The following is a 56,937-nucleotide window of genomic DNA, read 5'->3' as shown; positions in this document are numbered from 1 at the left end:
ACCGCAATCAGGCGCGCCTGGCGGATCTGCTCGCGATTGACTTCCGGCAGGCCGTAGACCGCGTCCTTCAGCAGCTCGGGGGCGCCGTGCGGCTGGCCGTACCACTTGGCCCACTCGTCGGCATCCTGCAGGCGGAAGTCGGCGGACAGGTCGATGACCTTGGTCCCGGCCGCCAGCAGCTCGCCGGCCAGGGCGTGGGCTACGCCATGCGGGGTGGCGAAGAACACCACGTCGCAGGCGGCCAGGGTCTTGGTGTCTGGCACGCTGAAGGCCAAGCCGTCGTAATGGCCTCGCAGGTTCGGGTACATGTCGGCCACTGCCAGGCCCGCTTCCGAGCGCGAGGTGATGACGGCAACTTCTGCCTGAGGATGCTGTGCCAGCAGACGCAGCAACTCGACACCGGTGTAACCCGTGCCGCCGACGATACCGACCTTGACCATGTACTGCCCCCTATCAACGAACCGACTGGAAAACCAGTGATGATAGGGGGCCCGGATGACGCCCACAACCATTGAGATGACGGGCGCGGCGCGTAACCACTACTATCTGACGACCGTGAATCGCCAAGGACCAGAAAACATGCTTTACCTATGGATCAAAGCCCTGCATATCGTCAGCATCGTCTGCTGGTTTGCCGGGCTGTTCTACCTGCCCCGCCTGTTCGTCTACCACGCTGCCAGCGAAGACCAGATCAGCCGCGACCGCTTCGTGGTCATGGAGCGCAAGCTGTACCGCTTCATCATGGGCCCGGCGATGATCGCCGCGTTCGTCTTCGGCATCTGGATGCTGTACCTGGTTCCGGACTGGCTGAAGCAGGGCTGGCTGCACGCCAAGCTGACACTGGTGTTCCTGCTGACCGGCTACCATCACATGTGCGGCGCCAACGTGAAGCGCTTCGCCCGCGGCGAGAACTCCCGCAGCCATACCTACTTCCGCTGGTTCAACGAAGTGCCGGTGGTGTTTCTGCTGCTCATCGTAATTCTGGTGGTCGTCAAGCCGTTCTGACAGTAGCCGCCTCCAACACGAGAACCTGCCATGTCATTGCCCGCTCTGCTCGAACAACGCCTGCGCCTGCCCGTGGTGGCGGCACCGATGTTTCTGATTTCCAACCCGCAACTGGTCCTGGCTTGTTGCCGCAACGGCGTGATGGGCAGTTTTCCCGCGCTGAACCAGCGTGACACCGCCGGTTTCAAGGCCTGGCTGGAGGAGATCGACGCCGGCCTGGCCGACCTGGAGAACCCCGCGCCCCATGCGGTAAACCTGATCGTCCACCAGAGCAACCCAAGGCTGCAGGCCGACCTGGCGGTGTGCATCGAGCACAAGGTGCCGGTGGTCATCACCAGCCTCGGCGCGGTCAAGGAGGTGGTGGACGCCGTGCACAGCTACGGAGGTCTGGTATTCCACGATGTCACCACCCGGCGCCATGCGGAAAAGGCCGCACAGGCCGGGGTCGACGGCCTGATCGCCGTGGCCGCCGGTGCCGGCGGGCATGCCGGGACCTGGAGCCCGTTCGCCCTGGTCAGCGAAATACGCCAGTTCTTCGACAAGACCCTGCTGCTCGCCGGCTGCCTCAACCGCGGTCACGAGATCCTTGCCGCACAGCTGATGGGCGCAGACCTGGCCTACCTCGGCACGCACTTCATTGCCAGCCAGGAAAGCCAGGCCCCAGCGGAATACAAGGCCATGCTGCTGGAAGCCAAGGCTGCCGATATCGTGCACACCCCTGTGGTCTCCGGCGTTCCGGCCAGCTTCATGCGCCAGAGCCTGGAAAAGGCCGGCTATGACCTGGCCAACCTGGCGAAGGGCGGCGAGATTCAGCTCAAGCCAATCCACGAGGAAGCCAAGGCCTGGAAGACCGTATGGTCTGCCGGCCAGGGCGCAGGCGCCATCGACGAGCAATTGCCCGTGGAACGACTGATCGCTCGCCTCGACGCCGAATACCGCCAGGCGCTGCAGACGGCGAATCGCCTGGGCACGCACTGGCCACGCTGACGGGGCAGCCTTTGTCCCGCGCTCGCTGTAGACTACTCGCCCTTTCGAACGCCCCTGTCCCTGGAGAACTGCATGACCCGTTACGCCATGATCACCGGTGCCTCCAGCGGTCTGGGCCTGGCACTGGCCGAAGCATTGGCGCGGCGGGGACGCAACCTGATCCTGGTGGCGCGCAAGCGCGAAATGCTGGAGCCGGTGGCCATCGAGCTGACCCAGCGTTTCGGCGTGGAGGTGCTGTTCCGTGCCTGCGACCTCGGCGAACCGCTGCGCCTGTCCGGTTTCCTGCTGGAGCTGGAAGAAGGCGAGCGGCAGATCGACCTGCTGGTGAACTGCGCCGGGATCCGTTCGTACGGTCATTTCCTCGCCCAGGAATGGGCTGACGAGCAGGATCTGGTCGAGGTCAACATCCTCGCCCTGACCCGACTCTGCCATGCCCTGGGCAACGCCATGGCCGTACAGGGCGGCGGGCAGATCCTCAATGTCGCTTCGCTGGCCGCCTTCGCGCCAGGCCCTTGGATGAGCAGCTACGCGGCGAGCAAGGCCTATGTGCTGCATTTCTCCGAAGGCCTGCGGGAAGAACTCCGACAGACCGGGATCAAGGTCTCGGTGCTCTGCCCTGGCCCGGTACGCTCAGCGAACCGGCGCATTCCTCGCCTCGACGACAGCAAGCGCTGCCTGAGCCCGGAAGAAGTGGCGCTATATACGGTGCGCGCGCTGGATCGCAACCAGGCGATCATCATTCCCGGCCGGCGCAACCGCTGGCTGGCCCGCGCGCCACGCCTGCTGGGCCGCTGGCTGAGCCGCAAGCTGGCCGGGGCGATCAACCGCGCCTACTGCCCGCGCTGAAGCGAATCGCCACTGGGCGGCGGCGCGCCGGCTGAGTACACTCGGGCCCGACCACCACCATGGAGAAGCGTTGTGGATACTATCTTCACCAAGATCATCAACCGGGAAATCCCGGCGAAGATCATCTACGAGGACGATCAGGTCCTGGCGTTCCACGATATCGCCCCGCAGGCGCCGGTACATTTCCTGGTCATCCCGAAAAAGCCGATCCGCACCCTCAACGACCTCACCGAGGAAGACAAGGGGCTGGCCGGCCACATCCTGTTCACCGCCCAGCGCCTGGCCAAGGAACTGGGTTGCGAGGATGGCTTCCGCGTAGTGATGAACTGCAACGAGCTGGGCGGCCAGACCGTCTACCACATCCATATGCACGTCCTCGGCCAGCGCCAGATGCACTGGCCGCCGGGCTGATCCAGCGCAAGCCCTGTCACGGGGATTGAGTTAGACTGTCGGGCACATTCTTGCGGAGGTGCCCGATGGCTACCGAACGTCAATACTCGCCGGTCGACCGCTTGTTGCTGCAGGCCGACACCGCCATGCGCACCTTGCTGCCCTTCAGCGGCCAACCTACCCGTCCCTCTCCTGCGATCGTCCAGCCCGAAGCCGAGCTCGACGCCAAGCAGACCCGGCATATCGCCGGCCTCATGCGCATCAACCACACCGGCGAAGTCTGCGCCCAGGCGCTCTATCAGGGCCAGGCCCTGACCGCCAAGCTGCCGGAAGTACGCAAGGCGATGGAGCAGGCCGCCGACGAGGAAATCGACCACCTGGTCTGGTGCGAGCAGCGCATTCGCCAGTTGGGCAGTTCCCCCAGCGTCCTCAACCCGCTGTTCTATGGCATGTCCTTCGGTATCGGTGCCGTCGCCGGGCTGATCAGCGACAAGGTCAGCCTAGGCTTCGTCGCCGCTACCGAGCACCAGGTATGCAAGCATCTCGACGAGCACCTGGAGCAGATCCCGCCGGAAGACGAGAAGTCCCGGGCAATCCTCGAACAGATGCGCATCGACGAGGAACACCACGCCGACATGGCGCTGGACGCCGGCGGTTTCCGCTTCCCGGCCCCGGTCAAGTTCGGCATGAGCCTGATGGCCAAGGTCATGACCAAAAGCACCTATCGCATCTGAGCCATCATGGCCGAGCGCTTCGATGCCAGGGAGCTGGCCCGTGCGGTTGATGCAGGCCTGCTGAGCCACGAGCAGGAACAGGCGCTGCTGCACTTCCTGCGCCGGCAACCGCAGCAACAGCCCGTTTTCCAGCTGGCCCATGTGGCTTTCTACCTTGGCGCCCTGCTGATCATGGGCGCCATGGGCTGGCTGCTCAGCGAAGCCTGGATGCGCATCGGCGATGGCGCCCTGCTCGCTGTCGCCCTTCTCTATATCACCCTGCTGACCGGCGCCGGCCTGGCCATGCAACGCCGGGGCCAGACGATTCCCGGCGGCGTACTCGCCGCGGTGGCGGTGAGCATCGTGCCGCTGGCGGTGTTCGCCATCGAGCGCCTGACAGGTTTCTGGCCACTGGATGATGTCCAGGGCGAGTATCACAACTACTACCGCTACGTGCAGGGCGGTTGGCTGCTGATGGAAGTGGCCACGGTGTGTGCCGGCCTGCTGATGCTGCGGCTGATCCCCTTCCCGTTCATCGTCATGCCGATCGCCGTGGCCCTGTGGTTCATGTCCATGGACCTGAGCGAATGGTTCTACGGCGATGTGTTCACCTGGGAGCAACGCCAGACCGTCTCGCTATGGTTCGGCCTCGGCTTGCTGCTGGTGTTCGTGCTGATCGACGGCCGCACCCGCAGGGACTACGCGTTCTGGGGTTACCTGGCCGGATTGCTGGCGTTCTGGGGTGGGCTGACCTCGATGAACAGCGACAGCGAGGTGGGCAAGGCGCTGTACTGCCTGGTCAACGTGGGCTTGATGCTGGTCGCGGTGCTGTTGCGCCGACCGATGTTCATGGTCTTCGGCGCATTGGGGGTGGCCGCCTACCTCGGCTACCTGTCGTACGAGGTATTCGCCGAGTCGCTCCTGTTCCCGCTGGTGCTGAGCCTGATCGGCGCGGCGGTGATCGGCCTGGGCTTGCTCTACCAGAAGCACCGCGAGCGACTCAGCGAAAAACTGCGCGCCGCACTGCCGGCCAGCCTGGTGCAATGGCTGCCAGCCCTACGGCGCTGATGGTTCAGCCGAGTTCAACGATCTCGTAGCTGTGGGTGATATCGACACCTGCGCGGCCCAGCATGATCGAGGCCGAGCAATACTTCTCCGCCGACAGCTCCACCGCACGCTTGACCTGGGCCTCCTTCAGCCCGCGGCCCTTGACCACGAAGCGCAGGTGGATCTTGGTGAAGACCTTGGGATCCTCGTCGGCACGCTCGGCTTCGAGGAAGGCTTCGCAGCTTTCCACGGCCTGGCGGGATTTCTTCAGGATGCTGACCACATCGAAGTTGCTGCAGCCACCCAGGCCCAGCAGCAGCATTTCCATTGGCCGCACGCCCAGGTTGCGCCCGCCGGCATCGGGCGGACCATCCATCACCACGACATGGCCGCTGCCCGATTCGCCCAGGAACATGGCCTCACCGGCCCACTGGATACGCGCCTTCATAACCCGCTCTCCGCATCTCGAAAAAAATGGCTGCCAGCTTAGTCCCTACCGGCAAAAGCGAAAAGACTTAAGCGTTCGAGTAAATATGCCGATACAGGTGCAGTGTCTGATAAACTGACGCCAAATTGATGGCGTTTTGCACCCATCCCAAAACTATAAATACTCACGGACCGCGTATTTCGGGGCTTAACCATGGTTGCCGCAACACTTTCAGCCAAGATCAAGAACGTCGACAAGCTGCTCGCGCACTGCCAGCGCCGCCGCTTCCCGGCCAAAAGCAACATCCTCAGTGCCGGCGACACCGCTGAAACCCTGTCTTTCATTGTCAAAGGCTCGGTGACCATCCTGATCGAAGGCGACGATGGTCGGGAAATGATCATCGCCTACCTCAACAGCGGCGACTTCTTCGGCGAACTCGGACTTTTCGAACCAGCGGGCAAGGAACAGCAGCGCAGTGCCTGGGTGCGGGCCAAGACCGAATGTGAGGTAGCGGAAATCAGCTACGAGAAATTCCGCGAACTGGCGCGCCAGGACCAGGACATTCTCTACGCCCTGGGCAGCCAGATGGCCCAGCGCCTGCGCAACACCACGCGCAAGGTCGGCGACCTGGCGTTCTTCGACGTGACGGGCCGGGTCGCCCGCTGCTTGCTGGAGTTGTGCAAGCAACCGGATGCCATGACCCACCCGGACGGCATGCAGATCAAGATCACCCGCCAGGAAATCGGACGTATCGTCGGTTGCTCGCGGGAAATGGTCGGTCGCGTTCTCAAGGACCTTGAAGAACGCAACCTGGTGGATGTTAAGGGCAAGACCATGGTGGTCTACGGCACCCGTTAATCCTGTGGAATAGCCGCGATGGTCCGGGCGTAGGCCTGGGCCAGCCGCTCCAGCAGCGGTGCCTCGGGTACCACCTCGTGCAGGGCGATATGGCTGTCGGCCAGACAGCGTTGCTCCAGCTCGCAGCACTCATTGAAGCGGTTGACCGCCGCAACCATCGACTCGCGCTCGTTATCCAGCAGCAGCGCCCCATGTACCAGCACCACCGGACGCTTGCCCTCACGGCCCTGACGCCAGCGCTGGGCCGTGCCGACCAGCTTGCGGCCGTTGAGATTGACGTTGTAGCGTCCGTCGCAGAACGCGCCCTCGATCTCCCCCACCGACGCCACCCCGCCCCACTCCCGCAGCACCTCGCACAACGGCAGGCACAGGCGCTCGTAGGCACTCTCGATGCGGTTCTGATCACCTTCGCTGCGCGGCGCCACGTAGACCAGGGCAATGTTGATCACTGCCGGCGACTGTGGCACCGGCTCCCCACCGGTTTCCCGCAGCAACACGGGCCAGCCGGCAACCGCCAGCTCGCCACAGGCAGCCTCGAAACCTTCAAGCCGGCTCATGCGCCGCGGCATTACCAGCGCCCGGTCGGTCGGGCGCCAGAACAGCACTCCATGATCGCGCTCGCCCTTGCACACCGCCGCCAGCAGATCCTGCTCGGCATGCAACCCGGCCTCGACGGTTACGGCTACTGGTTGTTCGCTCATGACTTTCTTCCTGAAATGAAAAAGCCGGCAAACGCCGGCTTCGAATCGATCAGTCCAGCCCGTTCAGGCCTGGCACCACCCGTCCGGGAAAGAACAGGCGCTGCAGCTCCACCCCAGGGTGCTCGGCACGCATGAACGCCTCGCCCACCAGGAAGGAATAGACCTCGTTGATTTCCATCAGCTCGACATCGGCCCGGTTGAGGATGCCGCTCTCAGTGATGGCCAGGCGATCCCGGGGAATGCGCGGCAACAGGTCGAGAGTGGTTTCCAGACTGACCTCGAAGGTATGCAGGTTGCGGTTGTTGACCCCCACCAGCGGCGTGTCGAGGGTCTTCAGCGCGCGCTCCAGCTCGTCGCCGTCATGCACTTCCACCAGCACGTCGAGACCGACGCTCTTGGCGGTGGCGGCCAGCTCGGCCATCTTCACGTCGTCCAGGGCGGAGACGATCAGCAGCACGCAGTCGGCGCCCAGGGCACGGGCTTCGACGATCTGGTACGGATCGATCATGAAGTCCTTGCGGATCACCGGCAACTGCACGGCGGCACGAGCCTGCTGCAGGTAGACGTCGGCGCCCTGGAAGTAGTCGACATCGGTCAGCACCGACAGGCAGGTCGCCCCGCCTTTCTCGTAGCTGACGGCAATCTCGGCGGGAACGAAATTCTCGCGGATCACGCCCTTGCTCGGCGAAGCCTTCTTGATCTCGGCGATCACCGCAGGCTGCTTGCGCTTGGCCTGCTCGATCAGTGCATTGGCGAAACCGCGCGGCGCGTCGGCAGCTGCGGCCAGGCGCTCCAGTTCAGCCAGGCTGACCCGGGCACTGCGCTCGGCGACTTCCTCGACCTTGCGGGCGAGGATGTTTTCCAGAACCGTCGGCACGCTCATCCTTCGTTCTCCTGCTTGAATACCGCGGTAAAGGCACCCAGCTCTTCGAGCTTCTCGCGAGCCAGGCCAGTGTGCAGCGCATCGTGGGCCAGCTCGACGCCTTGTTTGAGGGTCATCGCCAGGTCGGCAGCATAGAGCGCGGCACCGGCGTTGAGGACGATCATTTCCGCGGCTTTCTGGCCGTTCTCGGTCTTGCGCCGGCCGATCGCGTCGCGGATCAGCGCCAGCGATTCTTCCGGACCGCTGACCGCCAGGCCGTGCAGGCTCTGGCTCTTCATGCCTAGGTCTTCCGGCTCGACCCAGTATTCGGTGATTTCACCGTTCTTCAGTTCGGCGACGAAAGTCGGCGCGGCCAGGCTGAATTCGTCCAGGCCATCCTTCGAATGCACCACCAGCACATGCTTGCTGCCCAAGCGCTGCAGCACTTCCGCCAGCGGACGGCACAGGGCCTGGGTGAACACGCCGACCACCTGGTGCTTCACACCGGCCGGATTCGTAAGCGGGCCGAGCATGTTGAACAGGGTCCGCAGACCCAGGTCGCGACGCGGACCAGCGGCGTGTTTCATCGCACTGTGGTGGGTCTGGGCGAACATGAAGCCGATACCGACGCTGTCGATGCAGCGGGCCACCTGCACCGGCGTCAGGTTCAGGTAGATACCCGCGGCTTCCAGCAGGTCGGCGCTGCCACTCTTGCCGGAGACCGCGCGATTGCCATGCTTGGCCACGGTGCAGCCGGCAGCGGCGACAACGAAGGCCGAAGCGGTGGAGACGTTGAAGATATTGGCGCCGTCGCCGCCGGTGCCGACGATATCGACCACGCCGTCGAGGGTGTTCAGTTCGACCTTGTCCGCCAGCTCACGCATCACCGAGACGGCGCCGACGATTTCGTCGATGCTCTCGCTCTTCATGCGCATGCCCATCAGGAAGGCGCCAATCTGCGCCTCGCTGCACTGGCCGGTCATGATCTGGCGCATCACGTCGCGCATTTCCTCGGTGGACAGGTCCAGGTGGCCGACGATCCGGCTCAATGCATTCTTGATATCCATGCTCGATCCTTAGCGGTGGCCGCCGGTCTGCTTGAGGAAGTTGGCGAACAGCGCGTGGCCCTGCTCGGTGAGGATCGACTCAGGGTGGAACTGCACGCCCTCGATGTTCAGGGTCTTGTGGCGCAGGCCCATGATCTCGTCGACGGAACCGTCTTCGAAGGCCGTCCAGGCGGTCATTTCCAGGCAGTCCGGCAGGGTCTCGCGCTTGACCACCAGCGAGTGGTAACGGGTCACGGTCAGCGGATTGTTGAGGCCGGCGAACACGCCCTTGTCCTCGTGGATGACCGGGCTGGTCTTGCCGTGCATGACCTGGCGCGCGCGCACCACCTCGCCACCGAAGGCCTGGCCGATGGACTGGTGGCCCAGGCACACGCCGAGGATCGGCAGCTTGCCGGCGAAGTGATGGATGGCGGCGATGGACACGCCGGCCTCGGTCGGGGTGCAGGGACCGGGGGAAACGACGATGCGCTCAGGCTGCAGGGCTTCGATCTGTTCGATGGTCAGTTCGTCGTTGCGAATGACCTTGACCTCGGCACCCAGCTCGCCGAAGTACTGGACGACGTTGTAGGTGAAGGAGTCGTAGTTGTCGATCATCAGTAACATCTGGGTTCAACCTCTTGAATACTGACTTTGAATGGCTGCCTTCCCGACTGCCGATAGGCAGTGCCGCCCACCCCGGTCGCAAGCGACGGTTGCAGAGGTGCGTGGAATCATTTCAGAAAGGCAAAACGTAACGGGCCGGCGGACCGGCAGGAGATAAAGTCAGGCGCGCCAACGCCAACGGGCGTGGGCCTTGATAACGCGCATCAAGAGTTTGCTGACGATCAACACGGGGTAGGTCTCGTTCATACGTTTCGGCACAGTAGCCTACGGAAACATTGCGTGCAATATCGGCAAGGCAGGAAGCGATGTATTTGCTACCTTCAATCGGCGCAATCCAAAAAAACAACGACAAGAAGGACTCTTGCGATGAGAAAACGCCGTTATCTGCGTCAATCGGCCGCGTGCTTGCTGGCGGCCGCCTGCTCGAGCGTCATTGCCGCCCCGTCCCCCTACTCCACCATGATCGTCTTCGGCGACAGCCTCGCCGACGCCGGCCAGTTCCCCGATCCGACGACACCCGCCAGCAGCCAGCGCTACACCAACCGCAATGCGGATGGCACCTTTGCGCCGGTTTCATCGATGATCCTCGGCGGATACCTGGGCGTCCCCTCGGACCAGTTGAACGCCTCCACCTCGGCGGTGAATGCCGCGCTCGGGATCCCCGATGGCAACAACTGGGCGACCGGGGGCTACCGTACCGACCAGATCTACCAGTCGATCACCGGTGAATCCCTGGTGGTGATCCCGCCCGGCAATCCCGGCGCCGGCACGGTGCTGCGCCAACGCCCGGGCTATCTCGCCGGCGGGCGCCTGGCGGATCCGAATGCGCTGTACTACCTGACCGGGGGCGGCAACGACTTCCTCCAGGGGCTGGTGACCTCGCCAGCCGCCGCGGCGACCTCGGCAACCCAGCTCGCCGCCAGCGCCCAGGCCCTGCAGCAGGCTGGCGCGCGCTACATCATGGTCTGGCTGCTGCCAGACCTGGGCCTGACCCCGGCGCTCAACGGCACGCCGCTGCAAGGGGCGACCTCGCAGCTCAGCGCTGTCTTCAACCAGACCCTGGTCAGCCAACTGGCACAGATCGACGCTGAAATCATCCCGCTGAACATTCCGCTGCTGTTCAACGAAGCCCTGGCCAACCCGACCCAGTTCGGCCTGGCCGCCGACCAGAACCTGCTGCAGACCTGCTACAGCGGCAATGGCTGCACGCAGAACCCGACGTATGGTGCCACCGGCAGCACCCCCGACCCGACCAAGCTGCTGTTCAACGACTCGGTGCACCCGACCATCGCCGGCCAGCGGATGATCGCCGACTACGGCTACTCGATCCTCTCCGCCCCCTGGGAACTGACGCTCCTGCCGGAAATGGCCTACGGCACCCTGAATGCCCATCAAAGCGAACTGCGCAACCAGTGGCAGGCCGACTGGCAGGGCGTCGGGCAATGGCAGGCGATCGTCGCGGCCAGTGGCCAGAATCTGGACCTCGACAGCCAGAGCAGTTCCGCCAGCGCCGACGGACACGGCTACAGCGTCACCGTGGGCGGAAGCTACCGTCTCGACGAGCACTGGCGTGTCGGCATCGCCGGCGGCTTCTACCGGCAGAAGCTGGAAGCCGGCGCGCAGGATTCCGACTACCGCCTGAACAGCTACCTCGCCACACTCTTCGCCCAGTTCAACCACGATCGCTGGTGGGCCGACGCAGCGCTCACGGGCGGACGCCTGGACTATGACGACCTGAAGCGGACCTTCGCCCTCGGGCCGAACGACCGCAGCGAGAAAGGCGACACCGATGGCGACCTGGTCGCCTTGTCCGCCCGTCTCGGCTTCGACCTGGCGGAGCCAGGCAGCCCGTGGCATCTGTCGCCATTCGTCAGCGCCGATTACGCAAGGATCAAGGTGGATGGCTATAGCGAAGAAGGTGCACGTGCCACCGCGTTGACCTTCGGTGACCAGAAGCGTGATTCACGGCGCCTGGGCCTGGGTCTGCAGGGGAAATTCCAGGTGACCCCAGCGACACTGGCGTTTGGTGAGCTTGCCAAGGAGCACGAGTTCGAGGATGACCGCCAGGACCTGAACATCCACCTCAACAGCCTGCCGGCGAACGACTTCACCCTGACCGGGTATACGCCGCACAGCAGCCTGACGCGGGTGAGCCTCGGGGTGAGCCAGACGCTGGCGCCGGGGGTTGCGTTGCGCGGGAGCTATAACCGGCTGACGAGTGACGAACTGACCCAGCAAGGGGTCAACCTGGCGTTGAGCCTGGAGTTCTAGAAGGGATATCGGGGCCTGCACAGCAGGCCCCGATAGCGATTACTGCGGCTTCTGCTCAGCCAGCGCCACCGCACGGAACATCGCCCGGCGCTTGTTGATGGTTTCTTCCCACTCCAGCGCCGGCACCGAGTCGGCGACGATACCGCCCCCCGCCTGCACGTGCAGTTCGCCATCCTTGATCACCGCGGTGCGAATGGCGATCGCGGTGTCCATGTTGCCGTTCCAGGCGAAATAGCCCACCGCCCCACCGTAGACACCCCGCTTGACCGGCTCCAGCTCGTCGATGATCTCCATCGCGCGGATCTTCGGCGCACCCGACAGGGTGCCCGCCGGCAAGATGGCACGCAGCGCATCCATCGCAGTCAGGCCGCTCTTCAGCTGGCCGGTGACGTTGGAAACGATATGCATGACGTTGGAATAACGCTCGATGACCATCTTCTCGGTCAGCTTCACCGAGCCGACTTCCGAGACGCGACCGGTATCGTTACGCCCCAGGTCGATGAGCATCAGGTGCTCGGCGATCTCTTTCTCGTCGGACAGCAGGTCCTCTTCCAGCGCCCGGTCGGCTTCCTCGGTGGCGCCACGCGGGCGGGTACCGGCGATCGGACGCACGGTGACCAGGTTGTCCTCGACCCGCACCAGCACTTCCGGCGAGCTGCCTACCACGTGGAAATCGCCGAAGTTGAAGAAGTACATGTAAGGCGTCGGGTTGAAGCAGCGCAGCGCGCGGTACAGGTCGATCGGCGCGGCGCCGAAGTCGATGGACATGCGCTGCGACGGCACCACCTGCATGCAGTCGCCAGCGAGGATGTACTCCTTGATGGTGTCCACCGCCCGCTCGTAGTCCGCCTGGGTGAAGCTGGAGCGGAACGCAGGCTCCGCGGCCTGCGGGCCACTGAGGTCGAGGCCGCGGCGCGGGGTGATCGGCTGGCGCAGTTGCTCCAGCAGCTCCTGCAGGCGGGCCTGGCCTTGTTCGTAGGCATTTTCCTGGGCCGGGTCGGCGAGGACGATGGCGTGCATCTTGCCGGCCAGGTTGTCGAACACCACCACGGCATCCGAAACCATCAACAGGATGTCCGGGACGCCCAGCGGATCCGGGTTCGGGCATTTGCCCAGGCGCTTCTCGACGTAGCGTACGCAGTCGTAGCCGAAGTAACCGACCAGGCCACCGTTGAAGCGCGGCAGGCCGGCGATGGTCGGCACCTTGTAGCGTTCCTTGAAGGTCTCGACGAAGGCCAGCGGATCCTCGACGTCATGACGCTCGGTCTCGACGCCATCGACGGTGACACGCACCTGGTACTCATGCACCCGCAACACGGTGCGGCATGGCAGGCCGATGATCGAGTAACGCCCCCACTTCTCGCCGCCCTGCACAGATTCGAGCAGGTAGGAGTTGGGCTGGTCGGCCAATTTCAGGTAGATCGACAGCGGCGTGTCGAAGTCGGCCAGGGTTTCGCAGGCCAGGGGAATGCGGTTGTAGCCTTCAGCGGCCAGGCGCAGGAATTCTTCGCGGGTCATGATTGCCTCGTGGCGGTAGAGCAAGAAAAGACAAATGGCAAACGTGCCGGATCGGAGCCGGCTGGAAGGAAGTCAGGCGCGCCAACGCCAACGGGCCAGGGCCTTGATGACTTTCATCCAGAGTTTGCCAGGTGCTACCACGATGGAATCTCTACCGGGTGGAGGGGTGAAGGGCTCAACGTTAGCTCAGTGGCTGCACCGAAGCAACCGGCAGCAGGGCGCGCAGGTCGTCGATCACCAGCGCAGGGGATTCCTCGCTGATCGGCCGCCCGTGGTTGTAGCCGTAGGTCAGGCCGACGCACTTCACGCCCGCGGCTTTCGCCGCCTGCACGTCGCTGCGCGAGTCGCCGACGAACAGCGCTTCATCCGCAGCCACGCCGGCCAGGTGCATCACATGCAGCAGTGCCGCCGGGTCCGGCTTCTTCTGCGGCAGGGTGTCGCCACCGATGACCCAGCGGAAGTACAGGCCGATCTGCATCTGGTCCAGCAGCGGACCGACGAAGCGCTCAGGCTTGTTGGTGATCAGGGCCATCTCCACGCCTTCGGCCTGCAGCCAGCGCAGGGTGTCGCGCACGCCCGGGTAGATCACCGTGCGGTCATGGCTTTCGCCATAGGCACGCATGAAGATCTCCAGGCCGTGCTCGGCCTCCTGGTCGTTGACTGCCGAGTGATCGATGCCACTCGCCAGGGCCCGGCGCACCAGCACCGGTGCACCGTTGCCAACCCACTGTCGCACCGCCGCGACACCGGCCGGGGCGCGACCCATTTCGAGCAGCATGCGGTCAACCGCCGCCGCCAGATCCGGGACCGAGTCGATCAGGGTGCCGTCCAGGTCGAACATCACCAGCCGCGGCAGGCGTTGCGGGAACAGCTGCTCGAAGCCGCTCATGGGCGGGCCAGGGCCAGTTCGGCGCGCATCTGGTCGATGACAGCCTTGTAGTCCGGGGTGTTGAAGATCGCCGAGCCGGCGACGAAGGTGTCGGCGCCCGCCGCGGCGATCTCGCGGATGTTCTTGACGTTGACGCCACCGTCGATCTCCAGGCGGATATCACGGCCACTGGCGTCGATCAGGGCACGGGCTTCGCGCAGCTTGTCGAGGGTGCCGGGGATGAATTTCTGCCCGCCGAAGCCGGGGTTGACGCTCATCAGCAGGACCATGTCGACCTTGTCCATCACATACTTCAGCGCATCCAGGCCGGTAGCCGGGTTGAACACTAGGCCGGCCTTGCAGCCGCCGTCGCGGATCAGTTGCAGGGAGCGGTCGATGTGCTGCGAGGCTTCCGGGTGGAAGGTGATGTAGGTGGCGCCAGCCTCGATGAAGTCACCGATGATGCGGTCGACCGGGCTGACCATCAGGTGCACGTCGATCGGCGCGGTGACGCCGTACTTGCGCAGTGCCGAACAGACCATCGGACCGATGGTCAGGTTGGGCACGTAGTGGTTGTCCATGACGTCGAAATGAACGATGTCAGCGCCGGCGGCCAGCACATCGTCGACCTCCTGGCCCAGGCGGGCGAAGTCGGCGGAAAGGATCGAGGGGGCAATAGCGAAGGGCTGCATGGCGCACCTTTGGGCAAATTCACGGTGGCGCGCATTGTACATCAGCCACTGCAAGAGCGGCGTGGATGCCTGTGGGAGCGGGTTCACCCGCGATCAGGGCGGTGATTTCACCATCGTAATCGCGGGTGAACCCGCTCCCACAAGGCCCCTGCTAACTCAGGTGGGCTGCTGTGTCCGCAGTTTTTCGCTACGCCCGCGCAACCACTCCAGGGTCAGCAGCAGGATCACCGAGAACGCGATCAGCAGCGTGGCCGCAGCAGCGATGGTCGGGCTCAGGTTCTCGCGAATCCCGCTGAACATCTGCCGTGGCAGGGTGGCCTGCTCGGGACCGGCGAGGAACAGGGTCACCACCACTTCGTCGAACGAGGTGGCGAAGGCGAACAGCGCCCCCGAGATCACCCCTGGCGCGATCAGCGGCAGGGTCACCCGGCGGAAGGTGGTGATCGGCGAAGCCCCGAGGCTGGCTGCGGCACGTACCAGGTTGTGGTTGAAGCCCTGCAAGGTCGCCGACACGGTGATGATGACGAACGGCACACCGAGCACCGCATGCACCAGGATCAACGAGAGGAAGCTGTTGCCCAGGCCCAGCGGGGCGAAGAACAGGTAGCTGGCGACACCGATGATCACCACCGGCACCACCATCGGCGAAATCACCAGGGCCATGATCAGCGACTTGCCGGGGAAGTCCCCGCGGGTCAGGCCGATCGAGGCCAGGGTGCCGAACACCATGGCCAGCACCGTGGCCGCCGGGGCGACGATGATGCTGTTCTTCAGGGCGCGCATCCATTCATCGGAGGCGAAGAAGTTGTGGTACCACTGCAACGAGAAGCCCTGAAGCGGGTAGACCAGGAAGCTGCCGCTGTTGAACGACAACGGGATGATCACCAGCACCGGCAACACCAGGAACAGCAGGATCAGCCCGCAGAGAATGCGCAAGCTGTAGAACCAGACCCGTTCGACGGGCGACATGTACGGACTCAGCATGATTCGCTCCTCAGCTCAGGCGCAGGCGGCTGGAGCCGACCAGCCAGCTATAGATCAGGTACAGCAGCACGGTGGCCAGCAGTAGCAGGCCGCCCAGCGCGGTCGCCATGCCCCAGTTGATGCTGGTGTTGGTGTAGAAGGCCACGAAGTAGCTGACCATCTGGTCGTTCGGGCTGCCCAGCAACGCCGGGGTGATGTAGTAACCGATGGCCATGATGAACACCAGCAGGCAACCGGCGCCTACACCGGCGTAGGTCTGCGGGAAGTACACGCGCCAGAAGCTGGTGAACGGGTGACAGCCAAGGGAGATCGCCGCGCGCATGTAGGTCGGCGAGATGCCCTTCATCACGCTGTAGATCGGCAGGATCATGAACGGCAGCAGGATGTGCACCATCGAGATGTACACGCCGGTCCGGTTGAACACCAGTTCCAGCGGCTGGTCGATGATGCCGATGGCCATCAGCGCGCTGTTGATCAGGCCGCCGGATTGCAGGAGCACGATCCACGCCGCCACCCGCACCAGGATCGAGGTCCAGAACGGCAGCAGCACGAGGATCATCAGCAGGTTGCTCTGCCGGGTCGGCAGGTTGGCCAACAGGTAGGCCAGCGGATAGGCCAGCACCAGGCAGATGGCGGTGATGACGAAGCCCATCCACAGGGTACGGGTGAAGATGTCCAGATAGATGGACTGATCCGGGGTGGCCGGGGCCAGCTCCCCGAGGTCGTCGATGCGATGGTCCAGGGCCGCCAGCAGGTAGAACGGGGTCACGCTGCTGGTGTTGCGGCGGATTGCCTGCCAGTAGGCGGGATCGCCCCAGCGCTCGTCGAGTTCCTGCAGCGCTTCCTTATAGGAAGCCGGTTCGGTCTTGAACGGCAGGGCCCGGGCGGTTTTCGCCAACAGGCTACGGTAGCCGGCCAGCTCCATGTTGAGACGCTTGGACAGGTCGCCCAGGGTCTGGTTCTTGCGTGATTCGGCGAGGTCTTCGCTCAGCGCCTTGTACACCGGCTCGCCCGGCAGGCTCTTGCCATCCCACTCGGCCACGGCGACCACGGTACGCGGCAGGCCGCCCACCACTTCTGGGTTGCCGACGCTCTTGTACAGCAGCGCGGCGATCGGTACGAGAAACACCAGCAGCAGGAACAGCGCCAGCGGCGCGATCAACGCCTGCGCCTTGAAGCGGTTGACCCGCTCGGCACGCGCCAGGCGCTGCTTGAGGGTGGGACCCGAGCCTTCTTTGATGGGCACTGCGATGGCCATAGCGAACTCCGGAAATCTTGGAAAACGGGGAGCGCCGGCCTCGGGCCGACGCTCCGGTGGGGCGTCTTACTTGGCGGCCCAGGCGTTGAAGCGCTGTTCCAGCTGTTCGCTGTTGTCGGCCCAGAACGCGACGTCGATCTGCACCTGGTTGGCGATGTTTTCCGGGGTGGTCGGCATGTCCTTCTTGACCTCGTCGGACAGCAGGGCGACCGCCTTGGAGTTGGCCGGACCGTAGGCGATGTTTTCCGAATAGGTTTTCTGCTGCTCAGGCTGCACGGAGTAGGCGATGAACTTCTTCGCTTCTTCTGCGTTCTTCGCGCCTTTCGGAATGGCCCATGCGTCGAAGTCGTAGATACCGCCGTTCCACACCACCTTCAGGTTGCTTTCCTTCTGCACCGCGGCGATGCGGCCGTTGTAGGCCGAGCTCATGACCACGTCGCCGGAAGCGAGGTACTGCGGCGGCTGGGCGCCGGCTTCCCACCACTGGATGTTCGGCTTCAGCTCGTCGAGTTTCTTGAAGGCGCGATCCTGGCCTTCCTTGGTGCCGAGGACCTTGTACACGTCCTTCGGTGCCACGCCATCAGCCATCAGGGCGAACTCCAGGGTGTACTTGGCGCCCTTGCGCAGGCCGCGCTTGCCCGGGAAGTTCTTGGTGTCCCAGAAGTCCTTCCAGCTGGTCGGTGCGGTCTTCAGCTTGTCGGCGTTGTAGGCCATGACCGTGGACCAGACGAAGAAGCCCACGCCGCACGGCTGGATGGCACCCGGCACGTAGTCGGACTCATTGCCGAACAGGGCCGGATCCAGCTCTTCGAACATGCCTTCGTCGCAACCACGGGCCAGTTCCGGCGACTCGACTTCCACCAGGTTCCAGGACACGCTCTTGGTGTCGACCATGGCCTTCACCTTGGCCATCTCGCCGTTGTACTCACCCGCGACGATCTTGCCCTTGCCTGCCTTTTCCCACGGCTCGTAGAACGCCTTGACCTGCGCCGCCTTGTTGGCGCCGCCGAAGGAAATCACGGTGAGATCGCTTGCCGCCAATGCGTGGGTCGCAGTGCACAGACCCAGTGCCAGAGCGGTCAACTTCAAGTGTTTGAGCATTCTTATTCTCTCCACAGTGCAGGGTGTTGGTTAGCAAACCTCAGTGGGCTTCCAGGATAGGATCGAGCGCGCGGGCGTGCTCGACCTCCCAGCCCAGCGGTACCACGTCGCCCACGGCCAGCGCCGGGTCGAGTTCGGCGATCGGCTGCTTCACGAAGAAGTCGGCCTTGCCGCAGACTTCCAGGCGAACCCGCACGTGATCGCCCAGATAGATGAATTCGGCCACGCGACCGGAGAAGCGGTTGACGCAGCTTTCGCTGTGGCCATTGAGACGCACGCGCTCCGGACGCACCGACAGGGTCACCGGCTCACCGGCCTCACCGACATTGACCGCCAGGGCCTCGACCTTCTCGCCACGGGCCAGGGCCACCAGGCAGCGGTCGCCATCGCGGCTGAGCAGGCGGCCGTTGATGCGGTTGTTCTCGCCGATGAAGTTGGCGACGAAGGTGTTCTTCGGCTCTTCATAGAGGGTGCGCGGGTCGGCGATCTGCTGGATCTCGCCCTGGTGGAACACGGCGACGCGGTCGGACATGGTCAGCGCCTCGCCCTGGTCGTGGGTCACGTAGACCACGGTCACGCCGAGGCGCTGGTGCAGGTGCTTGATCTCCATCTGCATGTGTTCGCGCAGTTGCTTGTCGAGGGCGCCGAGGGGTTCGTCCATCAGCACCAGTTGCGGCTCGAATACCAGCGCCCGGGCCAGGGCCACGCGCTGCTGCTGGCCACCGGAGAGCTGGCCGGGGTAGCGCTGGGCGAAGGCATCCAGCTGAACCATGTTGAGCACGCGCTTGACCCGCTCGCTGACGTCGGTCTTGCTCAGGTTGCGCACGGTCAGGGGGAAGGCCAGGTTCTCGGCCACGGTCATGTGCGGGAACAGCGCGTAGTTCTGGAACACCATGCCGATGTCGCGCTTGTGCGGCGGCACGTTGTTGATCGAACGCCCGGCCAGCTTGATCTCGCCGGCGGTCGGGGTCTCGAAGCCGGCCAGCATCATCAGGCTGGTGGTCTTGCCCGAACCGGACGGGCCGAGCAGGGTGAGAAACTCGCCCTTGCGGATATCCAGGTTGAGGTCCTTGACGATCAGCGACTCGCCGTCGTAGCTCTTCTGCACACCACGGAAGCTGACCAGCGTCTCGCCGGTCGCAGCGTTCGAATTGACCTCACTCATACCCGCACCTTTTTGTTGGATGACTGCTGTGATCCAAATGTAGGGAAGCGCGGGGGCGGCGAAAATCGGGGGTGCTGAGAGATTGATATCAGCCGGGTGGAAGGGGGTTTGTAGGGATTGCCCTACAAAGATGACGGGATTAGGTATGTCCTGGATCGCCTCATCGCCTGCAGCCACACCAAATCCTGTGGGAGCTGGCTTGTCGGACCGCCGCACCGCAGCGATGAGGCCTGCACAGGAAACATCAATTTCCTACAGGTCGTTTTCAGAACATTCAGAGCAACTTGTGCTCCATCGCGTACTTCACCAACTCCGCCAGCGAGGTCACATTGAGCTTCTGCATCAGCCGCGCCTTGTGCGTGCTGATGGTCTTGTTGCTCAGCGCCAGCTGCTGGGCGATATCGTTGACGTTGGCCCCCTGGGCCAGGCGTTCGAACACCGAGAATTCGCGCTCCGACAGCAGCGAATGCAGCGGCCGCGCATCGGTCAGCCCCACCTCGAAGACCATGCGGTCGGCCAGGTCCGGATCGATATAGCGCCCTCCCCCGGCCACCCGGCGGATCGCCGTGAGCAGCAGCGCCGGGTCGCTGTCCTTGGTGGCATAGCCGGCGGCGCCGACCTTGAGCGCGCGGGCAGCCATCTGCGCTTCGTCATGCATCGACAGCACAAGGATCGCCGGCGGCGTCGTCAGCGCGCGGATCCGCGGGATCGCCTCAAGGCCGTTGACCCCGGGCATGGAGATATCCAGCAGCACCACCTCGCACGGCGTATGCCGCAGCGCCTCCAGCAACTGCTCGCCATTGCCCGCTTCGCCCACCACCTGCATGTCCTTGGCCAGGCCGATGAGCTGCTTGATGCCCTCGCGCACGATGGTGTGGTCTTCGGCCACCAATACTCGAATCACTGCCGCGCTCCTGTTTCAGTCCAGAGGAATACGTACGCTCAGGCTGGTGCCCTCGCCCGGTTCACTTTCCAGGTGCATGTCGCCACCCAGCATTAACACCCGCTCACGCATGCCGACCAGCCCGAAGGAACTGGGACGGCTGTCGTCGACCACGAAACCGACGCCGTCGTCACTGATCCGCAGGCACAGCATCGGGCCCTCCAGGGTCAGGCTGATCTCGACAGTATGCGCCTGGGCATGGCGCATGACGTTGGTCAGCACCTCCTGCAGCACGCGGAACAACCCGGTGGCCTTGGCATCGCTCAGCGGCGGCAGGGTTTCCGGAACCTCCACCAGGCACGGGATCTGCGCGCGAGCCTCGAAGCGGCGCGCCTGCCACTCGATCGCCGAGGCGATGCCGGCATCGAGGATCGGCGGGCGCAGCGCCGTGGCCACGTCGCGCACCAGCTGGAACAGCTGGGCGATCAGGCGCTTCATGCTGCCAAGGCGCTCCGTCAGCCCCGGGTCGAGGTCAGCGTAGGCCAGTTCGCACATGGAGGTTTCCAGTTTCAGCACGGTGAGCATCTGCCCCAGTTCGTCGTGCACTTCCCGGGCAATACGCGCCTTCTCTTCTTCCCGCACGCTTTCCAGGTGCGCGGCCAGTTCGCGCAGTTGCTCCTGAGAGCTGGCCAGTTCCAGCTCGACCTGCTTGCTCTGGGTGATGTCCCAGACGATGCCGTCCCACACCACCCGACCATTGCTCAGACTGCGCGCACTGGCCTTGATGTCGGCCCAGCGCTGCTCGCCCTGGCGGGTGAGGATCCGTCCCTGCCAGGACCAGTCGCTGTCGCTGGCCAGAGCCTCGTCCTGGACCCGGTGATAGTCGGCGCGGTCGTCGGCGTGCACCAGGTTGCGCAGGCCCATGTCCGGATCCTGGATCTCCGCCGGGGCATAGCCGACCAGCGCCTCGCTGCCCTCGCTGATATAGGGGAATTCCAGCTCGTCGATACCCGGGTCGCGCTCCAGGCGAAACACCAGGCCCGGGACGTTGGCTGCGATGCCCTTGAGCCGCGCCTCGCTCTCGCGCTGGGCGGCCTGGGCGCGGCGCCGCTCGCTGACGTCGGTGAGGTAGACCACCAGGTATTCGGCGTCGCGAAAGCGCAGGAAGCTCAGCGATACGTCCACCGGCAGCAGGCTGCCGTCGGCGCGCAGCCATTGAGTCTCGAAGCGTTGCGCGGACTCGTCGCTGGCCCTGGCGCGCTTCCACAGGTCCAGCCAGCGGTCCATGTGCAGTTGCGGCTCGAAGTCGATCAGCGGGCGCTCCAGCACGCCGCCCGGCGCGTAGCCGAGCATGCTTTCCGCAGCGCGGTTGGCGTAGCGCACGTGGCTGTCCCAGTGCACCCAGAGAATGCCCACGGTGCTCTGGTCGAGGGAAAACTGGCTCAAGCGCAGGGCTTCCTCGCGGCCCAGGCGCAGGGCGAGGTCTTCCCGCGCGGCGAGCAAGCTGTGTTCGAGAAAGTGCTGCTGGCGGCGTTGCCAGATGATGATCGCCACGCCACTGAAAAACAGCGCGGCAAACAACAGCGCGAGGTTCTGCCAGAAACCGGGCGACTCGCTCAGGCGCGGGTACTTGGGCTGGAGCCAGCGGCTGTGCAGTTCTTCCAGGTCCCTGGCCGGGATCGCCTGCAAGCCGCGTTCGAGCACATCCGCCAGAAGTGGCCAGTCGCGCCGTGATGCTACCCGCAGCAACTGCGGGAAACCGATATCGCCGACCACCGCCAGTTCGCTGAACTCGCTTTCCCGGGATAGCCGGCTCAGTTGCGCCTCGTCCACCACAGCGAAGCGCGCCTGATCGCTGACCACCAGTTGCAAAGCCTGGCGCTCGCCGGGAACGCCCTGGAGGTTGAGATTGGGGTAGGTCGCACGCAGGTGATCGGCCACCGAGCTGGGCATGCGCACGGCGACCCGTTCGAGGTCGCCGATCTTTTCCACGTCCACCGCCACCGCGCCACTGCGCTGGCCGACGATCAATTGCGGCACGCGCATATAGGGATCGCTGAACAACCACAGGCGCAGGCCAGCGGGGGTCTGGGTCAGGCCCGGAGCCAGGTCGATCTCGCCACCGGCGAGGGCATGCTCCAGCTCGGCCTGGTCGGCGAAGTTGCGCCAGGTAAGGTCCAGTCCGAGGTTGCGCGCCAGCAGGTGCATCACCTCGACGTTGACCCCGGACAACTGCTGCAGACGACGGTCGAACTGTGCGAACGGCGCCTGCAAGACCAGCCCGACCCGCAGGCTGCGGTGCTGTTCCAGCCACTGGCTTTGCGCCGGATCCAGCTGCACCGTGCTGGGTGCCGGCGCAGCCACCACGATCAAGGGCAAGCAAAGACAGCCGATAACCCACAGACGGCGCAAACGAATCATCTTGAATCTCGTCAATAGAAGGAAGGCCGCCAAACGTGGCCGTCCCGGACAAATACCATTAGGCTGCCGGTAATCATTCTGGCCTGGATCGAGCAATGTTCTCACTTTATCGCACGACGCTTCCTGCGTTATGCCTGACCTTGATACTACCTTGTAGCGTTCATGCCGAGGATGGCAAAAAGCCAGAAGCTGCAGCGGATGCCGGTATTCAGCGCCCCGCCCTGGTCGAGCGCGCCCAGGAAGATGCCCTGGCCCTGGAGCGCCAGGTGCCGAAAGAGGAACAGCAAAGCCTGCAGGCCGGCAGCGACGCCTTCCTGGCCCTGTGGAAGCCGGCCAACAATCCGGCGCCGCAAGGGGTGCTGGTGATCCTTGCCGGCGCCGGCGAAACCGCCGACTGGCCGAAGACCGTCGGCCCGCTGCGGCGCAAGTTCCCGGATGCCGACTGGGGCACCCTGAGCCTGGCCCTGCCCGACCTGCTCACCGACAGTCCCGTTGCCCGCAGTGAAAGCCCGGCGCCTGCACCGAAAGCGGAAGATACCAGCAAGGCCGCTCCGGCCAAGGACACCCCTGCCGACGCCAACGCCAATATCGCCCAGGCCACCGCGCCGGAGACCGACGCCGAGTCCAGCGATACCGCGAACGCCGACACGAGCAGCGACAACAGCGACGCCGAGCGCATCTTCGCCCGCCTCGACGCCGCCGTGGCTTATGCCCAGCAGCAGAACGCGCGCAGCATTGTGATCCTCGGCAGTGGCACTGGCGCCTACTGGGCCGCGCGCTACATGAGCGAACGCCAACCGGCGCCGGTGCAGAAGCTGGTGATGGTCTCGGTACAGACGCCGCTCAAGGCCGAACACAGCCTGGACAGCCTGACCTCGACGCTGAAGGTGCCGACCGCCGACTTCTACTACAACGATCAGGGATCTGCCGCGCAGGCAGCAAAGCAGCGCCTGCAAGCCAGCAAGCGCCAGAAGGACAGCAACTACAAGCAGGTCGCCCTCGCCGCGATGCCCGGCAACCGCTCCGCAGAGCAGGAGCAGTTGTTCAGGCGGATTCGCGGCTGGCTGAGCCCCAGCGCGGTCGACTAGGCGTGCACCCCATACCCTTAGCGTCTCCGGTCTGAACTCCAGTGACTCCAGGCAGAACCTTGAAAGGGAGGGCTCTTGAGGCTCATCGTCTGTCTCGAGTTGAAGAGCGGCATCAAGGTGTTGTAACCGCGATGGACGTGTAGCAGGCAAGCCGAACGACAGCGACATCTGAAGAACACTTCGGTCTGACTGGATTGGCGCCTTACAACTGCCCTGTTAGCCAGACAGGGTTGAAAGGCTGGCTTGAGTTCATGCCAGGCTCGTAGCATCAGGCTTTGTTGATGCCGCTGAGCAGATTGTCGTGCATCAAGATATTCGTAGTACCGGCGAAAAGTGCGTAGCACGCATGCGAGCCGCCCCGATTGGGCAGTTTTCGATTCTCGGTGAAGGTGTAGCTGGAAGCCTGAAGCACAGGGATACAGCCCGATGCAAAGGTCGCAACAAGCAGCGTCAGCCGGTGTTCCCGTGCTGACGCTTATTTAAATTTGCTCAGCTAACGCCGTGGGCAAGGCGGTAGTTGAGACACAATCACACCAAGGCGGCCTGATTGCTTCGACTCTTGTCGTAATGGCGGGCACCAAACATCAACAGTACATACACGATAAGTAGCGCAGCACCGATCTGATAGGACTGCAGGGACATCCATGGGCCCTGGCGGCTGAAGTAATACTGCCAGGCTCCACTTTGGAAACTCAGACTCTCGGCCAGCGCTGTCTCCACTCCAGAGTGCAGCCCCACGGCCGGAATGATCAAAGCCATTGCTACTACCAGGCTAAGCACGCGCTGTAATCGGGAAAAGTCCGCCAGGCCGACCAGTACCGCGGCAATTGGCAGAACGCCGATCCACTGACGACTCTCCGAGCCCAATGCCAACACTGGCAAGAAGCCGAGCATGCAGACCAGCAGTGCTCTAGGCGGGGACGGTTTCCTGCCGATGGCCCAACCAACACAGGCGATGATCGCCATTGCGATGACAGGGCCAAAGTAAAGGAAGTGCGCCGCTGCGGGCTTGAACGGAGCGGACAGGCTCTGAAGCAGCATGAATAGCATCAATGGTGGCCCATTGAAGTTGGCACTCCAGTCGACCAGGAAATACATTGCAAGAGCACTGAATGCAAAGAACACCATTGCCATGATGGTCGCACCTGGGTTGATACTTCGCCATACCGCGCTATCGCTCAGGGCTTTTGCACCAAACCATAGAACCAAGGCGACGCTGCCGAGCAAGGTGCCACTGGACACCAGGCGCAGTGACAATGCCGAGGTCTGGCCTCCTTGGGTCGAACCGTGGCCCTCAACCAGATAGTCAGGAATGTTTTCAATCATCTTGTAGAGAGCTGGGAAGACCGCCAGCAGCGCCAAACCAAACAATATGTAAACCAGATAGGGGCGGTTGACTCCGTCTGGCTGGTCAGCCTGGCTGCGGGGCATGCCTGCAAGGATCAATGGCACAATGAACAGTCCTGGCATCACCCACAGGCAGTAGGCCACCAAGATGTACAGCATGGTCTGGAAGGAACGTACCCAGCACCATAGGCACAGACAACTCAAGGCTAGCGCCATGTGGTCACTGAGAATTGGATAGAAAACCGGCATCACCAGTGCTGACCAGCTTGCTACGGCTGTCAGTAGCGTCAACAAGGCAACTTTGGGACTTACGCCAAGCTGGCGTAGGGTGTCGTGAAGCAGAGCCATAGCCAGCGATATCAGGCCTATGTTGAAAAACATCTGGAATGCGATCAGTTGCTCGACAGAAAACCCTCGGCTGGCAGCGCCGATGATCGGCAGGAACCCGGACAGGCGAATGGTTCGGTAGGGATCGCCGGCCACAGGCTCACCGAAGCCAGCCATTTGTGCGTAATAGAGATACACCCTGCCATCCCAGCCTGCACCACCTTCCGCTGGAGTGTTGCCAACAATAAGGTAGATGCCGTACAGCAGAGTCGCACTCGTCAAAACTATCAGCACGCTGGCTGAAATACCTCGGGCCCACCAGGCGCCAGTGACATGTGTAGTTTTCATCATGAATGTTTAAATTTCCGTTGACGTTTGGTAAAGGCAAAACGTGAAATCAAATAGTTCAAGGGCAATGTGATCAAAATGGCTACCAGCGGGGCGGCTTGGTGGGGTAGTTCTAACAGCTCGACCCAAAGCCATAGCACGAGCATGCCTACCAGGTACTGCCCTAGGTAAACAAGCGGCATCCACAGCACCGACTTAAGCCCACGATGACTCTTGAATACAAAGGTGCGATTAAGCACATAGGCCAGGACGACACCTGTCACGAAGGCGATGGAGTAACTGATTCGATAACTCAGGATATTCAACAGAAGGAGATACAAGGCATAGGTTGCCGCCGTGTTGAATCCACCCGAAATCAGAAAACGTGATACAGAGGATCTCGTCAGTAGTTTCAACATTATGCTGGCGCTTGCTCCAAGGTGACTGATGCTACCACCGAGCTCTCCGACTTGGCGGGTAGCGAGCCAAAGCTTTCCTGTCGCATAGGGATGGCCAGCGGCCGTTTTTTGGTGTTTTCGTAGGTTCGCCAGGCATAAGAGCCCACGATACCCAAGCCCAACAGGTTGAGGCAGCCAAGGAAGGTGATCATCAGGATGGTCATTGCATAGCCGGGTACCGCGATCATTCCATGAATCTTGGCCGCCAGCACGAAGAGACCAAACAGAGCGGCCAACGCCGATCCACCCGCTCCCACCCTCACGAGAAGTCGGATCGGCAGATCGGTAAAGGAAAATACGCTGTCCATCAGGTAGTTGATCTTTTTGCGCAAAGTCCAAGCCGACTTGCCATGTTCACGGCGCTGCCGGGTGTAAGAAACTACCTGCCGGCGATAGCCCAGCCAGAAAATTTGTGCAATGAGAGAACTGTGGCGCTCTTCCAGCGTCAATAGCGTGTCGCGGAAGGTTCGGGTGCAAGCGAACATGTCAACGCCACCAGGCGGAATCTCCGGGACAACATAGCGGCGATAAAGTCCCCAGAACAACTTAGAGGCCATACGTGACATGAACGGGTCGTCGCGCCCTTCTCGAACACCAACTACAACGTCGATGGGTTCGTTGCACAGAACGCGGTTCATTTGCAGAACCAGCTCGGGCGGCTCTTGCAGGTCGGCTGCCATTACCGCAAAACGTTCACCATTGCCAGCCTGCAGCCCCGTTCGAATGGCCATGAAAGAGCCGAAGTTGCGCGACAGCAGCAGCAACTGCGAGCGGAAACACTCCTTGGCAAGGCCTTCCCGCAACATTTCATAGGAGCGGTCTGGGCTACCGTCGACGACAAAGACCGTCTCCAACTCGTCATCCAGCTCTCGGTTCAAATTGCGAACAGCATCAAGCAGGTCAGGAATTGAGCCTTCGTTCTTATAAACCGGGATGACTAGAGTCAGCATTGGCAGGTTCCTTGTGCGGTGCAAATAGGTTCAACACGACCGCGCATTAGATCAGAAATAGCCAAAGCCGTGTAGGAATTGACCTACAAATGGAGCTCCAATCCAGTCTCCAGTTACTTGCCACGCAGCATCTGCTTGTTGTTGCAAATCCGAGAACGCGGCACGACGGTGCAAAACGCACACAGCAATTCAACGTAGTGCTAGCTGACTAGCAAAAATCGCTGAGACTTATGTTGCTATCTACGAAACACCACGCTAGAGATCGCGGTGCTTGCGGATGATCGCGTAGGCCTGGTGCAGTTCGCGGGTGCGCTCGGTCGCCTCGCGGACCTGGGCCGGACTGGCGCCATTGCCCTGCAGCTTGTCCGGATGATGCCGACTTACCAGGCGGCGATAAGCCTGTTTGATATCCGCCGTTCCGGTGTCCGGACCGACGCCGAGCAGGCGCAAGGCCTCGGCGAGACTGCCCGGCCCCTCCAGCGACGCCTTGCGCGGCTCGTAGTCCCCTGCCAGGGCCTGGACCTTGGCGGCTGACCAGCCGAGCTTCTTGCCCCAGTTCAGCAGCAGCTCCCGCTCTTCACGTCCCGCGCGACCATCGGCCCAGGCCATGCGGCAGCAGGCACGCAGCACGCCCTCGGCGGCATTCGGCTGCTGCTTCAGGCGTTGCAGATGACCATCGACCTTTTCCCGCCCGGCCTTGCCGAGGTTGAAGGCTGCGATGGCCTTCTTGCGTGCGCCGTCGTTCATTTCCAAGCGCTGCATTTCCTGCCGCGCCTGCTGGATATGCCCGTCGACGACGCGACCATCGCTTTTCGCCAGGCGCCCCAGCAGGACGAACAACACCTCGTCGTCGCGCAGGACCGGACGGCCGCCAAGTTTCTCCCGCAGGTGCGCCCAGCTGTGCAACTGCAAACGGCGGTCCATCGCCTGCCCGAGCAGGGCTCCCAACAGCGCGCCAGGAATGCTGGCGATGGCGAAGCCGGCACCGGCTCCGATCACTGTGCTCGGCCACAGCATGTCAGCGGCGCTCGGCGAGCAGACGCTCGACTTCGGCAAGACGCTCCAGGGTGCCGACATCCACCCAGTGGCCGCAGAAATGCTCGCCACTGACCTGGCCGCTGGCCATCGCCTGGCGCAGCAGCGGCGCCAACTTGAAGGCACCGGCCTGGCAACCGGCGAACAAGGCCGGATCGATCACCGAGATGCCGCTGAAGGTCAGCGTGTCGCTGGCACCGGCGCCGTCCTCGACCTGATCGGCGTCCAGGCGGAAATCACCGGCGCCGTGATGACCGGGGTTGTCCACGAGCACCAGGTGCGCCAGGCCTTGCAGCGGCTGGCGCAGGCGGGTGAAGTCGTAGTCGGTCCAGATATCGCCGTTGACCAGCAGGAAGGGCTCGTCCCCCAGCAGCGGCAGCGCCTTGAAGATGCCGCCGCCGGTTTCCAGCGGTTCGCCTTCCGGGGAGAAGCGGATGCTCAGGCCCCAGCGCGAACCATCGCCCAGGTGACCCTCGATCTGCTGGCCAAGCCAGGCGTGGTTGATGACCACTTCGGTAAACCCTGCGGCAGCCAGGGCGCGCAGGTGATACTCGATCAGCGGCACACCCGCCACCGGCACCAGCGGCTTGGGCGTGTGCAGGGTGAGCGGACGCATCCGCTCACCCTTGCCGGCCGCGAGAATCATCGCCTTCATGGACGCGCCCCCAGGCTGGCGATCAGCTCGCCCAGTTCGGCCAGTTCCGGCCGGCGGGCAATCACTTCATCTATATAGGCAAAGAACCGTGGCACGTCGGCCAGGTAGCGTGGCTTGCCGTCGCGGTGGCAGATACGGGCGAAGATGCCGATCACCTTGAGATGGCGTTGCACGCCCATCAGGTCGCTGGCCCGGTGGAAGTCCTCGAAGTCCGCCTGGACCGGGATTCCCACCGCCTGGGCACGCTGCCAGTAGTCTCGCAGCCAGCCGGCGACCCGCACCTGCGGCCAGCTGAGGAAAGCATCTTTGAACAGGCAGGTGATGTCGTAGGTGACCGGGCCGTAGACCGCATCCTGGAAATCCAGCACGCCCGGGTTGGGCACGCTGCGCATCAGATTGCGCGGCATGTAGTCGCGGTGCACCAGGACCTTCGGCTGGGCCAGGGCGCTGTCGATCAGCAGGGTGCTTATGCGCTGCCAGGCGGCAGCCTGCGCCTCGTCGAAAGTCGTGGCCAGCTCGCGACCGACATACCACTCGGGGAACAGTTCCAGTTCGCGGCGCAGCAAGGCTACGTCATAGCTGGGCAGCGGCGCGTCCATCGGCAGGCGCTGGAAGGCCAGCAGTGCATCGATGGCGTCATGGAACAGGGCGTCGGCGTTGCCTTCGTCGATCACGTCCAGGTAGGTCTGGTGGCCCAGGTCGCTGAGCAGCAGGAAGCCGCGCTCCAGGTCCTCGGCATGGATCACCGGCACGTTGACCCCGGCGCTCGCCAGCAGGCGGGCGATGGCGACGAACGGGCGGCAGTTCTCCTGGGGGGGCGGTGCATCCATGACGATAAAGCTGCGGCCATCGGCCTGCCAGCGGAAGTAGCGGCGAAAACTGGCGTCGCTGCTTGCGGCGGTCAGGCTGCCGGCGGGAACCGGTCCCCAGTCCTGCGTTCGAAAAAGGGCTGCCAGTTGCTCATCGAGCCAGACGTTGAGGTGTTGCAGGCGTACATCGTGATCGGGCATTGCAAGGGTCTCCGACGGCCCCGGGCTCTGTATGAAAGGTATTCGCACCCAGGACAGGCCAGGCGAATACAGGCAAGGAAGCGGAGTTTACTGCTTGTAAATGCGCATTCCGAGCCTGTTTTCACCCGGCTGCCAGCGACTGGGATGCATTTCTTACAGAGCCTAGCCGTCAAGCGGGGCATGCTTTATCATCCAGCATCTTTTTCAGACCATCGAGAGGCGTGCGGCCCCACACGCGGGCAGATGGCACGCAGGAAGCCCGGACTAATAAGATGGCATTGAAATCCCCCGCGTTTCGTAAAAAATTCCCGTTGCTGGTGACTGGCGGTCTGCTGGCCCTGCAACCTCTGGCCACGTCGTACGTGGTGGCTGCCGAGCAGTACGACTGCCAGGTGTCCGCCTCCGGTGGATGGGACTGCAAGCCCAAGACCAGTGCCAATGCGCTGCCCCCACGCCCCGTGCATGACGGTGCCGCGGTCAGCTCGGGCAACGCCACGCCAGAGCAGGCCGGTTCGGTCGAGGACAAGGGCCCGCGCCCGGTCCTGGTCACCGAATCCAAGGGCCGTGGTCTGAAATCCCGTAGCCCCGACTACAGCCACCTCGACTGGGTACCACGCGAGAAACTGACTGCGGCCCAACTGGCCGAGACCGGTCCGTATTGCTCCGGTGCCTATATCGAGCCAGTCCGCCCGGGCATGAACGACAGCACGCCGAAGGACGAGTCGCCGACCTTCCTCGGCGCCAAGGTCTCCCGCTACCAGCAGGAACAGCAGATCGCCACCCTCGCGGGTGACGTGGTCATGCGCCAGGGCAGCATGCAGGCCGAGGCCGACGAGGCCAACCTGTACCAGGCCGAGAACCGCGGCGAGCTGGTCGGCAACGTGAAGATCCGCGACAACGGCTCGCTGGTGGTCGGCGACCGCGCCGAGATCCAGCTGGACACCGGCGAAGCACAGGTCGACAACGCCGAGTACGTGATGCACAAGTCGCGCATCCGCGGTAACGCGCTGTATGCCAAGCGTTCCGAGAACGCCATCATCCGTCTGAAAGACGGCACGTATACCACCTGTGAGCCGAACAGCAACGCCTGGCAGCTCAAGGGCAACAACATCACCCTGAACCCGGCCACCGGCTTCGGCACCGCGACCAACGTCACCCTGCGGGTCAAGGATATTCCGGTGCTCTACACGCCGTATATCTACTTCCCGATCGACGACCGTCGCCAGTCCGGCTTCCTGCCGCCGTCGTTCAGCACCAGCAGCGACACCGGCTTCATGCTGGTCACGCCGTACTACTTCAACCTTGCGCCGAACTACGACGCCACCCTGTATCCACGCTACATGGCCAAGCGCGGCCTGTTGATGGAAGGCGAGTTCCGTTACCTGACCAAGTCCAGCGAAGGACAGTTCGGCGGTGCCTGGCTGAATGACCAGGACGACGATCGCAAGAAGCAGACCGACTACCAAGACAAGCGCTGGATGATCAACTGGCAGCACAAGGGTGGTCTGGACGAGCGTCTGATGACGGAAGTCGACTACACCGACATCAGTGATCCGTTCTATTTCCAGGATCTCGAGAGCGATCAGATCGGCGTCGAGTCTAGGGACTATGTGAATCAGCGGGGCACACTGACCTATCGTGGCGACAGCTACACCGCCAAGCTGAACGTCCATGCAATCGAGTTGGCGAACATCACCAGTATCACACCCTATGATGTGATACCGCAGCTCAGCTTAAGCGGCGTACTGCCGTTTAATCCAGGCGGACTCCAATTTAGCTACGAGACCGAGGCCGTGAGGTTTGAGCGGGACCTCAAAAGCGGTGTGGTATACGACAAGGAAGGTATCCCGGATCCAGCTACGGGTGGCAGGCGGCTCGACGAATACGTCTACGGCGTAGCACGGGCGAACGGGACCCGTTTGAACGCCGCCCCGACAATCGCACTGCCACTGGCTGCGTCATATGGTTATGTCACCCCATCCTTCAAATATATAACCACACACTACAACCTTGATCTCGACGGCGAAGGCAAAAGTGATATCGCCACATTCACGGATGAGGATCGTCGGTTGTATGGCGACTTCAAAAGCAGCCAGAATCGTAATATTCCTGTCCTGAGTGTCGACAGCGGTCTTTATTTCGACCGGGATACCCAATGGTTCGGCAAAAACTACCGCCAGACGCTTGAACCACGCCTCTATTACCTCTATGTCCCTTATAAGGATCAAAGCGACATTCCAATCTTCGACTCCGGGGAAACGTCATTCAACTACGCATCGCTCTTCCGCAACAATCGCTTTGTCGGCACTGACCGGATTGGTGACGAGAACAAGCTTTCCCTTGGTCTAACAAACCGTTGGATCGAAGAAAACGGTTTCGAGCGTCAACGTTTAAGCGTTGGCCAGGCGCTGTACTTCAAGGACCGCAAGGTCCAGTTGCCAGGCATCGACTGGAAGACACGAGACGACGCACAGGCAGATGTCTCGCCATACGCGCTGGAATACGAATTCCGCTTCAACCGCGACTGGCGCTTCAATTCCGATTTCAACTGGGATCCGGACAGCCGCAGCACCCGCTCGGGCAGCGCCATGTTCCACTACCAGCCGGAAGACAACGTCAACAAGATCGTCAACCTTGGCTATCGCTACCGAAACGACATGGTTCGCTACGACAACACCACTGGCAAGTGGTCGGTAGGCGGCGGCGATTACGGTACGCCAGGCCAGCCTGGCTATGTGAAGGACTACTACAAGATCCAGCAACATGACTTCTCGGTCATGTGGCCAATCGTTCCGCAATGGACAGCGATTGCCCGCTGGCAGCATGACTACAACCGCAACCGCACGCTTGAAGCTATGGGTGGTTTCGAATACGACAACTGCTGCTGGAAACTGCGGTTGGTCAACCGCTATTGGGTCGACTACGACGAATACAGTCAGGCTGCACCAGAAAACGAAAAAGGCGACCACGGCGTCTTCCTGCAGATCGTGCTGAAAGGCCTCGGTGGCGTGGTGGGCAACAAGGTCGAGTCGTTCCTCGATCAAGGCATTCAAGGTTACCGTACACGTGAAGACCAAGCTTATTGATTGTCTGCGCCCGCTGATGCTGGGCGCCATGATGTTGAGCAGCACCGCGCACGCCGCAGTGCAACTGGACAAGATCGTCGCCATCGTCGACAACGACGTGGTCATGCAGAGCCAACTGGACCAGCGTGTCCATGAGGTCCAGCAGACCATCGCCAAGCGTGGCGGCGCCGTACCTCCGGCCAGCGTCCTGGACCAGCAGGTGCTGGAACGCCTGATCGTCGAAAACCTGCAGCTGCAGATCGGCGAACGCTCCGGCATCCGCATCACCGACGAAGAACTGAACCAGGCCATCGGCACCATTGCCCAGCGCAACAACATGAGCCTGGAGCAGTTCCGCGCTGCCCTGGCCCATGATGGCCTGTCCTTCGATGACGCCCGCGAGCAGGTGCGCCGCGAGATGGTCATCAGCCGCGTGCGCCAACGCCGTGTCGCCGAGCGCATCCAGGTGTCCGAGCAGGAAGTGAAGAACTTCCTCGCTTCCGACATGGGCAAGATGCAGCTGTCGGAAGAATTCCGCCTGGCCAACATCCTGATCCCGACGCCGGAAAGCGCCAGCTCCACGGCTATCCAGGCGGCAGCCCGCCAGGCCGGCGAGATCTACCAGCAACTGAAGCAAGGTGCCGATTTTGCCCAACTGGCAATCGCCCGCTCGGCCAGCGAAACCGCACTGGAAGGCGGCGAGATGGGCTGGCGCAAAGCGGCCCAGCTTCCACCTCCGTTCGACCGCATGCTCAGTTCCATGGCCGTAGGTGACGTTACCGAGCCGGTCCGTACCCCGGGCGGCTTCATCATCCTCAAGCTGCAGGAAAAGCGTGGCGGTCAGACCCAACTGCGTGACGAAGTCCACGTGCGCCACATCCTGATCAAGCCGAGCGAAATCCGCAGCGAAGCCGAGACCAAGGTCCTCGCCCAGCGCCTGTACGACCGCATCCAGGCCGGCGAAGACTTCGCCGAACTGGCGAAGAGCTTCTCGGAAGACCCGGGCTCCGCGCTCAACGGTGGCGACCTGAACTGGATCGACCCGAACGCCCTGGTACCCGAGTTCCGCGAAGTCATGGCCAACGCGCCACAAGGCCAGGTAAGCAAGCCGTTCAAGACCCAGTACGGCTGGCACGTCCTGGAAGTCCTTGGCCGCCGCGCCACCGACAGCACCGCCCAGGCTCGTGAACAACAGGCCATGACCGTGCTGCGCAACCGCAAGTACGATGAAGAGCTGCAAAGCTGGCTGCGTCAGATCCGCGACGAAGCCTACGTGGAAATCAAGCTTCCTGGCGCCGAACAGGCTGCCCAGTGAAACCGCAGCGCTTCGCCCTCACCCCCGGCGAACCCGCAGGCATAGGTCCCGACCTGTGCCTGCTGCTCGCCTCGCAAGCCCAGCCTCATCCCCTGATCGCCATTACCAGCCGTGACCTGCTCGCCGAGCGGGCCGCGCAGCTGGGTGTGGCCGTCAGCCTGCTGCCGGTCACTCCTGCCGCCTTTCCCGACACACCCGCGCCTGCTGGCAGCCTGTACGTCTGGGACACGCCACTGGCGCACAAGGCCGTGGCCGGCACGCTGGACAAGGCCAATGCCGCCTTCGTCCTGGAAACCCTCACCCGCGCCGGACAAGGCTGTCTGGACGGGCATTTCGCCGGCATGATCACCGCCCCTGTACACAAGGGCGTGATCAACGAAAGCGGCATCGCTTTCTCCGGCCACACCGAATTCCTCGCCGAACTGACCCACACCTCCCAGGTCGTGATGATGCTTGCCACCCGCGGTCTGCGCGTGGCCCTGGTCACCACCCACCTGCCCCTGCGCGACGTGGCCGATGCGATCACCGTCGAGCGCCTGGAGCGTGTCACGCGGATCCTGCATGCCGACCTGCAACAGAAGTTCGGCATCGCCCAGCCACGCATTCTCGTCTGCGGCCTCAACCCGCATGCCGGCGAAGGCGGCCACCTGGGCCGCGAGGAAATCGACATCATCGAGCCGACGCTGGAACGCCTGCGCACCGAAGGCATGGACCTGCGCGGCCCGCTGCCGGCCGATACCCTGTTTACCCCCAAATATCTGGAGCACTGCGACGCAGTGCTGGCGATGTACCACGACCAGGGCCTGCCCGTGCTCAAGTTCAAGGGCTTTGGCGCTGCACTGAATGTCACCCTCGGCCTGCCGATCATCCGCACTTCGGTGGATCACGGCACTGCCCTGGACCTTGCCGGTACCGGCAGGATCGACACCGGCAGCCTGCAGGTCGCCCTGGAAACCGCCTACCAGATGGCCGAGACCCGACTATGACCGAGCAATACCAACACCGGGCGCGCAAGCGCTTCGGTCAGAACTTCCTGCATGACGCTGGCGTGATCGACCGCATCCTGCGCGCCATCAACGCCAAGGCCGGCGAACACATCCTCGAGATCGGCCCCGGTCCGGGCGCCCGGCCCGAGGGCGTGCTGGGCAGCGGCGCGCAACTGGACGTGATCGAGCTGGACAAGGACCTGGTACCGATCCTCAACCAGCAGTTCGCCAGCCGCGACAACTTCCGCCTGCATCAGGGCGACGCGCTGAAATTCGACTTCACCACCCTTGGCGCCGCACCGCGCTCGCTGAGGGTGGTTGGCAACCTGCCGTACAACATCTCCACGCCACTGATTTTCCACCTGCTGGACAACGCCGAACTGATCCGCGACATGCACTTCATGCTGCAGAAGGAAGTGGTCGAGCGCCTGGCGGCTGGCCCGGGTGGTGGCGATTGGGGCCGTCTATCGATCATGGTGCAGTACCACTGCCGCGTGGAGCACCTGTTCAACGTCGGTCCCGGTGCGTTCAACCCTCCGCCGAAGGTGGATTCAGCAATCGTTCGCCTGGTACCCCATGCAGTCCTGCCCTTCCCTGCCAAGGATCACCGCCTGCTCGAACGCATCGTCCGCGAAGCGTTCAACCAGCGGCGCAAGACCCTGCGCAACACCCTGAAAGCCCTGCTCAGCAGCGAAGCCATCGAAGCGGCTGGCGTCGACGGCAGCCTGCGTCCCGAGCAGCTCGACCTGGCCGCCTTCGTCCGTCTCGCGGACAAGCTCGCCGAACAGTCCGCCAAGTGACCACCGGCACGGCCAGCCTCCCCTTGAGGCTGGCCTGCTGCCATCCCCATGGCCTAGACTGACCCTCAAATCGCAGCATCCGTTCGTCTCGAAGGCTTTTCGCATGTCCGATCCCCTGTACCAGGTCGACGTCAGCGTCGTCACCCGCTTCCTTCCGGAGCAGTCGCAACCCGAAAACGACCGCTACGCCTTTGCCTACACCATCACCGTCAGCAACAACGGCAGCCTCGCGGCCAAGCTGATGTCGCGCCATTGGGTGATCACCCACGGCAACGGCAAGGTGGAAGAGGTGCGCGGCGATGGCGTCGTCGGTGAACAACCGCTCATAGCTCCCGGCCAAAGCCATACCTACAGCAGTGGTGCGGTGCTCTCGTGCAAGGTCGGCACCATGGAGGGCAGCTACCAGATGTTCGCCCAGGACGGAACGCGCTTCGAAGCCGATATCGCACCGTTCCGCCTCGCCGTGCCGGGGGCTCTGCACTGATGGCGACCTATGCCGTCGGCGACCTGCAAGGCTGCCTCGATCCACTCAAGTGCCTGCTTGATCGAGTCAAGTTCGATCCGGCCGTCGATCGCCTGTGGCTGGTCGGCGACCTGGTCAACCGTGGCCCTCAGTCCCTGGAAACCCTGCGCTACCTCTACGCCATGCGCGACTCGCTGGTCTGCGTGCTGGGCAACCATGACCTGCACCTGCTGGCGGTGTGGCACAACATCGAGCGCCTGAAGAAGAGCGACACCCTGCGCGAAATCGTCGAGGCGCCGGATGCACCCGTGCTCATGGACTGGCTGCGCCGGCAGAAGCTCCTGCATTTCGACGAAGCCCGCGGCGCCGTGCTGGTCCATGCCGGCATCCCGCCGCAATGGACCCTGGGCAAGGCCCTCGGGCTTGCTGCGGAAGTCGAGGAAGTGCTGCGCGACGACCTGCGTCTCAAGCAATACCTGGACGGCATGTACGGCAACGAGCCGAGCAAGTGGAACAAGGACCTGACCGGCGTCGAGCGCCTGCGGGTCATCACCAACTACTTCACCCGCATGCGCTTCTGCACCGCTGAAGGCAAGCTCGACCTCAAGGGCAAGGAAGGTGCCGACACCGCACCGCCCGGCTACAAGCCCTGGTTCGCGCACAAGGAGCGTCGCTCGCGGCATGTGAAGATCATCTTCGGTCATTGGGCAGCCCTCGAAGGGCGCTGCAACGCGCCCAATGTCTTCGCGCTCGACACCGGTTGCGTCTGGGGTGGCGCCATGACCCTGATGAACGTCGACAGCGGTGAACTGCATCGCTGCGATTGCGCCGACAAGGATGCCCCGTCGCCAGCAGCAAAGGGCTAGAATGCCCCGTCATTGTTGAAGGAACCGCCCCCATGAGCGAATTCAAGCGCATCCCTCCCGAGCAGGCACAAACCCTGCGCGAACAAGGTGCGGTCGTGGTCGACATTCGCGACCCGCAAGCCTATGCCAACGGCCACATCACCGGCTCCAGCCATCTGGACAACCACACGGTGGCCGACTTCATCCGCAACGCCGACCTCGACGCCCCTACCGTGGTGGTCTGCTATCACGGCAACTCCAGCCAGAGCGCCGCAGCCTACCTGGTCAGCCAGGGCTTCTCGGACGTCTACAGCCTCGACGGCGGCTTCGAGTTGTGGCGCGGCACCTTCCCCGCGGAAACCAGCCAGGGAACCGTAGAATAATTTTTTCCCTCCCCTGCAGCCCGCGTCCCACGCGGGCTCGCGCCTGACCAGACGAACGGTCATGGCGAACTAATCAGCCATCCGCCCTTGACCTCCCGGATTACCAACTATCCTTAAGCCCAGGCCATCCAAAAAAGGGGAGAGCCGGTACACCGGCGTGCGGGTCATCGGTAGCGATTTCTAGGTGTTCTGGGGGGTATACAGCAATCGTCCATCCCGATTGCATGCCAGCATCAGCTGAATGATCCGGCGTCGGCTCCACGTATCGAGCGAGGTGACGTCATGAGTATTTTTAGCCACTTCCAACAACGCTTCGAGTCCACCCGCCAGGAGGAGCTCTCGCTACAGGAGTACCTGGAGCTCTGCAAGAACGACCGCAGCGCCTACGCTTCGGCCTCCGAGCGCCTGCTCATGGCCATCGGCGAGCCGGAACTGGTGGACACCTCGAACAACTCCAGGCTGTCGCGGATCTTCTCCAACAAGGTGATCCGGCGCTATCCAGCCTTCGAGGACTTCCACGGCATGGAGGAGTGCATCGACCAGATCGTCTCCTACTTCCGTCATGCGGCCCAGGGCCTGGAAGAGAAGAAACAGATCCTCTATCTGCTCGGCCCGGTGGGTGGCGGCAAGTCGTCCCTGGCGGAAAAGCTGAAGCAGCTGATGGAGAAGGTGCCCTTCTACGCGATCAAGGGCTCACCCGTGTTCGAATCGCCCCTAGGGCTGTTCAACGCTGCCGAGGACGGTGCGATTCTCGAAGAGGACTTCGGCATCCCGCGGCGCTACCTGAACACCATCATGTCGCCCTGGGCGACCAAGCGCCTGGCCGAGTTTGGCGGTGATATCAGCCAGTTCAAGGTGGTCAAGCTCTATCCTTCGATCCTCAACCAGATCGCCGTGGCCAAGACCGAGCCGGGCGACGAGAACAACCAGGACATCTCGGCCCTCGTGGGCAAGGTGGATATCCGCAAGCTGGAAGAATTCCCGCAGAACGACGCCGATGCCTACAGCTACTCGGGCGCACTGTGCCGGGCCAACCAGGGCCTGATGGAATTCGTCGAGATGTTCAAGGCGCCGATCAAGGTCCTGCACCCGCTGCTCACCGCCACCCAGGAAGGCAACTACAACAGTACCGAAGGCCTGGGCGCGATCCCCTACTCCGGCATCCTGCTGGCCCACTCCAACGAATCGGAATGGCACAGCTTCCGCAACAACAAGAACAACGAGGCCTTCATCGACCGGATCTACATCGTCAAGGTCCCGTACTGCCTGCGGGTCAGCGACGAGATCAAGATCTACGACAAGTTGCTGTTCAACAGCTCGCTGGCCAAGGCCCATTGCGCACCCGACACCCTGAAGATGCTGGCCCAGTTCACCGTGCTCTCGCGCCTGAAGGAGCCGGAGAACTCCAACATCTACTCGAAGATGCGCGTGTACGACGGCGAAAACCTCAAGGACACCGATCCGAAGGCCAAGTCGATCCAGGAATACCGCGATGCCGCCGGCGTCGACGAGGGCATGAACGGCCTGTCGACCCGCTTCGCCTTCAAGATCCTGTCCAAGGTATTCAACTTCGACCCGCATGAAGTCGCTGCCAACCCGGTGCACCTGCTTTACGTGCTGGAGCAGCAGATCGAACAGGAACAGTTCCCGGCCGAGGTACGCGAACGCTACCTGCGCTACCTGAAGGAGTACCTGGCCCCGCGCTACATCGAGTTCATCGGCAAGGAAATCCAGACCGCCTACCTGGAGTCCTACAGCGAGTACGGCCAGAACATCTTCGACCGCTACGTGCTGTACGCGGACTTCTGGATCCAGGACCAGGAATACCGCGATCCGGAAACCGGCGAGATCCTCAACCGCATTGCCCTCAACGAAGAGCTGGAGAAGATCGAGAAACCTGCCGGCATCAGCAATCCGAAGGACTTCCGCAACGAGATCGTCAACTTCGTCCTGCGTGCCCGGGCCAACAACAACGGCAAGAACCCGACCTGGCTCAGCTACGAGAAGTTGCGGGTGGTCATCGAGAAGAAAATGTTCTCCAACACCGAGGACCTGTTGCCGGTCATCAGCTTCAACGCCAAGGCGAGCAAGGAGGATCAACAGAAACACAACGACTTCGTCACGCGCATGGTGGAACGCGGCTACACGGACAAGCAGGTTCGCCTGCTCTCCGAGTGGTACCTGCGGGTCAGAAAGTCCCAGTAATAGCTGCTGCCTGAACGTCGCGAGCCGCACGCGGGTGCCCCGGCACCCCGCGCCGCTCACGACGGCCGAGCGTTTCTTGCAGCTTGTAGCTTGAAGCTTGCAGCTGTACCCCAGCTACCGGAGGGCCCATGAGCTACGTCATCGACCGACGCCTGAACGGCAAGAACAAGAGCACGGTCAATCGCCAGCGCTTCCTGCGGCGTTACCGTGACCACATCAAGAAAGCCGTCGAGGAAGCCGTAAGCCGTCGCTCCATCACCGACATGGAGCATGGCGAGCAGATCAGCATCCCCGGCCGCGATATCGACGAACCCGTGCTGCACCACGGCCGCGGCGGCAAGCAGACCGTCGTCCACCCGGGCAACAAGGAATTCACCGCCGGCGAGCACATCCCACGCCCCCAGGGCGGCGGAGGTGGTGGCGGCCGCGGCAAGGCGGGCAATTCCGGCGAAGGCATGGACGAGTTCGTCTTCCAGATCACCCAGGAAGAATTCCTCGAATTCATGTTCGAGGACCTCGAACTGCCCAACCTGGTCAAGCGTCACCTGACCGGCACAGACACCTTCAAGACAGTACGCGCCGGGATCAGCAACGAAGGCAACCCGTCGCGGATCAACATCATCCGTACCCTGCGCTCCGCCCACGCCCGACGCATAGCCCTCTCCGGCAGCAGTCGCGCCAAGCTGCGCGAAGCCAAGGAAGAGCTGGCACGCCTGAAGCGGGAAGAACCAGACAATTTCGGCGATATCCAGGAAATCGAGGCGGAAATCGAGCGTTTGAGTGCACGTATTCACCGCATCCCCTTCCTCGACACCTTCGACCTCAAGTACAACCTGCTGGTCAAGCACCCCAACCCCAGTTCCAAGGCGGTGATGTTCTGCCTGATGGACGTGTCCGGCTCCATGACCCAGGCCACCAAGGACATCGCCAAGCGCTTCTTCATCCTTCTGTACCTGTTCCTCAAGCGTAACTACGACCGCATCGAGGTGGTGTTCATCCGCCACCACACCAGCGCCCGCGAGGTCGACGAGGAAGAGTTCTTCTACTCCCGCGAGACCGGCGGCACCATCGTCTCCAGCGCCCTGAAACTGATGCAGGAAATCATGGCCGAGCGCTACCCGGCGAATGAATGGAACATCTACGCCGCGCAGGCCTCGGACGGCGACAACTGGAACGACGACTCACCGATCTGCCGGGAGATCCTCAGCAAGCAGATCATGCCGTTCGTCCAGTACTACACTTACGTCGAGATCACCCCCCGCGAACACCAGGCACTGTGGTTCGAATACGAGCGTATCGGCGAATCCTTCCCCGACACGTTCGCCCAGCAACAGCTGGTGTCGGCCGGCGATATCTACCCGGTCTTCCGTGAACTCTTCCAGCGCAGGTTAGTGACATGACCGCCAGAGAGAAGCGCCAACCCCTTTCCACCGGTTCCGAGTGGACGTTCGAGCTCATCCAGGCCTATGACCGCGAGATCAGCCGCCTGGCCGAGCGCTACGCCCTGGACACCTACCCCAACCAGATCGAAGTGATCACCGCCGAACAGATGATGGACGCCTACGCGTCGGTGGGCATGCCGCTGGGCTATCACCACTGGTCCTACGGCAAGCACTTCCTCAGTACCGAGAAGTCCTACAGCCGCGGCCAGATGGGCCTGGCCTACGAGATCGTGATCAACTCCGACCCCTGCATCGCCTACCTGATGGAGGAAAACACCATCTGCATGCAGGCGCTGGTGGTGGCTCACGCGTGCTACGGGCACAACAGCTTCTTCAAGGGCAACTACCTGTTCCGCACCTGGACCGACGCCAGCTCGATCATCGACTACCTGGTGTTCGCCAAGCAGTACATCATGCAGTGCGAGGAACGCCATGGCATCGACGCGGTGGAGGACCTGCTCGATTCCTGCCACGCCCTGATGAACTACGGTGTCGACCGCTACAAGCGGCCCTATCCCATCTCCGCCGAAGAGGAGCGGCGGCGGCAGAAGGATCGTGAAGAGCACATGCAGAAGCAGATCAACGACCTATGGCGGACCATTCCGAAGAGCGCCGACAAGATCAGCGAGAAGGACCTGGCGCGCTTCCCTGCCGAGCCACAGGAAAACATCCTGTACTTCATCGAGAAGCACGCGCCGCTGCTGGAGCCCTGGCAGCGCGAGGTCGTGCGCATCGTGCGCAAGATCGCCCAGTACTTCTACCCACAACGCCAGACCCAGGTGATGAACGAAGGCTGGGCCACCTTCTGGCACTACACCCTGATGAACGACCTGTACGACGAAGGCCTGGTCACCGACGGTTTCATGATGGAGTTCCTCCAGTCCCACACCAGCGTGGTGTTCCAGCCCGGCTTCGACAGCCCCTACTACAACGGCATCAACCCCTACGCCCTGGGGTTCGCCATGTACACCGACATCCGCCGCATGTGCGAGAACCCCACGGAGGAAGACCGCCGCTGGTTCCCGGACATCGCTGGCAGCGACTGGCTGTCCGCGATCAAGTTCGCCATGAGCAGTTTCAAGGACGAGAGCTTCATCCTGCAGTACCTGTCGCCCAAGGTGATCCGCGACCTCAAGCTGTTCAGCATCCTCGATGACGACCAGCGCGACGACCTGCTGGTCCCGGCCATCCACGACGAAAGCGGCTACCGCACCATCCGCGAGACCCTCGCGGCGCAATACAACCTTGGCAACCGCGAGCCCAACGTGCAGATCTGGAGCATCGACCGCCGCGGCGACCGTTCCCTGACCCTCCGTCACCAGCAGCACGACCGCAAGCCGCTGGGCGACTCCACCGAGGAAGTGCTCAAGCACCTGCATCGCCTGTGGGGCTTCGATATTCACCTGGAAACCCTGCAGGGCGAGCAGGTAATGAAGACCCATCACGTGCCCCCAAGGGGCGAGCACGGCGACGGGGGCGACCACGGTCGTCTCGACCTCGCCGTCGTTCACCTCTGATACCAGCCGCCTCCGTGATGTCACACAGGTTATCCTGTAGGGCATCTACGGAGGTTTTTCATGCAGATCTACAAAGTCGGCGGCGCCGTGCGCGATCGCCTGCTCGGCAGGCCGGTCACCGATAACGACTGGGTGGTGGTCGGCGCCACCGCACAGCAGATGCAAGCCCTCGGCTATCGTCCGGTGGGCACGGATTTCCCGGTGTTCCTGCACCCGAAAAGCGGTGAGGAATACGCCCTGGCCCGTACCGAGCGCAAGAGCGGCGTCGGCTACGGTGGCTTCACCTTCCACGCCAGCCCCGATGTCACCCTCGAACAGGACCTGGTCCGCCGCGACCTGACCATCAACGCGATGGCCGAGGACGATCACGGCAACCTGACCGACCCCTACAACGGCAAGCAGGATCTGGATAACCGCCTGCTACGCCACGTATCCCCGGCGTTCGCCGAAGATCCCCTGCGTGTACTGCGCGTGGCCCGCTTCGCCGCGCGCTTTGCCGGTCTGGGCTTCAGGGTGGCCCCCGAAACCCTGGAGCTGATGCGCAAACTCAGTGACTCCGGGGAACTGCTGGCACTGACCCCGGAGCGCAGTTGGAAGGAAATTTCCCGCGCCCTGATGGAAGATCACCCTCAGATATTCATCCAAGTCCTGCGCGAGTGCGGTGCGCTGAAGCAGTTGATGCCGGAAGTGGATGCCCTGTTCGGCGTGCCACAGCCTCCGGCCCATCACCCGGAAATCGATACCGGTGCCCACACCCTGGCGGTGCTGGAACAGGCCGCCCGCCACGCTCAACCGCTGGCCGTGCGCTGGGCCTGCCTGCTCCACGACCTGGGCAAGGGCACCACGCCGGAGGCAGAGTGGCCTCGCCACATCGCCCATGAACACCGCGGACTGAAGCTGATCGAAGCGGTCAACCAGCGCTTCAAGGCGCCGCGCGAATGTCAGGAACTGGCACTGCTGGTGGGCGAATACCATACCCACGGACATCGGGCGCTGGAATTGAAGCCTTCGACCTTGCTGGAGTTGCTGCAGCGCTTCGACGTCTACCGCCGGCCGCAGCGTTTCGAAGAGTTCGTGGTTGCCTGCGAGATGGACGCCCGCGGTCGGCTCGGTCTGGAAGACCGAGCTTATCCACAGGCCGACTACCTGCGCGGGGCTGCCGAGGCTGCGCGCCGGGTCGCGGTGAAGCCGCTGGTGGAACAGGGCTACACCGGCCAGGCGCTTGGAGAAGCGCTGAAGAAGGCCAGGCTGAATGCCCTGAAGGCCTACAAGGAAAGTGCTCCCCGCTAGATGCCGGGGATGAGGCTGCAAGCAGCATCACCCCCTGTTCAGAACCGGTACTCCACCGAAGTCATCACATTGCGCGGCTCGCCATACACCCCCCAGGTGTCGGAATAGGCGTAGTACTTCTTGTCCAGCGCGTTGTTCAGGTTGACCTTGAGGCTGAGGTCCTCGCTGACCTCGTAGCGCGCCATCAGGTTGACCAGCGCGTAGCTGCCCTGGGTGAACGCATGCAGGTCCTGGCCATACTTGCTCTGCCAGTTCACCCCACCCCCGACCGTGACCTTGTCCAGCACGCCCGGCAGGCGATAGGTGGTGAAGGTCTTGACGCTGTGCCGCGGGATGTTGGTGACGATGCGCTCATCCTCATCACTGGTGCTGACGCTGTAGGCGTACCCGGCCATCAACTGCCAGCCCTCGGCCAGCTGGCCATCCAAGGCCAGTTCCACACCCTTGGTGGTGGTGCCCTTCTCGGTGCGATAGATGTCCGGATCGGCGATCCATACCCCCAGGTTGTCCTGCTCGATACGGAACAGCGCCAGGCTGGCATTGAGCTTGTCGTCGTTGAAGCTGCCCTTGACCCCCACCTCGTAGCCGACGCCTTCCTGCGGTTCCAGGGGTTTGCCGTTGATGTCCTTCATGCCGTAGGACTGCGGGTTGAAGATCTTGGTGTAGCTGCCGTAGACCGACCAGGTGTCGTCCAGGTCGTACACCAGGCCGGTGTAGGGCAGGAAGATGCCGTGGCGATTCTCACTGCTGTAGGTCGCCGCGCCATCGTACGGCTGGTTCTCGCTTTCCCGCTTCCAGTCCGTGACCCGGCCACCGAGCATGAGGTGCAGGTCGTCGCGCAGGTTGAAGCGCGAGCTCAGGTACAGCGCGTACTGGTTCTCGGTGATGTAGTTCTTGCCCACCGGCGCGAAGGACGGCTTCGGCCCGCTGCCGTCCCAGTCGAGGAAGTTGCCGATGGTCCCGTCATAGCCGGTCCAGGGGCCTTGCCATCCCCCTCGGTCCGGGGTGTTTTCCGTGTAGCGCGACAGGGTGGTGCCGACGATCAGCTCATGCTCGCGACCGAACAGGCTGAATGGCCCAGTGAAATAGGCATCCAGGTTGTTCTGCCGCGGCGTGCCGCTCCAGCGGTTTGGGTACATGTAGCTGCCGGCGCCGGTCTGCTGGTCGATGCCGCCATTGAGGAAGGTGGTCACCTGGTCGAAGCTGTTCTGCGTGTGGCTCAGTTCGACCTTGCCGCTCCAGCCATTGGCAAAGCGATGCTCCAGCGAGGTAAAGACGTTGGTCACCTTGCGGTCGTAATAGGCCCACTCGGCAGCGCTGTTGGTGGAGCGTGGCAGGTCGGTCTTCACGCCGTTGGTGAAGTACACGGGAAAGCCGACACGCAGGGGCGAATTGGTATGGGAGTTGGCGTAGCTGAAACCTGCCGTCAGCAGCGTCGCATCCGACAGGTCGAATTCACTGATGCCGTAGACCAGTTGCGAATCGGACGACATGCGATCGACCCAGGAGCCCTGGTCCTTGATATCCACCACCAGACGGCCACGGATGGAGCCCGACTCGTTCAACGGACCGGAGGCGTCGAAACCGGTGCCGTAGCGATCCCAGCTGCCAGCCTCGGCGCTGACGCTGAACTGCGGGTCGTAGGTGGGGCGCTTGCGGATCAGGTTGATGGTTGCGCCTGGAGTCCCCGTCCCGCTGATCAGGCCGGTGGCGCCGCGAACGATCTCGATGCGGTCGTACATCGCGGTGTACTGGGTCGAGTTGTCGATGCGCGATGACGTCGGCACGCCGTCGATCTCGAAGTTATTGATCATGAAACCGCGGGACCAGTAGGTATTGTTCTCCGCACCAACGCTGGCGTGGGACACGGTGATACCCGAGGTGGCATCCAGCACTTCATTGAGACTGGTCAGCTTCTGGTCGTCCAGACGCTGGCGGGTCATGACCGTCAGGGTCTGCGGGGTTTCCTTCGGCGTCAGGTTCAGCCGCGTCGAGCTGCTCGACGAGTAGGTGGTGTAGAGCCCGGTACCCTCGGTGATGGAGCCCGGCGCCTTGCCGGAGATCGACACTTCGCCCAGTTGCAGCGCCTCGGGCGCCACGGCCAGCATCAGCGTGTAGTTGCCGTTGGCTTCGCGGATCGGCTGCAGACCGGAGCCGGCGAGCAATTGCGCCAGGCCGCTGGCAATCTCATGCCGGCCCTTGAGCCCGGGGCTGCTCTTGCCTTCAACCAGCTGCGCCGGGTACGACAACAGGATATGAGCGCTCTTACCGAACTGGTTCAACGCTCCCGCCAGGGGGCCTGCGGCGATATCGAATTCCTGTCCCGCCTGCTCGGCCGCATTGGCCCAGCCTGGCAGTGCCACCAGCGATCCGCCCAGCGCCATGCAGGCGATGCCTTGCGCCACGGCCAATGCCAGCGCCTGTCGGGTCGCGGCCCGCCGCCCTCGTACACCCTTGTTCATGCAACGACTCCCCAAGATGAATATTGGACTTCTGGGGGTTGAGTCTCGTGAGAACGGCAAACGCACCAGGCAAGATCAAAAAAAGTTTCAGCCACGCATCGCCGACGGTTGCAGCGTGACCCAGTAGCGGGTGATGGAGCGCATTTCCACCTGCAGGGTCCGGCTGACCGCCGCCAGGACCCGGTCGGTATCGTCCAGCGGGTAAGTGCCGGAAACCCGCAGCTCGGCCAATGCCGGATCGCACCCCAGGTGGCCGGGCCGGTAACGCGACAACTCCACGAGGAAGTCCGCCAGACGCTGGCCATCGGCGACGATCATGCCCTCGGTCCAGGCCAGGTCCGCGTCCGTGCCGCGACGGCTGAAGATTTCCCGATCGGTGAAGTTCACCCGCTCGGCGACAGCCAGCATCCGCAGCGGGCCGTTACGCGGTTCGACCCGGGCCTCGCCCTGCAGCAGGGCGACCTGGGTGTAGTCCTCGCGCTGGCGCACGCTGATCCGCCCGCGCAGCGCGCTCACCCCTCCCTGGGCGGTTTCGATACGCAAACGCCGAGCCTGCGGATCCTCGCCAAGGGTGACGAGGATTTCACCGCGCAGCAGGTTGATGCGCCGGATCTCGCGGTCCGCCGCGATATCGATTGCGGTATCGGTGTTGAGCTGGATCCGGGTGCCATCCGTCAGCTCCACATTGCGTCGCTGCCCTACCCCGCTGCGGTGATCAGCCAGCAGGGGCTGGACCAGGCCGCTTTGGCGAAGGCTCCAGGCGCCGGCGCCGGCCAGCAGGAGAATCGCCAACTGCTTGGCCACGCGCCGCCGCGACAACCCTGCCGCTGTCAACGTCGCGCTGGCCAGGCTCCGCTGCTGACGCATCTCACCCATGCGCTGGCCAAGGTTCTGCGCCCGTTGCCAGGCCTGCTCATGCAGGGGATGGGCACGGCGCCAGTCATGGCAGGCCTGACGGGTATCCTCGCTGACCTGCGGCTCCAGCAGTTCCAGGTACCAGAACATCGCCTGCTCGGCGATCTCCAGGGTGATGGTTCCGGCAACGGCGCTCATGCCGGGTCCAGGCTTGGATCGAGCATGATGCAGCGTGCACCGGCCCTGGCGATGTAGCGCTTGGCGGTAGACGCCGAGACGCCCAGGCGCGCGCCAATCTCGACGTGGCTGAGGCCATCCAGCTGCGACCAGAGAAATGCCTGGCGTACCGGACGTTCCAGGCGTTCCAGCACCGCATCCAGTTCCACCAGCGTCTCCAGCAGGATCGCCTGGGTTTCCAGATCCGGCGCCAGCGCCTCGGGCAGTGCCGCCAAGGCTTCCAGGTAAGCACGCTCCAGCTTCTGCCGGCGGAAATGGTTGGACAGCACGCTCTGCGCCACCGTCGCCAGGAAGCTGCGCGGTGCATGGATTTCGAGGGGATGGTCTTTCGCCAAAAGGCGCAGGAAGGTGTCCTGGGCCAGATCGGCGGCGCTTTGCGAGCAATTCAGCCGGCGTCGCAGCCAGTTCAGCAGCCAGCGATGCTGCGTGTCATACAAAGCCGCGATATCGGTGATACCGCTCTGGGAAGGAGGGGACATGGTGACGGCACGCAGTAGGAAAAGGGGATTTGACGCGAATGATAAGCCTTATCATATGCATCGACTCCCCTCCGCCGCAAGGCAGTCAGGCGCTTGCCGGGGTCAGTTGCTGCTCGTGCCAGAGAAAGGACACCGGCGCCAGGACCTGGTCGATCTGCGCTTCGCGCCACAACTGCGCCATGCTCCGCCCCGCGCCGGGATGCATCAGTTGCGGCGCGATCAGCGCCAGCGGCCAGAGCACGAAGGCATTCTTCAGGATCTCGGCACGGGGCAGGACCAGGCCGTCGAAGTTGCCATGCAGGTCGCCGTACATCAGCACGTCGATGTCCAGCGGCAGCCCCTTGCGCTCGGGGGCATAACGACCGTTGTCGGCCTCGATGAACTTGAGCCGGCGATCCAGTTCGATCAGCGGCAGGTCAGTCAGGCCGGTCACCACCAGGTTGAAGAACGGTCCGCTCTTGATCCCCACTGCCTGGCTTTCGAATACCGGCGAACACTGCATGTCCTGAAGGAAACCGGCCAGCGCATCGAGGCCTGCGGTCAGGTGCCGCTCGCGCTCGACATTGCTGCCCAGGCCCAGGTAAACCCGTATCAGAGGCATCCGCGCTCGATCTCCACGCCGACACCACCGGTGGCCGCAGGCACCGCGCCTGGCTTGGTCAGCTTCAGTTGCAGCCAGGGGATGCCGAACTCGTCCATCAGCACCTGGGCCAGGCGCTCGGCGAAGGTTTCCACCAACTGGAACTGCGCCTGCTCGGCGAACGCCTGGATGCGCGCCGACACGCTGGCATAGTCCAGGGCGAGGGTCAGGTCGTCTCCCGCCGCCGCCGGGCGATTATCCCAGGCGAACCGCAGGTCCAGGCGCAGGCATTGTCGAATGCCGCGCTCCCAGTCGTAGGCACCGATCACGGTATCGACTTCCAGTCCCTCGATGAACACTCTGTCCAAGCACTTCTCTCCACAGCACGACAAGGGCGCCTTGCGCCGTTAGAATCTGGGGCGTCCTTGCCCGGAATAGTTAGCATGTTTTGGTTACTGGCGATCTTCGCCTACCTGCTTGGCTCTCTGTCCTTCGCCATCGTCCTCAGCCGCCTGAGCGGCAGTCCCGACCCGCGCCTGAGCGGCTCAGGCAATGCCGGCGCCACCAACATGTTGCGGCTGGCGGGGCGGAAACTGGCGATCCTGACCCTGCTCGGCGACCTGTGCAAGGGCCTTGTGCCGATCCTGCTCGCCGTGATGGCGGGTCTGGACCAGCGCGAACAAGCCTGGATCGGCCTTTGCGCGGTACTGGGCCACCTGTTTCCGCTGTATTTCCGCTTTCGCGGCGGCAAGGGCGTCGCCACTGCCGCCGGCGTGCTGCTCGGCCTGTATCCACCGGCCGCACTACTGGCCATCGGCGCCTGGCTGCTAACCTTCTACCTGACCCGCACCAGCTCGCTGGCGGCCCTGATCGCCACGCCCCTGACCCTGCCATTGCTGGCCTGGCGCGAGCCGGAAGCGCTGTTGCCGATGACCGTGCTGACCCTGCTCATCGTGTGGCGGCATCGCGGCAATCTACGCGATCTGTTCGCCGGACGGGAAAGGCATTTCTAGCCGATCAGATCGCCTGCAACGTCTCCATCGGCCAACGCGCCTGCACGCTGATCGCCAGGGTTTCCTGCTGGCCGGCGGCGAGACGCTGGCAGCCGGCATAGGCGATCATCGCGCCATTGTCGGTACAGAATTTCGGCCGGGCATAGAACACGTTGCCCTTGAGGCTGGCCGTCATTTCCTCCAGCGACGCACGCAGCGCCTTGTTGGCGCTCACGCCACCGGCGATCACCAGGCGCTTGAGCCCGGTCTGCTTGAGGGCGCGACGGCACTTGATGGTCAGAGTCTCGACCACGGCCTGCTGGAAGGCCAGCGAGATGTCGCAACGGGTTTGCTCGCTGTCGTCCCCGGCGTTGCGGCATTGCTGCCAGGTGTTGAGGGCGAAGGTCTTGAGGCCGCTGAAGCTGAACTCCAGGCCCGGGCGATCGGTCATCGGACGCGGGAAGACGAAGCGGCCGGGCACCCCTTGGACGGCCAGGCGGGCGATCTCCGGGCCGCCGGGATAGGGCAGGCCGATCAACTTGGCGGTCTTGTCGAAGGCTTCGCCGGCAGCGTCATCCAGCGACTCGCCGAGCAGTTCGTAGCGACCGATGCCATCGACCCGCACCAGCTGGGTGTGACCGCCGGATACCAGCAGGGCGACGAACGGAAACTCCGGCGGCTGCTCTTCGAGCATTGGCGCCAGCAGATGGCCTTCCATATGATGGACGCCCAGCGCCGGGATGTCCCAGGCAAAGGCCAGGGCCTGGGCGCAGGAGGCGCCGACCAGCAGCGCGCCGACCAGGCCGGGACCTGCGGTGTAGGCGATGGCATCGATGTCGGTGGCGACGCAATCGGCCTCGGCCAGCACCTGGCGGATCAGCGGCAGCATGCGCTTGACGTGGTCGCGGGACGCGAGCTCGGGCACCACGCCGCCATAGACGCGGTGCAGGTCGATCTGGCTGAACAGCGCGTCGGCCAGCAGGCCGCGCTCGCTGTCGTAGAGGGCGACGCCGGTTTCATCGCAGGATGTTTCCAATCCCAGTACTAGCATGGGTCATGGCCTTGTGGAGGCTGAATTCGAAGGCGCGCATTCTAGTCCCCGCTACCGGTGCCGACCAGCGGTTTTCGATCAGAGGCTTTGCATTCCGCCCGGGTAAGAGTTAACATCCGCAACCCTTAAAAACCGACGTACTCCAGTGCACATTCCTGCCACGAGTTCGTTGACCCCGGTAATGAATGAAGGTAGCTCTGGATGCCAGCCGTCAAAGTTAAAGAGAACGAACCCTTCGACGTAGCTCTGCGTCGTTTCAAGCGCTCCTGCGAAAAAGCCGGTGTACTGGCTGAAGTTCGTAGCCGCGAATTTTACGAGAAGCCGACTTCCGAGCGTAAGCGCAAGGCAGCTGCTGCTGTCAAGCGTCACGCCAAGAAAGTTCAGCGCGAACAGCGCCGCGCCGTTCGTCTGTACTAATACAGACGTTCGTCGCAAGCTTCTGCCTCGCCCGGCCCAAAGCCGGGCTGCCGGCAGTTGATTAAGCTGTTCACTCCAGCCACGGCACCTGCCGTATCGCCGGAGACGCCCAGACTGGTTCCCAGCGCGGGCAGCCTGCCCCAATCGTCAGAACTGGCTTTATCGCCAGCCGTGCACGTCACACTGACGGGCCCTCACGGGTTATCGACGAGCACATCTTCTTCCGTTTCTTGCGTTTGCCATTCGAACCCGTTTCGAATGCACCGTCGTTCCCGCAGCATTAGCGATAGACTTTCCATGATCGCCTGATGACGAGAGAGCCATGGCCGGGCTGATACCCCAAAGCTTCATTGACGACCTTCTCAACCGCACCGACATCGTCGATGTGGTGAGTTCTCGCGTCCAGCTGAAAAAGGCCGGCAAGAACCTCACCGCCTGCTGCCCGTTCCACAAGGAAAAGACGCCCTCGTTCAGCGTCAGCCCGGACAAGCAGTTCTACTACTGCTTCGGCTGCGGCGCTGGCGGCAACGCCCTCGGCTTCATCATGGACCACGACAACCTGGACTTCCCCCAGGCCGTCGAGGAACTGGCCAAGGCCGCGGGCATGGAAGTGCCCCGCGAGGAAGGCGGACGCGGACACAAGCCGCGCCAGCCCACCGACTCACCGCTGTACCCGCTGCTCACCGCCGCTGCCGAGTTCTATCGCCAGGCGCTGAAGAGCCATCCGACCCGCCGTGCCGCAGTGGAATACCTCAAGGGCCGCGGCCTCTCCGGCGAGATCGCCCGCGACTTTGGCCTCGGTTTCGCCCCGCCCGGCTGGGACAACCTGTTCAAGCACCTGAGCAGCGACACCCTGCAGCAGAAGGCGATGATCGACGCCGGCCTGCTGATCGAGAACGCCGAGACCGGCAAGCGCTACGACCGTTTCCGCGACCGGGTGATGTTCCCGATCCGCGACAGCCGCGGGCGAGTCATCGCCTTCGGCGGCCGGGTCCTGGGCGACGACAAGCCCAAGTACCTCAACTCCCCGGAAACCCCGGTGTTCCACAAGGGCCAGGAACTGTACGGGCTGTACGAGGCGCGCAAGTTCAACCGCAACCTCGACGAGATCATCGTGGTCGAGGGCTACATGGACGTCATCGCCCTTGCCCAGCAAGGCCTGCGCAACGCCGTGGCGACCCTGGGCACGGCGACCAGTGAGGAACACCTCAAGCGCCTGTTCCGCGTAGTGCCCAGCGTGCTGTTCTGCTTCGACGGCGACCAGGCCGGTCGCAATGCCGCCTGGCGCGCCCTGGAAGCCACGCTGTCGAGCCTGCAGGACGGGCGCAAGGCGCGCTTCCTGTTCCTGCCCGAGGGTGAGGATCCGGACACCCTGGTCCGCGCCGAGGGTACCGACGCCTTCCGGGCGCGGATCAACCAGCACGCGCAACCGCTGGCCGATTACTTCTTCCAGCAACTGACCGAGGAAGCCGACCCGCGCTCGCTGGAAGGCAAGGCGCACATGGCCACCCTCGCTGCACCGTTGATCGACAAGGTGCCGGGCGCCAACCTGCGCGCACTGATGCGCAATCGCCTGAAGGAAATCACCGGACTGGACAACCAGCAGGTCGAGCAACTGGCCCAGAGCGCGCCGCGGGAAACCCCGCCGCCGACCTACGATCCGGGCATCGACTACGACGCGATCCCGGACTACAGCCCGGACTACAGCGACTTCCACCACGCGGAGCACTTCCAACCGCAACAGCAGTGGACGCCGAACCAGGGTGGCGGGCCGCAGAAAAAGAAATGGGACGGCAAGCCGTGGGACAAGAAAGGCGGCAAGCCCTGGGATCGCAACGGCAAGCAACAGGGTCATCCGCCGCGGGTGCCGACCTCGGTCGAGCCACCGACCCTCAGCGCCCTGCGTACACTGCTGCATCACCCCGCCCTCGCCCGCAAGGTCGAGGATGCCAGTCATTTCGCCGACGAAGAGCATGTCTACGCGCAACTCCTCGTGGCACTGCTGGAGGCGCTGCAAAAGAATCCTGAGCTACGCTCACTACAGTTGATCGCACGCTGGCACGGCACGGAGCAGGGCCGCCTGCTGCGGGCGCTGGCGGAAAAGGAATGGCTGATCGATGCCGACAACCTTGAACAACAGTTTTTCGACACTATAACTAGCTTGTCCGCTCGCCAACGCGAGCGCAGCCTGGAACATCTGCTGCGCAAAGCACGTCAAAGCGAATTGAGCGCAGAGGAAAAAAATCAGCTGCGCGACCTGCTCAGTCGCAATGTTCCCGCACAAACCCCGACCTCAACTGGCGCGTGAGGTCCATGCTCGGGTATAATCCTCGGCTTGTTTTTTGCCCGCCAAGACCTTCAGTGGATAGGGTGTTATGTCCGGAAAAGCGCAACAGCAGTCTCGCATCAAAGAGTTGATCACCCGCGGTCGTGAGCAGGGCTACCTGACTTACGCGGAGGTCAACGACCACCTGCCGGAGGATATTTCAGATCCGGAACAGGTGGAAGACATCATCCGCATGATCAACGACATGGGGATCAACGTATTCGAGAGTGCTCCGGATGCGGATGCCCTTTTGTTGGCCGAAGCCGACACCGACGAAGCCGCGGCCGAAGAAGCCGCCGCTGCGCTGGCGGCCGTGGAAACCGACATCGGTCGCACCACCGACCCGGTGCGCATGTACATGCGCGAAATGGGTACCGTCGAACTCCTGACCCGTGAAGGCGAAATCGAAATCGCCAAGCGGATCGAGGAAGGTATCCGCGAAGTGATGAGCGCCATCGCCCACTTCCCCGGTACCGTCGAATACATCCTCGGTGAATACGATCGCGTCGTCGCCGAAGGCGGCCGCCTGTCGGACGTCCTGAGCGGCTACATCGATCCGGACGACGGCATTGCCGCCCCGACCGAGATGCCTCCGCCCGTTGACGCCAAAGCGGCTCCAGCCGATGACAGCGACGACGAAGACGAGGAAAAGGACGAGAACAGCGACGACGAGGAAGAGACCGAGAGCGGTCCCGATCCGGAAGTTGCCCGCCAGCGTTTCGGCGCCGTCGCCGAGCAGCTGGAAGTCACCGTCAAGGCCCTCAAGAAGCACGGTCGCGGCAACAAGCAGAGCGTCGCCGAACTGCTGGCCCTGGCCGAGCTGTTCATGCCGATCAAGCTGGTGCCGAAGCAGTTCGAAGTCCTGGTAGAACGCGTACGCGACTCCCTGGATCGCCTGCGCGCCCAGGAACGCGCCATCATGCAGCTGTGCGTCCGTGACGCCCGCATGCCACGCGCCGACTTCCTGCGTCTGTTCCCGAGCAACGAAGTCGACCTGACCTGGAGCGGCGACCTCGCCAAGCGCAGCACCAAGTGGGCCGAGGCCCTGGGTCGCCTGGACGCCGACATCGTGCGTTGCCAGCAGAAGCTGGTCGACCTCGAAGCCGAGACCGGCCTGACCATCGCCGAGATCAAGGACATCAACCGTCGCATGTCGATCGGTGAAGCCAAGGCTCGTCGCGCCAAGAAGGAAATGGTCGAGGCCAACCTGCGTCTGGTGATCTCGATCGCCAAGAAGTACACCAACCGCGGCCTGCAATTCCTCGACCTGATCCAGGAAGGCAACATCGGCCTGATGAAGGCGGTGGACAAGTTCGAATACCGTCGCGGCTACAAGTTCTCGACCTACGCCACCTGGTGGATCCGCCAGGCGATCACCCGCTCGATCGCCGACCAGGCGCGCACCATCCGTATCCCGGTGCACATGATCGAAACGATCAACAAGCTCAACCGCATTTCTCGGCAGATGCTGCAGGAAATGGGTCGCGAACCGACCCCGGAAGAGCTGGGCGAGCGCATGGAGATGCCTGAGGACAAGATCCGCAAGGTCCTGAAGATCGCCAAAGAGCCGATCTCCATGGAAACCCCGATCGGTGACGACGAAGATTCGCATCTGGGCGACTTCATCGAGGACTCGACCATGCAGTCCCCAATCGACGTGGCTACTGTCGAAAGCCTCAAGGAAGCCACCCGTGACGTGCTCTCGGGCCTGACCGCACGCGAAGCCAAGGTGCTGCGCATGCGTTTCGGTATCGACATGAACACCGATCACACCCTCGAAGAAGTCGGCAAGCAGTTCGACGTGACCCGCGAGCGGATCCGTCAGATCGAAGCCAAGGCGCTGCGCAAGCTGCGCCACCCGACGCGAAGCGAGCACTTGCGCTCCTTCCTCGACGAGTAATGGACGAACCCCGGCAGCCGCCGGGGTTTTTCTTTTCTGGCGCAGCAAAACAGCCTGTCGCCCGCGCCGCTGACAGCAGATTGGCCGTCTACACTCGAACCTATCCATTTGTTCGACGAGGCCGCTATGCCGAGATTGCCGGCCCTTCTGCTGCCCCTCCTGCTGATCTGGAGCGGCGCGGCCGGCGCCTTGACCCTGACCGATGAAGAGCAGGCCTGGCTCGACAGCCATCCGAACCTGCGTCTCGGCGTTGACGCTTCATGGCTACCCTTCGAATACCGGGACCAGGAAGGCCGCTACCAGGGATTGGCCGCCGACTACATCGCCGTGATCCAGCAACGCCTGGGCATCACCTTCCAGCTCGGCCCGCCCGACAGCTGGACGCAGGTGCTGGAACAGGCGCGCAACCAGCAGATCGATCTGCTACCGGGGATCATGTCCACGCCGGAGCGCCAGGAATACCTGTCGTTCACCCGCCCCTACCTCGACTTTCCGATCGTCATCCTGGCCCATGAAGGCGGGCCACAACCCAACGCCATCAAGGACCTCTACGGCCTGAAAGTCGCCGTGGTGGAAAATTACGCGCCCCACGAACTCCTGCGAAGCCATTTCCCGGACCTGAACCTGGTGCCCATGCCGAACGTAAGTTCGGCGCTGCAGGCATTGGCCACCGAAAAGGTGGACGCGGTGGTCGGCGACCTCGCCTCCAGCGTCTGGTCGCTGCGCGAGCTCAAGCTGGAAGGGTTGTATGTCAGCGGTGAAACGCCCTACCGCTATCAACTGGCCATGGGCTCGCCAGAGGACAACAAGCTGCTCATTGGCATCATCGACAAGGTTCTCGCCGACATGACGCCCGAGGAAACCAGTGCCATCCAGGAGCGCTGGGTGGGCAATGTCCTCGACCATCGCAGCCTGTGGCGCGACCTGCTGATCTATGGCCTGCCCGGCATGCTGTTCCTGGTGGTGTTGCTGGGGGCGGTGATCCGCGTCAACCGCCGTCTCAGCTCGGAGATTTCCCGGCGCATCGCCCTGGAACAGGAGCTGCGCAGCAGCGAATACCACTACCGCGGCCTGGTCGAAAGCCTGTCGGCCATCGCCTGGGAGGCTGACGCCAACGACTTCACCTACAACTACGTCTCGCCCCACGCCGAGGACCTGCTCGGCTATCCGCTGAGCGACTGGCTCAAGCCCGGCTTCTGGCGCTCGATCCTGCACCCCGACGACGCGCTCTGGGCCCAGGCCTATTGCGACGCGGAAAGCGCCGCCGGGCGTGACCACAGCCTGGACTATCGGGTGATCCGTGCCGACGGCCGGACCCTGTGGATCCGCGATATCGTCAGCCTGATCGAGCACGGCCACAAGCCGGTGATGCGCGGCCTGATGATCGATATCAGCGAGGCCAAGAACACCGAACAGGCGCTGCGCCTGTCGGAAGAGAAATTTGCCTCGGTCTTCCACCAGTG

52 protein-coding genes and 1 pseudogene (2 of these 53 only partly in view) are annotated in these 56,937 nt (G+C 63.2%); 25 read left to right on the top strand and 28 right to left on the bottom strand.

The features are described from left to right. Positions 1-440 carry the 5' end (the start) of an N-acetyl-gamma-glutamyl-phosphate reductase gene (argC, locus tag V0R59_RS08410; protein WP_330074405.1) on the bottom strand. 595 nt of this gene lie to the left of the window's left edge, so 440 of the gene's 1,035 nt are visible here — the first part of the coding sequence; its start codon is at positions 438-440; its stop codon lies off the left edge, out of view. A gap of 139 nt (positions 441-579) precedes the next feature. On the opposite strand from argC, the gene hemJ reads away from it, so the two are divergent. From hemJ to V0R59_RS08380, 6 genes are all read left to right on the top strand, one after another. Beyond that, positions 580-1,005, top strand: coding sequence for a protoporphyrinogen oxidase HemJ (gene hemJ, locus V0R59_RS08405; protein ID WP_330074404.1), 426 nt, complete (start codon positions 580-582; stop codon positions 1,003-1,005). 30 nt (positions 1,006-1,035) lie between these two features. Continuing rightward, on the top strand, positions 1,036-1,992 hold the full coding sequence (locus tag V0R59_RS08400) for an NAD(P)H-dependent flavin oxidoreductase (RefSeq protein WP_330074403.1): 957 nt from the start codon (positions 1,036-1,038) through the stop codon (positions 1,990-1,992). A gap of 72 nt (positions 1,993-2,064) precedes the next feature. Continuing rightward, a complete protein-coding gene (locus V0R59_RS08395) occupies positions 2,065-2,838 on the top strand; it encodes an SDR family NAD(P)-dependent oxidoreductase (RefSeq protein ID WP_330074402.1) in 774 nt (257 codons plus the stop codon). Positions 2,839-2,910: 72 nt separating this feature from the next. Continuing rightward, positions 2,911-3,249 (top strand): histidine triad nucleotide-binding protein, encoded by a 339-nt coding sequence (locus V0R59_RS08390; protein WP_330074401.1) that lies wholly within the window; start codon positions 2,911-2,913, stop codon positions 3,247-3,249. A gap of 65 nt (positions 3,250-3,314) precedes the next feature. Next, positions 3,315-3,962, top strand: a complete 648-nt coding sequence (coq7, locus tag V0R59_RS08385) for a 2-polyprenyl-3-methyl-6-methoxy-1,4-benzoquinone monooxygenase (protein ID WP_330074400.1) — start codon at positions 3,315-3,317, stop codon at positions 3,960-3,962. A gap of 6 nt (positions 3,963-3,968) precedes the next feature. Continuing rightward, positions 3,969-5,009 carry a DUF2157 domain-containing protein gene (locus V0R59_RS08380; protein ID WP_330074399.1) on the top strand — a complete coding sequence of 347 codons (1,041 nt, stop codon included), beginning with the start codon at positions 3,969-3,971 and terminating at the stop codon, positions 5,007-5,009. A 4-nt stretch (positions 5,010-5,013) separates the two neighbouring features. On the opposite strand, the gene V0R59_RS08375 is transcribed toward V0R59_RS08380, so the two are convergent. Then, positions 5,014-5,436: an OsmC family protein gene (locus V0R59_RS08375; RefSeq protein WP_262131203.1), complete on the bottom strand. Its 423-nt coding sequence runs from the start codon at positions 5,434-5,436 to the stop codon at positions 5,014-5,016. A 192-nt stretch (positions 5,437-5,628) separates the two neighbouring features. On the opposite strand from V0R59_RS08375, the gene crp reads away from it, so the two are divergent. Continuing rightward, positions 5,629-6,273 (top strand): cAMP-activated global transcriptional regulator CRP, encoded by a 645-nt coding sequence (crp, locus tag V0R59_RS08370; RefSeq protein ID WP_330074398.1) that lies wholly within the window; start codon positions 5,629-5,631, stop codon positions 6,271-6,273. Here crp and V0R59_RS08365 read toward each other — a convergent pair. From V0R59_RS08365 to V0R59_RS08345, 5 genes are all read right to left on the bottom strand, one after another. Beyond that, complete coding sequence (locus tag V0R59_RS08365; RefSeq protein ID WP_330074397.1) at positions 6,270-6,974, bottom strand: lipoate--protein ligase family protein; 705 nt, start codon at positions 6,972-6,974, stop codon at positions 6,270-6,272. The genes crp and V0R59_RS08365 overlap by 4 nt on opposite strands. Before the next feature lie 49 nt (positions 6,975-7,023). After that, positions 7,024-7,857 carry an indole-3-glycerol phosphate synthase TrpC gene (trpC, locus tag V0R59_RS08360; RefSeq protein WP_330074396.1) on the bottom strand — a complete coding sequence of 278 codons (834 nt, stop codon included), beginning with the start codon at positions 7,855-7,857 and terminating at the stop codon, positions 7,024-7,026. Beyond that, on the bottom strand, positions 7,854-8,903 hold the full coding sequence (gene trpD, locus V0R59_RS08355; RefSeq protein WP_330074395.1) for an anthranilate phosphoribosyltransferase: 1,050 nt from the start codon (positions 8,901-8,903) through the stop codon (positions 7,854-7,856). Before trpD ends, trpC begins: the two co-directional genes overlap by 4 nt. A gap of 9 nt (positions 8,904-8,912) precedes the next feature. Continuing rightward, on the bottom strand, positions 8,913-9,506 hold the full coding sequence (locus V0R59_RS08350) for an aminodeoxychorismate/anthranilate synthase component II (RefSeq protein ID WP_330074394.1): 594 nt from the start codon (positions 9,504-9,506) through the stop codon (positions 8,913-8,915). Between the two features lie 112 nt (positions 9,507-9,618). After that, on the bottom strand, positions 9,619-9,858 hold the full coding sequence (locus V0R59_RS08345) for a hypothetical protein (protein ID WP_330074411.1): 240 nt from the start codon (positions 9,856-9,858) through the stop codon (positions 9,619-9,621). A 14-nt stretch (positions 9,859-9,872) separates the two neighbouring features. Between V0R59_RS08345 and estP the strand changes: the two genes are divergently transcribed. Continuing rightward, positions 9,873-11,777, top strand: coding sequence for an esterase EstP (gene estP, locus V0R59_RS08340; protein ID WP_330074393.1), 1,905 nt, complete (start codon positions 9,873-9,875; stop codon positions 11,775-11,777). A gap of 39 nt (positions 11,778-11,816) precedes the next feature. Here estP and trpE read toward each other — a convergent pair whose 3' ends face one another. The 9 genes and pseudogenes from trpE to V0R59_RS08295 form a co-directional block, all read right to left on the bottom strand. Further along, positions 11,817-13,295: an anthranilate synthase component I gene (trpE, locus tag V0R59_RS08335; protein WP_330074392.1), complete on the bottom strand. Its 1,479-nt coding sequence runs from the start codon at positions 13,293-13,295 to the stop codon at positions 11,817-11,819. A gap of 72 nt (positions 13,296-13,367) precedes the next feature. Then, positions 13,368-14,184 (bottom strand): annotated as a pseudogene (locus tag V0R59_RS08330) (phosphoglycolate phosphatase). Continuing rightward, positions 14,181-14,855, bottom strand: coding sequence for a ribulose-phosphate 3-epimerase (gene rpe / locus V0R59_RS08325; protein ID WP_330074391.1), 675 nt, complete (start codon positions 14,853-14,855; stop codon positions 14,181-14,183). Before rpe ends, V0R59_RS08330 begins: the two are co-directional and overlap by 4 nt. 156 nt (positions 14,856-15,011) lie before the next feature. Then, the gene (locus V0R59_RS08320; protein WP_330074390.1) at positions 15,012-15,839 is read right to left on the bottom strand and encodes an ABC transporter permease; all 828 of its coding nucleotides are present in this window, start codon (positions 15,837-15,839) and stop codon (positions 15,012-15,014) included. A 10-nt stretch (positions 15,840-15,849) separates the two neighbouring features. After that, positions 15,850-17,097: an ABC transporter permease gene (locus V0R59_RS08315; protein WP_330074389.1), complete on the bottom strand. Its 1,248-nt coding sequence runs from the start codon at positions 17,095-17,097 to the stop codon at positions 15,850-15,852. Between the two features lie 66 nt (positions 17,098-17,163). Further along, positions 17,164-18,198 carry an ABC transporter substrate-binding protein gene (locus V0R59_RS08310; protein ID WP_330074388.1) on the bottom strand — a complete coding sequence of 345 codons (1,035 nt, stop codon included), beginning with the start codon at positions 18,196-18,198 and terminating at the stop codon, positions 17,164-17,166. Positions 18,199-18,238: 40 nt separating this feature from the next. Beyond that, positions 18,239-19,363 carry an ABC transporter ATP-binding protein gene (locus V0R59_RS08305; protein ID WP_330074387.1) on the bottom strand — a complete coding sequence of 375 codons (1,125 nt, stop codon included), beginning with the start codon at positions 19,361-19,363 and terminating at the stop codon, positions 18,239-18,241. Between the two features lie 274 nt (positions 19,364-19,637). Beyond that, positions 19,638-20,267, bottom strand: coding sequence for a response regulator transcription factor (locus V0R59_RS08300; protein ID WP_330074386.1), 630 nt, complete (start codon positions 20,265-20,267; stop codon positions 19,638-19,640). Positions 20,268-20,282: 15 nt separating this feature from the next. Continuing rightward, a complete protein-coding gene (locus V0R59_RS08295) occupies positions 20,283-22,667 on the bottom strand; it encodes a PAS domain-containing sensor histidine kinase (protein ID WP_330074385.1) in 2,385 nt (794 codons plus the stop codon). A gap of 95 nt (positions 22,668-22,762) precedes the next feature. Between V0R59_RS08295 and V0R59_RS08290 the strand changes: the two genes are divergently transcribed. Further along, positions 22,763-23,755, top strand: coding sequence for an alpha/beta hydrolase family protein (locus V0R59_RS08290; protein ID WP_330074384.1), 993 nt, complete (start codon positions 22,763-22,765; stop codon positions 23,753-23,755). Between the two features lie 528 nt (positions 23,756-24,283). Here the strand turns inward: V0R59_RS08290 and V0R59_RS08285 are convergent. From V0R59_RS08285 to V0R59_RS08260, 6 genes are all read right to left on the bottom strand, one after another. Beyond that, a complete protein-coding gene (locus V0R59_RS08285) occupies positions 24,284-25,780 on the bottom strand; it encodes a hypothetical protein (RefSeq protein WP_330074383.1) in 1,497 nt (498 codons plus the stop codon). After that, positions 25,777-26,175 carry a GtrA family protein gene (locus V0R59_RS08280; RefSeq protein ID WP_330074382.1) on the bottom strand — a complete coding sequence of 133 codons (399 nt, stop codon included), beginning with the start codon at positions 26,173-26,175 and terminating at the stop codon, positions 25,777-25,779. The genes V0R59_RS08285 and V0R59_RS08280 overlap by 4 nt, the downstream gene beginning before the upstream one ends. Further along, positions 26,175-27,164 carry a glycosyltransferase family 2 protein gene (locus V0R59_RS08275; RefSeq protein ID WP_330074381.1) on the bottom strand — a complete coding sequence of 330 codons (990 nt, stop codon included), beginning with the start codon at positions 27,162-27,164 and terminating at the stop codon, positions 26,175-26,177. The genes V0R59_RS08280 and V0R59_RS08275 overlap by 1 nt, the downstream gene beginning before the upstream one ends. 255 nt (positions 27,165-27,419) lie before the next feature. After that, on the bottom strand, positions 27,420-28,181 hold the full coding sequence (locus V0R59_RS08270) for a TerB family tellurite resistance protein (protein ID WP_330074410.1): 762 nt from the start codon (positions 28,179-28,181) through the stop codon (positions 27,420-27,422). A gap of 1 nt (position 28,182) precedes the next feature. Beyond that, a complete protein-coding gene (gene murU / locus V0R59_RS08265) occupies positions 28,183-28,854 on the bottom strand; it encodes an N-acetylmuramate alpha-1-phosphate uridylyltransferase MurU (RefSeq protein ID WP_330074380.1) in 672 nt (223 codons plus the stop codon). Next, complete coding sequence (locus tag V0R59_RS08260) at positions 28,851-29,864, bottom strand: aminoglycoside phosphotransferase family protein (protein ID WP_330074379.1); 1,014 nt, start codon at positions 29,862-29,864, stop codon at positions 28,851-28,853. Before V0R59_RS08260 ends, murU begins: the two co-directional genes overlap by 4 nt. 272 nt (positions 29,865-30,136) lie before the next feature. Between V0R59_RS08260 and V0R59_RS08255 the strand changes: the two genes are divergently transcribed. The 11 genes from V0R59_RS08255 to V0R59_RS08205 all read left to right on the top strand — a co-directional run bounded on the left by V0R59_RS08255 (position 30,137) and on the right by V0R59_RS08205 (position 44,175). Next, complete coding sequence (locus tag V0R59_RS08255) at positions 30,137-32,950, top strand: LPS-assembly protein LptD (RefSeq protein WP_330074378.1); 2,814 nt, start codon at positions 30,137-30,139, stop codon at positions 32,948-32,950. Continuing rightward, positions 32,931-34,244, top strand: a complete 1,314-nt coding sequence (gene surA / locus V0R59_RS08250; RefSeq protein WP_330074377.1) for a peptidylprolyl isomerase SurA — start codon at positions 32,931-32,933, stop codon at positions 34,242-34,244. The genes V0R59_RS08255 and surA overlap by 20 nt, the downstream gene beginning before the upstream one ends. Further along, positions 34,241-35,230 carry a 4-hydroxythreonine-4-phosphate dehydrogenase PdxA gene (pdxA, locus tag V0R59_RS08245; protein ID WP_330074376.1) on the top strand — a complete coding sequence of 330 codons (990 nt, stop codon included), beginning with the start codon at positions 34,241-34,243 and terminating at the stop codon, positions 35,228-35,230. The genes surA and pdxA overlap by 4 nt, the downstream gene beginning before the upstream one ends. Beyond that, positions 35,227-36,030, top strand: coding sequence for a 16S rRNA (adenine(1518)-N(6)/adenine(1519)-N(6))-dimethyltransferase RsmA (rsmA, locus tag V0R59_RS08240; protein ID WP_330105838.1), 804 nt, complete (start codon positions 35,227-35,229; stop codon positions 36,028-36,030). The genes pdxA and rsmA overlap by 4 nt, the downstream gene beginning before the upstream one ends. 103 nt (positions 36,031-36,133) lie before the next feature. Then, entirely contained in the window at positions 36,134-36,514 is a 381-nt protein-coding gene (gene apaG / locus V0R59_RS08235; RefSeq protein ID WP_330074374.1) for a Co2+/Mg2+ efflux protein ApaG, read from the top strand. Further along, positions 36,514-37,359 (top strand): symmetrical bis(5'-nucleosyl)-tetraphosphatase, encoded by an 846-nt coding sequence (locus V0R59_RS08230; protein ID WP_330074373.1) that lies wholly within the window; start codon positions 36,514-36,516, stop codon positions 37,357-37,359. The genes apaG and V0R59_RS08230 overlap by 1 nt, the downstream gene beginning before the upstream one ends. A 32-nt stretch (positions 37,360-37,391) precedes the next feature. Then, entirely contained in the window at positions 37,392-37,721 is a 330-nt protein-coding gene (glpE, locus tag V0R59_RS08225; protein ID WP_330074372.1) for a thiosulfate sulfurtransferase GlpE, read from the top strand. A gap of 282 nt (positions 37,722-38,003) precedes the next feature. Then, positions 38,004-39,926 (top strand): PrkA family serine protein kinase, encoded by a 1,923-nt coding sequence (locus V0R59_RS08220; protein WP_042123918.1) that lies wholly within the window; start codon positions 38,004-38,006, stop codon positions 39,924-39,926. Between the two features lie 128 nt (positions 39,927-40,054). Then, positions 40,055-41,326, top strand: coding sequence for a YeaH/YhbH family protein (locus tag V0R59_RS08215; RefSeq protein ID WP_330074371.1), 1,272 nt, complete (start codon positions 40,055-40,057; stop codon positions 41,324-41,326). After that, positions 41,323-42,885, top strand: coding sequence for a SpoVR family protein (locus tag V0R59_RS08210; protein ID WP_330074370.1), 1,563 nt, complete (start codon positions 41,323-41,325; stop codon positions 42,883-42,885). Before V0R59_RS08215 ends, V0R59_RS08210 begins: the two co-directional genes overlap by 4 nt. 60 nt (positions 42,886-42,945) lie before the next feature. After that, positions 42,946-44,175 (top strand): multifunctional CCA addition/repair protein, encoded by a 1,230-nt coding sequence (locus tag V0R59_RS08205; protein ID WP_330074369.1) that lies wholly within the window; start codon positions 42,946-42,948, stop codon positions 44,173-44,175. A 38-nt stretch (positions 44,176-44,213) separates the two neighbouring features. On the opposite strand, the gene V0R59_RS08200 is transcribed toward V0R59_RS08205, so the two are convergent. From V0R59_RS08200 to folB, 5 genes are all read right to left on the bottom strand, one after another. Continuing rightward, on the bottom strand, positions 44,214-46,637 hold the full coding sequence (locus tag V0R59_RS08200; protein ID WP_330074368.1) for a TonB-dependent siderophore receptor: 2,424 nt from the start codon (positions 46,635-46,637) through the stop codon (positions 44,214-44,216). Between the two features lie 87 nt (positions 46,638-46,724). Further along, a complete protein-coding gene (locus V0R59_RS08195) occupies positions 46,725-47,690 on the bottom strand; it encodes a FecR domain-containing protein (protein ID WP_330074367.1) in 966 nt (321 codons plus the stop codon). Continuing rightward, on the bottom strand, positions 47,687-48,208 hold the full coding sequence (locus V0R59_RS08190) for a sigma-70 family RNA polymerase sigma factor (RefSeq protein WP_330074366.1): 522 nt from the start codon (positions 48,206-48,208) through the stop codon (positions 47,687-47,689). The genes V0R59_RS08195 and V0R59_RS08190 overlap by 4 nt, the downstream gene beginning before the upstream one ends. A gap of 85 nt (positions 48,209-48,293) precedes the next feature. Further along, positions 48,294-48,809 carry a 2-amino-4-hydroxy-6-hydroxymethyldihydropteridine diphosphokinase gene (folK, locus tag V0R59_RS08185; protein ID WP_330074365.1) on the bottom strand — a complete coding sequence of 172 codons (516 nt, stop codon included), beginning with the start codon at positions 48,807-48,809 and terminating at the stop codon, positions 48,294-48,296. Next, positions 48,800-49,156 (bottom strand): dihydroneopterin aldolase, encoded by a 357-nt coding sequence (gene folB, locus V0R59_RS08180; protein WP_330074364.1) that lies wholly within the window; start codon positions 49,154-49,156, stop codon positions 48,800-48,802. The genes folK and folB overlap by 10 nt, the downstream gene beginning before the upstream one ends. A gap of 75 nt (positions 49,157-49,231) precedes the next feature. On the opposite strand from folB, the gene plsY reads away from it, so the two are divergent. After that, positions 49,232-49,801, top strand: coding sequence for a glycerol-3-phosphate 1-O-acyltransferase PlsY (gene plsY / locus V0R59_RS08175; protein WP_330074363.1), 570 nt, complete (start codon positions 49,232-49,234; stop codon positions 49,799-49,801). Between the two features lie 4 nt (positions 49,802-49,805). Here the strand turns inward: plsY and tsaD are convergent, their stop codons facing one another. Continuing rightward, on the bottom strand, positions 49,806-50,831 hold the full coding sequence (gene tsaD, locus V0R59_RS08170) for a tRNA (adenosine(37)-N6)-threonylcarbamoyltransferase complex transferase subunit TsaD (RefSeq protein WP_330074362.1): 1,026 nt from the start codon (positions 50,829-50,831) through the stop codon (positions 49,806-49,808). A gap of 201 nt (positions 50,832-51,032) precedes the next feature. Here tsaD and rpsU point away from each other — a divergent pair, with 201 nt between their 5' ends. From rpsU to V0R59_RS08150, 4 genes are all read left to right on the top strand, one after another. Further along, a complete protein-coding gene (gene rpsU / locus V0R59_RS08165; RefSeq protein ID WP_002551877.1) occupies positions 51,033-51,248 on the top strand; it encodes a 30S ribosomal protein S21 in 216 nt (71 codons plus the stop codon). 322 nt (positions 51,249-51,570) lie between these two features. After that, positions 51,571-53,556: a DNA primase gene (gene dnaG / locus V0R59_RS08160; RefSeq protein WP_330074361.1), complete on the top strand. Its 1,986-nt coding sequence runs from the start codon at positions 51,571-51,573 to the stop codon at positions 53,554-53,556. A 67-nt stretch (positions 53,557-53,623) separates the two neighbouring features. Then, on the top strand, positions 53,624-55,474 hold the full coding sequence (gene rpoD, locus V0R59_RS08155) for an RNA polymerase sigma factor RpoD (RefSeq protein WP_330074360.1): 1,851 nt from the start codon (positions 53,624-53,626) through the stop codon (positions 55,472-55,474). A 126-nt stretch (positions 55,475-55,600) separates the two neighbouring features. Beyond that, positions 55,601-56,937, top strand: the 5' end (the start) of a protein-coding gene (locus tag V0R59_RS08150) for a bifunctional diguanylate cyclase/phosphodiesterase (protein ID WP_330074359.1). 2,407 nt of this gene lie beyond the right edge of the window; only the first 1,337 of its 3,744 coding nucleotides appear in the window; its start codon is at positions 55,601-55,603; the stop codon falls past the right edge of the window.

It is taken from the genome of Pseudomonas ulcerans (assembly GCF_036324125.1).
GTDB lineage: Bacteria > Pseudomonadota > Gammaproteobacteria > Pseudomonadales > Pseudomonadaceae > Aquipseudomonas > Aquipseudomonas ulcerans.
This window is presented reverse-complemented; position numbering and strand designations above follow the sequence as displayed.

What these genes read in the sequence shown, in the direction of transcription:
- hemJ (WP_330074404.1), top strand. Translation starts at nt 580, where the DNA reads ATGCTTTACCTATGGATCAAAGCCCTGCATATCGTCAGCATCGTCTGC.
- V0R59_RS08400 (WP_330074403.1), top strand. Translation starts at nt 1,036, where the DNA reads ATGTCATTGCCCGCTCTGCTCGAACAACGCCTGCGCCTGCCCGTGGTG.
- V0R59_RS08395 (WP_330074402.1), top strand. Translation starts at nt 2,065, where the DNA reads ATGACCCGTTACGCCATGATCACCGGTGCCTCCAGCGGTCTGGGCCTG.
- coq7 (WP_330074400.1), top strand. Translation starts at nt 3,315, where the DNA reads ATGGCTACCGAACGTCAATACTCGCCGGTCGACCGCTTGTTGCTGCAG.
- V0R59_RS08380 (WP_330074399.1), top strand. Translation starts at nt 3,969, where the DNA reads ATGGCCGAGCGCTTCGATGCCAGGGAGCTGGCCCGTGCGGTTGATGCA.
- V0R59_RS08375 (WP_262131203.1), bottom strand. Translation starts at nt 5,436, where the DNA reads ATGAAGGCGCGTATCCAGTGGGCCGGTGAGGCCATGTTCCTGGGCGAA.
- crp (WP_330074398.1), top strand. Translation starts at nt 5,629, where the DNA reads ATGGTTGCCGCAACACTTTCAGCCAAGATCAAGAACGTCGACAAGCTG.
- V0R59_RS08365 (WP_330074397.1), bottom strand. Translation starts at nt 6,974, where the DNA reads ATGAGCGAACAACCAGTAGCCGTAACCGTCGAGGCCGGGTTGCATGCC.
- trpC (WP_330074396.1), bottom strand. Translation starts at nt 7,857, where the DNA reads ATGAGCGTGCCGACGGTTCTGGAAAACATCCTCGCCCGCAAGGTCGAG.
- trpD (WP_330074395.1), bottom strand. Translation starts at nt 8,903, where the DNA reads ATGGATATCAAGAATGCATTGAGCCGGATCGTCGGCCACCTGGACCTG.
- V0R59_RS08350 (WP_330074394.1), bottom strand. Translation starts at nt 9,506, where the DNA reads ATGTTACTGATGATCGACAACTACGACTCCTTCACCTACAACGTCGTC.
- estP (WP_330074393.1), top strand. Translation starts at nt 9,873, where the DNA reads ATGAGAAAACGCCGTTATCTGCGTCAATCGGCCGCGTGCTTGCTGGCG.
- trpE (WP_330074392.1), bottom strand. Translation starts at nt 13,295, where the DNA reads ATGACCCGCGAAGAATTCCTGCGCCTGGCCGCTGAAGGCTACAACCGC.
- rpe (WP_330074391.1), bottom strand. Translation starts at nt 14,855, where the DNA reads ATGCAGCCCTTCGCTATTGCCCCCTCGATCCTTTCCGCCGACTTCGCC.
- V0R59_RS08320 (WP_330074390.1), bottom strand. Translation starts at nt 15,839, where the DNA reads ATGCTGAGTCCGTACATGTCGCCCGTCGAACGGGTCTGGTTCTACAGC.
- V0R59_RS08315 (WP_330074389.1), bottom strand. Translation starts at nt 17,097, where the DNA reads ATGGCCATCGCAGTGCCCATCAAAGAAGGCTCGGGTCCCACCCTCAAG.
- V0R59_RS08310 (WP_330074388.1), bottom strand. Translation starts at nt 18,198, where the DNA reads ATGCTCAAACACTTGAAGTTGACCGCTCTGGCACTGGGTCTGTGCACT.
- V0R59_RS08305 (WP_330074387.1), bottom strand. Translation starts at nt 19,363, where the DNA reads ATGAGTGAGGTCAATTCGAACGCTGCGACCGGCGAGACGCTGGTCAGC.
- V0R59_RS08295 (WP_330074385.1), bottom strand. Translation starts at nt 22,667, where the DNA reads ATGATTCGTTTGCGCCGTCTGTGGGTTATCGGCTGTCTTTGCTTGCCC.
- V0R59_RS08290 (WP_330074384.1), top strand. Translation starts at nt 22,763, where the DNA reads ATGTTCTCACTTTATCGCACGACGCTTCCTGCGTTATGCCTGACCTTG.
- V0R59_RS08285 (WP_330074383.1), bottom strand. Translation starts at nt 25,780, where the DNA reads ATGATGAAAACTACACATGTCACTGGCGCCTGGTGGGCCCGAGGTATT.
- V0R59_RS08280 (WP_330074382.1), bottom strand. Translation starts at nt 26,175, where the DNA reads ATGTTGAAACTACTGACGAGATCCTCTGTATCACGTTTTCTGATTTCG.
- V0R59_RS08275 (WP_330074381.1), bottom strand. Translation starts at nt 27,164, where the DNA reads ATGCTGACTCTAGTCATCCCGGTTTATAAGAACGAAGGCTCAATTCCT.
- V0R59_RS08270 (WP_330074410.1), bottom strand. Translation starts at nt 28,181, where the DNA reads ATGCTGTGGCCGAGCACAGTGATCGGAGCCGGTGCCGGCTTCGCCATC.
- murU (WP_330074380.1), bottom strand. Translation starts at nt 28,854, where the DNA reads ATGAAGGCGATGATTCTCGCGGCCGGCAAGGGTGAGCGGATGCGTCCG.
- V0R59_RS08260 (WP_330074379.1), bottom strand. Translation starts at nt 29,864, where the DNA reads ATGCCCGATCACGATGTACGCCTGCAACACCTCAACGTCTGGCTCGAT.
- V0R59_RS08255 (WP_330074378.1), top strand. Translation starts at nt 30,137, where the DNA reads ATGGCATTGAAATCCCCCGCGTTTCGTAAAAAATTCCCGTTGCTGGTG.
- rsmA (WP_330105838.1), top strand. Translation starts at nt 35,227, where the DNA reads ATGACCGAGCAATACCAACACCGGGCGCGCAAGCGCTTCGGTCAGAAC.
- apaG (WP_330074374.1), top strand. Translation starts at nt 36,134, where the DNA reads ATGTCCGATCCCCTGTACCAGGTCGACGTCAGCGTCGTCACCCGCTTC.
- V0R59_RS08230 (WP_330074373.1), top strand. Translation starts at nt 36,514, where the DNA reads ATGGCGACCTATGCCGTCGGCGACCTGCAAGGCTGCCTCGATCCACTC.
- glpE (WP_330074372.1), top strand. Translation starts at nt 37,392, where the DNA reads ATGAGCGAATTCAAGCGCATCCCTCCCGAGCAGGCACAAACCCTGCGC.
- V0R59_RS08220 (WP_042123918.1), top strand. Translation starts at nt 38,004, where the DNA reads ATGAGTATTTTTAGCCACTTCCAACAACGCTTCGAGTCCACCCGCCAG.
- V0R59_RS08215 (WP_330074371.1), top strand. Translation starts at nt 40,055, where the DNA reads ATGAGCTACGTCATCGACCGACGCCTGAACGGCAAGAACAAGAGCACG.
- V0R59_RS08210 (WP_330074370.1), top strand. Translation starts at nt 41,323, where the DNA reads ATGACCGCCAGAGAGAAGCGCCAACCCCTTTCCACCGGTTCCGAGTGG.
- V0R59_RS08205 (WP_330074369.1), top strand. Translation starts at nt 42,946, where the DNA reads ATGCAGATCTACAAAGTCGGCGGCGCCGTGCGCGATCGCCTGCTCGGC.
- V0R59_RS08200 (WP_330074368.1), bottom strand. Translation starts at nt 46,637, where the DNA reads ATGAACAAGGGTGTACGAGGGCGGCGGGCCGCGACCCGACAGGCGCTG.
- V0R59_RS08195 (WP_330074367.1), bottom strand. Translation starts at nt 47,690, where the DNA reads ATGAGCGCCGTTGCCGGAACCATCACCCTGGAGATCGCCGAGCAGGCG.
- V0R59_RS08190 (WP_330074366.1), bottom strand. Translation starts at nt 48,208, where the DNA reads ATGTCCCCTCCTTCCCAGAGCGGTATCACCGATATCGCGGCTTTGTAT.
- folK (WP_330074365.1), bottom strand. Translation starts at nt 48,809, where the DNA reads ATGCCTCTGATACGGGTTTACCTGGGCCTGGGCAGCAATGTCGAGCGC.
- plsY (WP_330074363.1), top strand. Translation starts at nt 49,232, where the DNA reads ATGTTTTGGTTACTGGCGATCTTCGCCTACCTGCTTGGCTCTCTGTCC.
- tsaD (WP_330074362.1), bottom strand. Translation starts at nt 50,831, where the DNA reads ATGCTAGTACTGGGATTGGAAACATCCTGCGATGAAACCGGCGTCGCC.
- rpsU (WP_002551877.1), top strand. Translation starts at nt 51,033, where the DNA reads ATGCCAGCCGTCAAAGTTAAAGAGAACGAACCCTTCGACGTAGCTCTG.
- dnaG (WP_330074361.1), top strand. Translation starts at nt 51,571, where the DNA reads ATGGCCGGGCTGATACCCCAAAGCTTCATTGACGACCTTCTCAACCGC.
- rpoD (WP_330074360.1), top strand. Translation starts at nt 53,624, where the DNA reads ATGTCCGGAAAAGCGCAACAGCAGTCTCGCATCAAAGAGTTGATCACC.